This is a genomic window from Oerskovia jenensis, from assembly GCF_016907235.1.
GTDB classification, from domain to species: domain Bacteria; phylum Actinomycetota; class Actinomycetes; order Actinomycetales; family Cellulomonadaceae; genus Oerskovia; species Oerskovia jenensis.
This window is the reverse complement of record NZ_JAFBBO010000001.1, coordinates 2,122,940-2,180,610: the sequence shown is the minus strand read 5'-3', so window position 1 is coordinate 2,180,610 and position 57,671 is coordinate 2,122,940. Positions and strand designations below refer to the sequence as shown.

The 57,671-nt window shown below is 72.7% G+C and carries 44 protein-coding genes and 1 tRNA gene; 28 read left to right on the top strand and 17 right to left on the bottom strand.

The window, feature by feature from the left end; translation table 11 throughout:
• Positions 1-35: 35 nt before the first annotated feature.
• From JOD49_RS09755 to JOD49_RS09740, 4 genes are all read right to left on the bottom strand, one after another.
• A complete protein-coding gene (locus JOD49_RS09755) occupies positions 36-1,523 on the bottom strand; it encodes a flotillin family protein (RefSeq protein ID WP_205307008.1) in 1,488 nt (495 codons plus the stop codon).
• Positions 1,524-1,660: 137 nt separating this feature from the next.
• Positions 1,661-2,131 (bottom strand): NfeD family protein, encoded by a 471-nt coding sequence (locus JOD49_RS09750; protein ID WP_205307007.1) that lies wholly within the window; start codon positions 2,129-2,131, stop codon positions 1,661-1,663.
• 199 nt (positions 2,132-2,330) lie between these two features.
• On the bottom strand, positions 2,331-3,437 hold the full coding sequence (locus tag JOD49_RS09745) for a phosphotransferase family protein (protein ID WP_205307006.1): 1,107 nt from the start codon (positions 3,435-3,437) through the stop codon (positions 2,331-2,333).
• Positions 3,438-3,516: 79 nt separating this feature from the next.
• The gene (locus JOD49_RS09740; protein ID WP_205307005.1) at positions 3,517-4,584 is read right to left on the bottom strand and encodes an ABC transporter permease; all 1,068 of its coding nucleotides are present in this window, start codon (positions 4,582-4,584) and stop codon (positions 3,517-3,519) included.
• Positions 4,585-4,676: 92 nt separating this feature from the next.
• On the opposite strand from JOD49_RS09740, the gene JOD49_RS20730 reads away from it, so the two are divergent.
• Complete coding sequence (locus JOD49_RS20730) at positions 4,677-5,270, top strand: TetR/AcrR family transcriptional regulator (RefSeq protein WP_205307004.1); 594 nt, start codon at positions 4,677-4,679, stop codon at positions 5,268-5,270.
• 152 nt (positions 5,271-5,422) lie between these two features.
• Here JOD49_RS20730 and JOD49_RS09730 read toward each other — a convergent pair whose 3' ends face one another.
• Positions 5,423-7,210 carry a pyruvate dehydrogenase gene (locus JOD49_RS09730; RefSeq protein WP_205307003.1) on the bottom strand — a complete coding sequence of 596 codons (1,788 nt, stop codon included), beginning with the start codon at positions 7,208-7,210 and terminating at the stop codon, positions 5,423-5,425.
• A 286-nt stretch (positions 7,211-7,496) separates the two neighbouring features.
• A complete protein-coding gene (locus JOD49_RS09725) occupies positions 7,497-8,777 on the bottom strand; it encodes an MFS transporter (protein ID WP_307822477.1) in 1,281 nt (426 codons plus the stop codon).
• A 143-nt stretch (positions 8,778-8,920) separates the two neighbouring features.
• On the opposite strand from JOD49_RS09725, the gene JOD49_RS09720 reads away from it, so the two are divergent.
• Positions 8,921-9,220, top strand: coding sequence for a GNAT family N-acetyltransferase (locus tag JOD49_RS09720; protein ID WP_307822474.1), 300 nt, complete (start codon positions 8,921-8,923; stop codon positions 9,218-9,220).
• A gap of 80 nt (positions 9,221-9,300) precedes the next feature.
• On the opposite strand, the gene JOD49_RS09715 is transcribed toward JOD49_RS09720, so the two are convergent.
• Both JOD49_RS09715 and pgm read right to left on the bottom strand, forming a co-directional pair.
• On the bottom strand, positions 9,301-10,008 hold the full coding sequence (locus JOD49_RS09715; RefSeq protein WP_205307002.1) for a hypothetical protein: 708 nt from the start codon (positions 10,006-10,008) through the stop codon (positions 9,301-9,303).
• Between the two features lie 210 nt (positions 10,009-10,218).
• Complete coding sequence (gene pgm, locus JOD49_RS09710) at positions 10,219-11,901, bottom strand: phosphoglucomutase (alpha-D-glucose-1,6-bisphosphate-dependent) (RefSeq protein WP_205307001.1); 1,683 nt, start codon at positions 11,899-11,901, stop codon at positions 10,219-10,221.
• Positions 11,902-12,131: 230 nt separating this feature from the next.
• On the opposite strand from pgm, the gene JOD49_RS09705 reads away from it, so the two are divergent.
• The gene (locus JOD49_RS09705) at positions 12,132-12,455 is read left to right on the top strand and encodes a rhodanese-like domain-containing protein (RefSeq protein ID WP_205307000.1); all 324 of its coding nucleotides are present in this window, start codon (positions 12,132-12,134) and stop codon (positions 12,453-12,455) included.
• A gap of 16 nt (positions 12,456-12,471) precedes the next feature.
• On the opposite strand, the gene JOD49_RS09700 is transcribed toward JOD49_RS09705, so the two are convergent.
• Positions 12,472-14,301: a metallophosphoesterase family protein gene (locus tag JOD49_RS09700; RefSeq protein ID WP_239525186.1), complete on the bottom strand. Its 1,830-nt coding sequence runs from the start codon at positions 14,299-14,301 to the stop codon at positions 12,472-12,474.
• Positions 14,302-14,412: 111 nt separating this feature from the next.
• On the opposite strand from JOD49_RS09700, the gene JOD49_RS09695 reads away from it, so the two are divergent.
• Positions 14,413-15,237 (top strand): DUF5926 family protein, encoded by an 825-nt coding sequence (locus JOD49_RS09695; protein WP_205306999.1) that lies wholly within the window; start codon positions 14,413-14,415, stop codon positions 15,235-15,237.
• Between the two features lie 352 nt (positions 15,238-15,589).
• The gene (locus tag JOD49_RS09690; protein ID WP_205308909.1) at positions 15,590-16,369 is read left to right on the top strand and encodes a glycosyltransferase family 2 protein; all 780 of its coding nucleotides are present in this window, start codon (positions 15,590-15,592) and stop codon (positions 16,367-16,369) included.
• A gap of 51 nt (positions 16,370-16,420) precedes the next feature.
• Here the strand turns inward: JOD49_RS09690 and JOD49_RS09685 are convergent, their stop codons facing one another.
• The 5 genes from JOD49_RS09685 to JOD49_RS09665 all read right to left on the bottom strand — a co-directional run bounded on the left by JOD49_RS09685 (position 16,421) and on the right by JOD49_RS09665 (position 27,561).
• The gene (locus JOD49_RS09685) at positions 16,421-21,076 is read right to left on the bottom strand and encodes a hypothetical protein (RefSeq protein WP_205306998.1); all 4,656 of its coding nucleotides are present in this window, start codon (positions 21,074-21,076) and stop codon (positions 16,421-16,423) included.
• A 148-nt stretch (positions 21,077-21,224) separates the two neighbouring features.
• The gene (locus JOD49_RS09680; RefSeq protein WP_205306997.1) at positions 21,225-22,463 is read right to left on the bottom strand and encodes an AI-2E family transporter; all 1,239 of its coding nucleotides are present in this window, start codon (positions 22,461-22,463) and stop codon (positions 21,225-21,227) included.
• A gap of 56 nt (positions 22,464-22,519) precedes the next feature.
• Positions 22,520-23,767, bottom strand: a complete 1,248-nt coding sequence (locus JOD49_RS09675) for a diacylglycerol/lipid kinase family protein (RefSeq protein ID WP_205306996.1) — start codon at positions 23,765-23,767, stop codon at positions 22,520-22,522.
• Between the two features lie 171 nt (positions 23,768-23,938).
• Positions 23,939-25,801 (bottom strand): ABC transporter ATP-binding protein, encoded by a 1,863-nt coding sequence (locus tag JOD49_RS09670; RefSeq protein ID WP_307822473.1) that lies wholly within the window; start codon positions 25,799-25,801, stop codon positions 23,939-23,941.
• Positions 25,798-27,561, bottom strand: coding sequence for an ABC transporter transmembrane domain-containing protein (locus JOD49_RS09665; protein ID WP_205306995.1), 1,764 nt, complete (start codon positions 27,559-27,561; stop codon positions 25,798-25,800). Before JOD49_RS09665 ends, JOD49_RS09670 begins: the two co-directional genes overlap by 4 nt.
• A 55-nt stretch (positions 27,562-27,616) precedes the next feature.
• On the opposite strand from JOD49_RS09665, the gene JOD49_RS09660 reads away from it, so the two are divergent.
• The 10 genes from JOD49_RS09660 to JOD49_RS09615 all read left to right on the top strand — a co-directional run bounded on the left by JOD49_RS09660 (position 27,617) and on the right by JOD49_RS09615 (position 37,809).
• Positions 27,617-28,612: a helix-turn-helix domain-containing protein gene (locus JOD49_RS09660; RefSeq protein ID WP_205306994.1), complete on the top strand. Its 996-nt coding sequence runs from the start codon at positions 27,617-27,619 to the stop codon at positions 28,610-28,612.
• Between the two features lie 99 nt (positions 28,613-28,711).
• A complete protein-coding gene (locus tag JOD49_RS09655) occupies positions 28,712-29,704 on the top strand; it encodes an ABC transporter substrate-binding protein (protein WP_205306993.1) in 993 nt (330 codons plus the stop codon).
• A gap of 154 nt (positions 29,705-29,858) precedes the next feature.
• A complete protein-coding gene (locus JOD49_RS09650) occupies positions 29,859-30,851 on the top strand; it encodes an ABC transporter substrate-binding protein (protein WP_205306992.1) in 993 nt (330 codons plus the stop codon).
• Entirely contained in the window at positions 30,851-31,726 is an 876-nt protein-coding gene (locus tag JOD49_RS09645) for a siderophore-interacting protein (protein ID WP_205308907.1), read from the top strand. The genes JOD49_RS09650 and JOD49_RS09645 overlap by 1 nt, the downstream gene beginning before the upstream one ends.
• Before the next feature lies 1 nt (position 31,727).
• Positions 31,728-32,831, top strand: coding sequence for an iron chelate uptake ABC transporter family permease subunit (locus JOD49_RS09640; RefSeq protein WP_205306991.1), 1,104 nt, complete (start codon positions 31,728-31,730; stop codon positions 32,829-32,831).
• Between the two features lie 119 nt (positions 32,832-32,950).
• A complete protein-coding gene (fepG, locus tag JOD49_RS09635) occupies positions 32,951-33,967 on the top strand; it encodes an iron-enterobactin ABC transporter permease (RefSeq protein ID WP_307822685.1) in 1,017 nt (338 codons plus the stop codon).
• Between the two features lie 53 nt (positions 33,968-34,020).
• A complete protein-coding gene (locus JOD49_RS09630) occupies positions 34,021-34,926 on the top strand; it encodes an ABC transporter ATP-binding protein (protein ID WP_205306990.1) in 906 nt (301 codons plus the stop codon).
• A 73-nt stretch (positions 34,927-34,999) separates the two neighbouring features.
• Positions 35,000-36,319, top strand: coding sequence for a serine--tRNA ligase (serS, locus tag JOD49_RS09625; protein WP_205306989.1), 1,320 nt, complete (start codon positions 35,000-35,002; stop codon positions 36,317-36,319).
• On the top strand, positions 36,316-37,257 hold the full coding sequence (locus JOD49_RS09620) for an HAD family hydrolase (RefSeq protein ID WP_307822472.1): 942 nt from the start codon (positions 36,316-36,318) through the stop codon (positions 37,255-37,257). The genes serS and JOD49_RS09620 overlap by 4 nt, the downstream gene beginning before the upstream one ends.
• Before the next feature lie 105 nt (positions 37,258-37,362).
• The gene (locus JOD49_RS09615; protein ID WP_205306988.1) at positions 37,363-37,809 is read left to right on the top strand and encodes a GNAT family N-acetyltransferase; all 447 of its coding nucleotides are present in this window, start codon (positions 37,363-37,365) and stop codon (positions 37,807-37,809) included.
• A gap of 78 nt (positions 37,810-37,887) precedes the next feature.
• Here the strand turns inward: JOD49_RS09615 and map are convergent, their stop codons facing one another.
• Entirely contained in the window at positions 37,888-38,670 is a 783-nt protein-coding gene (map, locus tag JOD49_RS09610) for a type I methionyl aminopeptidase (protein WP_205306987.1), read from the bottom strand.
• Positions 38,671-38,898: 228 nt separating this feature from the next.
• Here map and JOD49_RS09605 point away from each other — a divergent pair, with 228 nt between their 5' ends.
• From JOD49_RS09605 to JOD49_RS09585, 5 genes are all read left to right on the top strand, one after another.
• Positions 38,899-39,906, top strand: a complete 1,008-nt coding sequence (locus JOD49_RS09605) for a LacI family DNA-binding transcriptional regulator (protein ID WP_205306986.1) — start codon at positions 38,899-38,901, stop codon at positions 39,904-39,906.
• Between the two features lie 287 nt (positions 39,907-40,193).
• The gene (locus tag JOD49_RS09600; protein ID WP_205306985.1) at positions 40,194-41,582 is read left to right on the top strand and encodes an ABC transporter substrate-binding protein; all 1,389 of its coding nucleotides are present in this window, start codon (positions 40,194-40,196) and stop codon (positions 41,580-41,582) included.
• A gap of 180 nt (positions 41,583-41,762) precedes the next feature.
• Entirely contained in the window at positions 41,763-42,752 is a 990-nt protein-coding gene (locus JOD49_RS09595) for a carbohydrate ABC transporter permease (protein WP_205306984.1), read from the top strand.
• Positions 42,749-43,687 (top strand): carbohydrate ABC transporter permease, encoded by a 939-nt coding sequence (locus JOD49_RS09590; RefSeq protein ID WP_205306983.1) that lies wholly within the window; start codon positions 42,749-42,751, stop codon positions 43,685-43,687. The genes JOD49_RS09595 and JOD49_RS09590 overlap by 4 nt, the downstream gene beginning before the upstream one ends.
• 347 nt (positions 43,688-44,034) lie before the next feature.
• On the top strand, positions 44,035-44,928 hold the full coding sequence (locus tag JOD49_RS09585; RefSeq protein WP_372441261.1) for an EamA family transporter: 894 nt from the start codon (positions 44,035-44,037) through the stop codon (positions 44,926-44,928).
• A gap of 79 nt (positions 44,929-45,007) precedes the next feature.
• Here the strand turns inward: JOD49_RS09585 and JOD49_RS09580 are convergent, their stop codons facing one another.
• Complete coding sequence (locus JOD49_RS09580; RefSeq protein WP_275588969.1) at positions 45,008-45,682, bottom strand: bacterial proteasome activator family protein; 675 nt, start codon at positions 45,680-45,682, stop codon at positions 45,008-45,010.
• Between the two features lie 56 nt (positions 45,683-45,738).
• Entirely contained in the window at positions 45,739-46,716 is a 978-nt protein-coding gene (locus tag JOD49_RS09575; protein ID WP_205306982.1) for an NAD(P)H-quinone oxidoreductase, read from the bottom strand.
• Between the two features lie 222 nt (positions 46,717-46,938).
• Between JOD49_RS09575 and JOD49_RS09570 the strand changes: the two genes are divergently transcribed.
• The 8 genes from JOD49_RS09570 (at position 46,939) to JOD49_RS09535 (ending at position 57,506) form a co-directional block, all read left to right on the top strand.
• On the top strand, positions 46,939-50,604 hold the full coding sequence (locus JOD49_RS09570) for a sensor histidine kinase (RefSeq protein WP_205306981.1): 3,666 nt from the start codon (positions 46,939-46,941) through the stop codon (positions 50,602-50,604).
• 40 nt (positions 50,605-50,644) lie between these two features.
• Positions 50,645-51,094, top strand: a complete 450-nt coding sequence (locus JOD49_RS09565; RefSeq protein ID WP_030151141.1) for a roadblock/LC7 domain-containing protein — start codon at positions 50,645-50,647, stop codon at positions 51,092-51,094.
• Between the two features lie 10 nt (positions 51,095-51,104).
• Entirely contained in the window at positions 51,105-51,521 is a 417-nt protein-coding gene (locus JOD49_RS09560; RefSeq protein WP_030151140.1) for a DUF742 domain-containing protein, read from the top strand.
• 331 nt (positions 51,522-51,852) lie between these two features.
• Complete coding sequence (locus JOD49_RS09555) at positions 51,853-52,452, top strand: GTP-binding protein (protein WP_205308903.1); 600 nt, start codon at positions 51,853-51,855, stop codon at positions 52,450-52,452.
• Positions 52,453-52,626: 174 nt separating this feature from the next.
• Positions 52,627-52,711: transfer RNA gene (locus JOD49_RS09550), tRNA-Ser, on the top strand.
• A gap of 147 nt (positions 52,712-52,858) precedes the next feature.
• Positions 52,859-54,130, top strand: coding sequence for a threonine/serine exporter family protein (locus JOD49_RS09545; protein ID WP_307822469.1), 1,272 nt, complete (start codon positions 52,859-52,861; stop codon positions 54,128-54,130).
• A gap of 67 nt (positions 54,131-54,197) precedes the next feature.
• Positions 54,198-54,854, top strand: a complete 657-nt coding sequence (locus JOD49_RS09540) for a TetR/AcrR family transcriptional regulator (RefSeq protein WP_205306979.1) — start codon at positions 54,198-54,200, stop codon at positions 54,852-54,854.
• A 39-nt stretch (positions 54,855-54,893) separates the two neighbouring features.
• A complete protein-coding gene (locus tag JOD49_RS09535; protein WP_205306978.1) occupies positions 54,894-57,506 on the top strand; it encodes an MMPL family transporter in 2,613 nt (870 codons plus the stop codon).
• The last annotated feature ends 165 nt before the right edge of the window (positions 57,507-57,671 follow it).

The window sequence follows — 57,671 nt, the reverse complement described above, 5'->3', positions numbered from 1 at the left end:
GGTCCACCCCGGCGCCGACCGCCGTCAGGGACGGGTCAGTTGGACGACGCGGCCGACGACGCGGCCGACGACCCGTTCGAGGCCGACTGGCCGCTCAGGTGCCCGCCGGCGAGCCCGGCGATGAGCTGGTTGATGTCGACGCCCGTGAGCTGCTTGATGACCTGCTGGCCCTCGCCCAGCACCGAGGCGACGTTCTTGGTGATCGCGCTCGCGCCGTCGGTCGAGATGACGGTCATGCCCTGGATCTTGCCGATGGGCTCGGCCGCGGCGCGGACGATCTCCGGGAGCCGCTCGATGAGCTCCTGGACCAGGGCTGCCTCGCCGTACTTCTTGAGCGCCTCGGCCTTGGCGTCCGTGGCGACGGCCTCGGCGCGACCCTCGGCCTCGACCGCGAACGCCCGTGCCTCACCCTCGGCCTTGATACCGACGGCCAGGGCGACCTGGCGGTCACGCTCGGCCTCACCGGCGCGGCGGACGGCCTCGGCGGACGCCTCGGCGTCCTGGATCGCTGCGGTCTTGTTGGCCTCGGCGATCGTGGTGCGCTTGTACGCGTCGGCCTCGGTCGCCGCGTTCGACGAGTCACGCTGGGCGTTGGCGCGCTGGACCTCGGCGTACGCCGCGGCCTCGGCGGGCTTGCGGATCTCGATGTCGAGGCGCTCCTGCGTCACGCGGGCCTGCTCGGCGAGGGCCTCGCGCTCCTCGACCGCGACCAGGCGCTCCTGCTCGGCACGGGCGAGCTGGCCTGCTGCCTCGGCCTCGGCGTTGGCCTTGTCGGTCTCGGCCTTGATGATCGCGCGCTTGAGGTCGAGGGCCTTCTGACGCTCGGCGATCTGCTCTGCGGCGTCGATCGCGGCGAACTCCGACGCGCGCTGCGCCTCGGCCTCGGAGACCTCGGCGACCTGGCGGGCGCGAGCGGCCTCGGCGCGACCGAGGTTCGCGAGGTAGTCGGAGCCGGGCGTCGAGATGTCCGAGATGTTGAGGAGGTCGACCTGCAGGCCCTGCTCCGAGAGGTCCGTCTTGGTGGACTCGACGACGCGGTCCGAGAGGCCCTTGCGGTCGGAGATGATCTGCTCGATCGTCATGTCGCCCACGATCGAGCGCAGCGAGCCCTCGAGGGACTCCTTGATGATCTCGGTCAGCGTGCCCTGCTGGGACAGGAAGCGCTGGGCCGCGCGGCGCACACCCTCCTCGTCGCCGCGGACCTTGAAGTTGATCGACGCCTTGATCGCGATCTTGATGCGGTTCTTGTCCACGCCCTCGACCGTGATGCCGATCTGGCGCTGCTCGAGGGAGATGGAGAAGCCCTGCTGGAGGATGGGCCACACGAAGGTGCGGCCGCCCGTGACGACGCGCTGGCCCGTGCCCGCGGCCTCCTTGCGGCCCGCGCCGCGCCCCACGATGATCAGGGCCTCGTTCGGGGGCACGCGGCGGATGCGCTTGGCGATGAAGGTGATGATCGCGAAGAACGCGATGACCAGGGCGATCGTGGCGATGATGCCGACGAGGTTGGGATCTTCGAGCATGTCGGTACGCGCCTGCGGCGCGACTCCTTTCGGTGGCGGGTCGTGCGAGCGGGTCGTGCGGTCGTGCCGGTCCTGCTGGTGGTGCGGGAGGTGCTCGTGGGGCGGCCGGGGTCACCGGCGGGTCACGCGGAGAGAGATCAGTCGTTGGGGAAGTGCCGCCGGACGCGGACGCGGGTGCCGGACTGCTCGAGCACGACCACGCGGGCGCCCGAGGGGATCGGCTCGTCGGCCCAGGCGAGGCGCCGCTCGAGCTCGCGGGCGGCGTCGAGGGAGACCTCTCCCGTCGCGGACGAGATGTCGCTCGTGGCGGTCCCCTGGACGCCGACGAGCGAGACGGGGGCGGCGTCGTCGGACTCGCGGAGCTTCGTGGTGAGCAGGTGCACGAGGAGGACGGCGAGGACCGCGAGGACGGCGGACCCCACGTACGCGAGGACGACGGGCAGGTCGTTCGACACGACGATCGCGCCGGTCGCGCCGAAGACGATCGCGCCGACGCCCAGCGAGGTCCCCGAGACGGCGCCGTCGCCGAGCTCGATGAACTCCCCGAGGATCATCGAGACCAGCACGAGCACGAGCCCGACGATGCCGACGACGACGAACGTGATCACCGCATACCCCCAGGGGTCGTCACGTCGCGCCGCCGAGCACGGGTCGCCCGAACACTTGACGTGATCGTGAACTTGCCCGAACTCTAGCGTGACTCAACCCTGCCCTGGGACGGTATGGGCACTCCTCCCCATGCGACCCGTTCGTGTCAGAACCAGCGTGGCCTCGGGGTCACGCTGGTTCTGACAAGGAGCCGGGGGGTCAGCGCGAGAGCTGGTCCAGCAGCACGTCGAGGTTCGCCGCGGCGGTGTCGCGGTAGCCCTGGACCCATTCGCCCTGGTAGTCGCGCGGCACGACCTCGGTCACGAGCACCGCGCTGATGTACGCGCGGTACAGGAGCAGGCGCACGTCACCGGCCCCGAGCGTGCTCGCCCCGGGACGCACCCGCCCGACGGCGTCGCTCCCGTCCGGTGCGACGCCGTCGGGCCGGAATTCACCCGGGGTGGGCGCCGCGAACCACGGTTCGTCGACCGGGAGGTGACCGCCTGCCGCCCGGTAGCCCGCGGCGAGGGCCGGCGGAACAGGGCCGAGGCCGAGCTGGTCGGCGCCCGCGAGCTCGTACAGGGGGTCGGCCCACAGGCAGCGCTCGGTGTCGATCACGCCGCTCAGGCGTGGAGGCGAGGGCGCGTCGAGCGACCCGGACGTCGCGTCGGACAGGAACAGGTTGCCGGGCCACAGGTCGGCGTGGACCAGGCGCGGCACCGTGACCTCGGCGAGCGCGTCGTGGTGGCGTGCGACCACGGCCCGCAGGGCCTCGACGGGGAGGTCGACGCCCCAGGTCCCGGCGTCGGCGAGCAGCGCCTCGACCATGAGGCCGAACGCCTGGGGCCACGTCGCGGCGCTCATCCCGGACGCCGGGGCGGGGTAGCCGAACGTGTCGCCCGTGACGGTGTGCAGGCGGGCCATGAACGCGCCGAGGTCGTGGTGGACCCGAGCCGTCGCGTCGTCGTCGAGCGGGGGCAGCGTGTTCCACACGGCGCCGTCGAGGAACGTGACGACCAGGGCGTCGCCGTCGAGCACGGACCGGCTGAAGTCGCTGTGGACGACGCGCGGCATCAGGAGGTCAGGACGGTCGGCCACGAGGCGGTACACCGTCTCCTCGGTACCGAGGATCCCGTGCTCGTAGCGCAGCAGGCGGGACGTGTCGGCGCTCGTGATCTTCACGACGACGCGCCGGCCGTCCGTGAGGTCGACCCGGAACGTCGAGGCGAACAGCCCGCCGTCCAGGGGAGCGGCGGCGGCGATCTCGCCGAGCGGGGACACGAGGCGGGCGAGCTGGTCGTCGGTGACCGTCATCTTGGTGAGCACGGACGAGATCGTATCGATTCGACGGTCACGGCGGAAGGGGGTCGGGGTGGGGGCGCGAGGGCCCCCACCCCGACGATCCTCAGCGCACGGTCGCCAGGGCGTCGACCGCGGGCGCCTCGGCGCCGGCACTCGCCTCCGGGGCGCGAGAGGTGCGGCCCCGTGCCGACCCGGCGAGCACCAGCCCGACGCCGAGCACCGCCCAGCCGGCGAGGACGAGCCAGGGGAACGACGTGTCGGCGCCCGGGAAGTACGACAGCGAGCGCAGCAGGGTCGCCGACGCGCCGGGTGGGAACCACTGCCCCACGGTCCCCCACGGGGACAGCAGCATCTCGACGGGCATCGCGGCCGCCGAGATCGGGTTCGCGAAGAGCAGGAAGACCACGGGCCCGACCGCGATCCCGGGGCGCCCGAGCAGTGCGGCGGCACCGACGATCGTGCCCGAGATCCCGAGGAGCGTGAGTGCGACCGCTGCGGAGTCGGCGAGGAACGGACCGTGCAGGCCCCCCAGACCGTGGAGGATCGCCGCGATCACCAGCCCGCCGCCGACCGTGTAGGCCCCGAGCCCCGCGAGGCGGCGTCGCGTGCCGCGCACCGTGAGGGCGATCGCGACGCCGCCGACGAGCCCGCCGAGCACGAGCGGGAACGTGGCCGCGGCGAGGGTCGTGCCGCGGGCGTCGTCAGGGGAGAGGGGCACGAGGTCGGTCACCACGACGGTCGGTGCCGCGCCGGCCGGTGCTCCGTGCGCGGCGGCTGCGGCGTCGACCTGGGCCTGGAGCGCGCTCGCCTGCTCCCCGAGGAGCTGGGCGACGACCGGGCTCGCGGCCGAGGCCGTGAGGACCTCCGGGGTGGGTCCCAGGACGATCGCGCCGTACGCGTCGCGCGCCTCGACGAGCGCGACGGCCTCGGTGCGGTCGGTGACGGCGGTGACGTCGAGGACGCCGGCGGCGTTCGCGTCGAGACCGGCCTCGACCTGGGCGACCTGCTCGGGCGGTCCTGCGACGGCCACGGGGAGGTTCCGGGGGTCGGCCGTGACCGAGGGCCAGAGGAAGGCCAGGACCAGTGCGCTCACGAGGGTCACGAGGCCGAGCGCGAGCGCGAGCGTGCGGTGCCAGGGGGTGGTGCCCGGGCGCGTGGGACTGGTGGTCATGACGGGCTCCTTAAAACGAATGTTCGTTCTTTATAGACTCGCGGTCGTTCCCCGCGCCTGTCAAGAGCGAACGTTCGGTTTATGGTGGGGCCGTGCCCAGAGTGACCGAGGAGTACCGAGCCGCGCGCCGCGACGAGATCGTCGAGGCCGCCCTGCGGGTGTTCCGTCGCAAGGGGTTCCAGGCCGCATCGATGGCGGACATCATCGCCGAGTCAGGGGTGTCGGCCGGCGCGATCTACGGCTACTTCGCGAGCAAGACCGAGCTTGTCCACCAGACGGCGAGCCGGATCGTCGGCGCGCGGGTCCTGGACGTCGAGAAGCTCGCCGCGAGCGAACCGCTCCCGGTCCCGGCCGAGGTCGTCCGGGTCCTCATGACCGGCGTGCAGCGCGAGCTCCGTGATCCCAGGATCCTCGTCCAGCTCTGGGGAGAAGCCATGACCGACCCCGCGCTGCGCGAGCTCGCCGCGGGTGTCATCGACCGCATCCTGCGGACCTTCGAGGACTACCTCACGGTGTGGCACCGGACCACGAACGGCCACGGCGAGGCCGAGGCGGCCGCGCTCGCGGCCGAACAGGCTCCGCTGTTCGTCAGCGCGTGCCAGGGGTGCATGCTCCAGGCGGCGCTCGTCGAGGACTTCGACCGCGACGGCTACCTCGACCTGCTCGTGCGCTACCTCCCCCGCTGAGGGCCTGTCCCCAGGCTCGGAGCAGGGCTCGGGCCCCGGCCGATCTCCACGCGCCGGGCGTGGGACGCCGGGCGTGGGACGCCGAGCGTGCAGCTCGGGCTGCTGGGAACGTGTCCGAACAGCCCGAGCTGCACACTCGACGAGCCGGGCGCCTACGGACGCGGCACGTTCCTCAGGTTCGACCGCGCCATCGACACGACCTCGCCCATGCCGCCGCCCAGGATCTCCTTGCTCATCGCGACCGCGAAGCCGCGCACCTGCCCGGCCGTGATGGTCGGGGGCAGGGACAGGGCCCGCGGGTCGGTCACGACGTCGACCAGTGCGGGGCCGGGGCGGGAGAGAGCCCCGCGCAGCGCGCCCCGCACGTCCTTGGCCCGCTCGACCCGCACCGAGGGGATCCCGATCGCGTTGGCCACGGCGGCGTAGTCGATGTGCGGCGACTCGGTGCCGAACATGGGCAGCCCGTCGACGAGCATCTCGAGGCGCACCATGCCCAGGCTCGCGTTGTCGAACAGCACGATCTTCACGGGCAGCTCGTAGGCCTTGATCGTGATGAGCTCGCCGAGCAGCATCGAGAGCCCGCCGTCGCCCGCCATGGCGACGACCTGGCGGTCCGGCTGGGCGGCCGCGACGCCGATCGCGTGCGGCACCGCGTTGGCCATGGACCCGTGCAGGAACGAGCCGATCACGCGGCGCTTGCCGTTGGGGCTGATGTACCGGGCGGCCCACACGTTGCACATGCCCGTGTCCACGGTGAAGACCGCGTCGTCGGCGGCCTCCTGGTCCAGGAGGTCGGCGACGTACTCGGGGTGGATGGGCGAGTGCTTCTCGACGTCCTTGGTGTACGCCCCGACCACGCCCGTCATGGACTTCTCGTGCTTGGCGACCATGCCGTCGAGGAACGAGCGGTTCTTGGCCGTGTTCACGAGCGGCAGCAGGAGCCGTACGGTCTCGCCCACGTCGCCGACCACGGCCACGTCGAGCCGCGTCCGACGGCCCAGGTGCGTGGGGTCGGTGTCGACCTGCGCGGTGCGCACGGAGTCCGGCAGGAACTGGTCGTACGGGAAGTCGGTGCCGAGCAGGACCAGGAGGTCGGCCTCCTGCATCGCGTCGTGCGCCGCGCCGTACCCCAGGAGCCCGCTCATCCCGACGTCGAACGGGTTGTCGTACTGGATCCACTCCTTGCCGCGCAGCGAGTGGCCGATCGGCGCGGCGATCTTGTCGGCGAGCGCGATCACGTCGTCGTGCGCGCCGCGGGTGCCCACCCCGGCGAAGATCGTGACCTTCTTCGCCGCGTTGATCGCGTCGGCCAGGGTCCGCAGCGCGTCGGGGTCGGGGATGATCCGCGGCCTGGCCGGGTGGACCGCGACGTCGATGACCTCGGCCGCGGCGTCGAGGTCCGCGACGTCTCCCGGGATGGTCAGGACCGAGACGCCCGGGGCACCGTAGGCGTGGTGGATCGCGGAGTTGATGACGCGGGGTGCCTGGGTGGCCGACGAGATCATCTCGGAGTACACCGAGCACTCGGTGAACAGGCGGTCGGGGTGGGTCTCCTGGAAGAAGCTCGTCCCGATCTGCGCGCTCGGGATGTGGCTCGCGATCGCGAGGACCGGCACCTTGGAGCGGTTGGCGTCGTAGAGGCCGTTGATGAGGTGCAGGTTGCCGGGCCCGCACGAGCCCGCGCACACCGCGAGCTTCCCGGTGATCTCGGCCTCGGCCGCGGCGGCGAACGCGGCCGTCTCCTCGTGGCGCACGTGCACCCACTCGATGCCCTTGCCCTTCCCCTTCTGGCTGCGCCGGACCGCGTCGACCACGGGGTTGAGGCTGTCGCCCACGATCCCGTAGATGCGTTCGACCCCCGCCTCGATGAGCTGCGCGACGAGCAGGTCGGCGACCGTCCTGCTGCGCTTGTCCTGGGGGCGACCGAGTCCGAGTGCCATGGGAGTACCTCCGCACGAGGGGATGGGGATCTTTCCATCGTGCGCCGGAAGCGCGCCGAGTGCAGCCGCTGGCAACGTTCCCCTCGTCACGTCCGGGTGTCAGGTCCGCGTCACGGTCGGCGCCCGCCCGGTGCCGGGAGCCCCCGGGTGCGGGACTCGCCCCGGGTGCGTGGCGTCGTCGGGCGTGGGAGTGCCCGCCCGGGCGAGGGGCGGCCGGAGGTGAGCGGCGCCGTCGGGACGGGCACCCGGGCGAGGGCGACCCCGTCCCAGGGCGGCGGGTGGGAGGCTACGCCTCGTCGGGGGCGACGGTGTCGTCGACGACGGGGTCCGTGCCGCTGGGCAGCGGTGCGTCCCGGCGCAGGACCCGCAGCGACGCGAGCACCGCGACGACCGCGAGCCCCGCCGCGATCATGACGACCTGGAACCCCGCGTGCGCGCCCGCGGCGTCGATGCGCGAGCCTGCGATCGACGCCCCGAACGACACACCGACCCCGAGCGACGTACCGACCCACGCGAGGCCCTCGGTGAGCTGGTGCGGGGTCACGAGCTTCTGGACCAGGGCGTTGCCGTTGATGAGGGTCGGGGCGATCGTGAAGCCCGTGACGAACATGACGACGGCCAGCATGGGCAGCGACGTCACCACGAAGAACAGCGAGACGCCCAGGGCGAGCGCGACCATGCCGATCGCGAACCGCTTCCACAGCGGCGAGACCCAGTGGCGTGCGCCGTAGGCCAGGCCCGAGATGAGCGAACCCATCGCGAAGACCGCAAGGATGAGGCCCGACGCCGACTTGGACCCCTGCTCCTCGGCGAACGCGATGGTCGAGACGTCGGTCGCGCCGAAGATGAAGCCCATCGCGACGAAGACCACGGCGAGCACGATCATGCCGGGCGATCGCATCGCCGACCCGTGCTTGACGCCCGGGACGACCGGGATCACGGGGGGTTCGGTGCGGCGCTGCGACAGGAACCAGACGCCGCCCACGACGGCCGCGACCGCAGGGACGATGATGCCCGCGGAGTCGGTGACCTCGGTCGCGAGCAGCGTCGCGAGGACGGGGCCCACGACGAACACGAGCTCGTCGAGCGCGGACTCCAGGGAGTAGGCGGTGTGGAGCTGTCGCGGATCCTTGACGGCGTGGCTCCAGCGCGCGCGGACCATCGAGCCGTACGAGCCGATGCTCGCGCCCGCGACGACGGCGCTCACGTAGAGCCAGATCTCGGGGGCCTGGTTGACGGCGGACAGGATGAGCCCGACGAGCCCGAGCGTGCTCACGACGAGCAGCGGGCGCATGACCTTGGCCTGGCCGACGCGGTCGACGTAGCGCGCGATCTGCGGCGAGGCGATGGCCTGCGCGATGACGTAGGCCGCGGACACGCGACCTGCCAGCGCGTACGAGCCGTAGATGCCCTGGATCATCAGGACGATGCCGATGCCGACCATGGACATCGGGAGCCTCGCGACGACGGCGGCGGCCGAGAAGTTCAGCGCCCCCGGCTTGCTGAGGACGACGCGGTAGGGGTTGCGGGAGTCGTCTGCCGCTGCGCGAGAGGGGTCTTGTACCACCGTGCCATTCTCCCATCCGTTGCCCCGGTCGACGGCGCCTGTCCAGCGCGCGCCCGGCCCGTGCCGGTCCCACACCGGCACGTACCGAGTGTCACCGCTCCACCGGGCGCGCGCGAACCGATCGCGGCCCGCATGATGAACGGGTGAGCGAGCAGACGCAGGAGATCGCGGTCGTCGACAACCCGGCCGAGGAGCGGTTCGAGGCACGCACCCCCGAGGGGGAGGTGGCGGGCTTCTCCGCGTACGTGCGACAACCCGGGCAGGTCGTGTTCACGCACACCGAGGTCGACGACGCGTACGCGGGCCACGGCGTCGGATCGACCCTCGCGCGCGGGGCGCTCGACCAGGTCCGGGCCTCGGGGCAGAAGGTCGTCCCGCTGTGCCCGTTCATCCGGGCGTTCGTGCAGCTCCACGAGGAGTACCAGGACCTGGTCGCGCGCTGACGCCTGCCGTCCCGTGAACGACCGAGCGGGGCGGGCCCTCGTCGGTGACGAGAGCCCGCCCCGCTCGGGGTGCGCCCGGGTCAGGCGATGGTCGCGGAGAGCGTGACCTCCTGGCGCAGGTCGTGGACCAGGTCGCCCGCGGCGTCGGCCGGGGTCAGCGTGACCTCGAACTCGATGGGCGAGCCGGGCTGGTGCTTGAAGTTCTCGCCGTAGGCCACGGACTGCCCCGGAGCGAGGACGAACGGCGCCTCGCCCGAGCCCGGCGCGATCGGGGAGTCGACGACACCGGCCGCCTCGAAGAGGGCCGAGTCGACGATGCTGTCCATGCCCTGCATGTAGGGCCAGTCGGCGTAGCGGGCGTCGACGCCCACGATCGTGTAGCTCAGGGGCAGGTCGGCGTCCCCCGTGTTGGTCAGGACGTAGTTGACGAACACGAGCGGGTCGCCCGGGTTGAGGATCGGCTTGCCCGACTCGTCCGCGAACTGGCCGGTCTTCGTCGCGGTCGCGGTGCTCACCTGGTAGACGTCCACCGTGAAGCCGTCGCCCTCGGCCGTGCCGAGCTTGGTGCCGACGACCTCGTTCGACGCGCCCCAGGCGGGCTTGTCGCCCGTGGCGGCGGACCCTGCCTCGGTCTCCTCCTCCGCGGGGGTCTCCTCCGTGGCCGGCTTCTCGACGCTCGTCGAGGCCGAGGTGGTCTCCTCGGGGGCGTCGTCACCCGCGCAGGCGGACAGGCCGAGGACGGCGGCGAGGGCGAGGGGCAGCGCGAGAGCTGCTCGTGACGTGCGCATGGGGACTCCAGAGGATCGACGAGGGAACGACTTCGATACTAGGAGTAGAGATCGGCGGCAGACCGTGTTTCTGATGGTGCGAAGTGCCCATGTGAGATAGCCGACGGCGGGCGTCGGGGCCGCCGCCACGTGATACGGAGCAAGGGGGCTGCGGGAAGGCAGGAGGCCCGACGGCGGTGCGCGCCGCCGTCGGGCACCTCGCCCCGCGCGTCAGCCGCCCAGGGCGTCCGAGACGACCTGCTTGGCCTCGTCCTGCACCTGCGTCAGGTGCTCGGCCGAGACGAACGACTCGGCGTAGATCTTGTACACGTTCTCCGTGCCCGAGGGGCGCGCCGCGAACCACGCGTTCTCCGTGGTGACCTTGAGGCCGCCGATCGCCGCACCGTTGCCTGGCGCCGTGGTCAGCTTCGCGGTGATCTCCTCGCCCGCGAGCGTCGTCGACGTGACCTGCTCGGGGCTGAGCTTCGCCAGCGCGGACTTCTCCTCGAGCGAGGCCGGGGCGTCGACGCGGGCGTACCAGGACTCGCCGTACTGCTCGACGAGCCGGGCGTGGTGCTGCGACGGGGTCCTCCCCGTGGTCGCGAGGATCTCCGAGGCGAGCAGCGCGAGCAGCAGGCCGTCCTTGTCCGTGGTCCACACCCCGCCGTTCGTGCGCAGGAACGAGGCCCCCGCAGACTCCTCGCCGCCGAACCCGACCGAACCGTCGAGCAGGCCCGGCACGAACCACTTGAAGCCCACCGGGACCTCCTCGACGCGCCGGCCCAGACCCGCGCCGACCCGGTCGATGAGCGAGGAGGACACGAGGGTCTTGCCGATCGCGGCGTCCGCGCGCCAGCCGGGGCGGGCCCCGCCGTACAGGTAGTCGATCGCGACCGCGAGGTAGTGGTTGGGGTTCATGAGGCCCGCGTCCGGGGTCACGATCCCGTGGCGGTCCGAGTCCGCGTCGTTGCCCGTCGCGATGTCGAACGTGGAGGTGGCGTCCGGGTCCGTCATCTTCTGCACGAGCGAGGCCATGGCGTAGGGCGACGAGCAGTCCATGCGGATCTTGCCGTCCCAGTCGAGCGTCATGAACGCCCAGCGCGGGTCCACCTGCGGGTTCACGACCGTCAGGTCCAGCCCGTAGCGCTCGCCGATCTCGCCCCAGTACTCGACCGACGCCCCGCCCAGGGGGTCGGCGCCGATCGAGACGCCCGCGCCACGGATCGCGTCGAGGTCGAGCACGTTCGCGAGGTCGTCGACGTACGCCGTCAGGAAGTCGTGCCGGTGCGTGGTTTCCGCGGTCAGCGCACGCTCGAGCGGGACGCGCCTGACCTGCCCGACGCCCGAGCGCAGGATCTCGTTCGCGCGGTCCGCGATCCAGCCCGTCGCCTCCGAGTCCGCCGGGCCGCCGTGCGGCGGGTTGTACTTGAAGCCGCCGTCGCGCGGCGGGTTGTGCGACGGCGTCACCACGATGCCGTCCGCGAGCGCGGGGCCGCTCGTGCGGACCCCCTCCTCGGTGGCCGCACCGTTGTGCAGCAGGATCGACTGCGACACGGCCGGCGTCGGCGTGTAGGAGTCGCGCGCGTCGATGTACGTCTGGACGCCCGCGGCCGTGAGGACCTCGATCGCGGTCTGCCACGCGGGCAGCGACAGGGCGTGCGTGTCGCGGCCGATGAACAGCGGACCGTCGGTGCCCTGCGCACGGCGGTACTCCACGATCGCCGCGGTGATCGCGAGGATGTGCGCCTCGTTGAACGCGTGGTCCAGGCTCGACCCGCGGTGGCCGGACGTCCCGAACACCACCTTCTGCGCCGGGTCGTCGACGTCGGGGGTCAGGTCGTAGTAGGCGCCGACCACGGCGTCCACGTCGATGAGGTCCTGGGGCTGGGCGGGCGTACCGGCGCGTGGGTCCATGGACCGATCCTGCCACTGGTGAGGGGCTCGGCGCCGGGTGGCCCGGCCTGCGGCCCGGTCCGTGGCCCGCCCCTCGGCCGAGCCTTCGGCCGGGTCCCGGTGCCGAGCATGCGGTTGTCGTCGTGATCTGGCCGGATTCGGACGCTGACCGCATGCTCGGCGGGTCTCGGGTGGGCCTGGCCCGTGCACGCAGCCCGACGACGTCTCGTCAGAAACGTAGGCTGGTCACCATGTTCCCGCCTCAGGTACCCACGACCGACGTGTCCGAGCTCGACGCCGAGCACCCCGTCCCCGAGGGCGTCGTGCTCCTCGACGTGCGCGAGCAGGACGAGTGGGACGCGGGCCACGCGCCCGACGCCGTCCACATCCCTCTCGGCGAGCTCCCCGTCCGGTGGGGCGAGCTCGACCCCGACGTGCCGATCCTCGTGATCTGCCACTCGGGCGGCCGGTCGGCGCGCGCCGCCGCCTGGCTCAACCAGGGCGACTTCGACGCGACCAACCTCGACGGCGGCATGGTCGCGTGGTCGCAGCGGGGTTTCCCGGTCGAGCGGTAGGTGCACCCCGGCGGACCTACCCTGCCGGGACCCCATCCACCGGAGCGTCGTCGGCCGGCGGTACCTCGTCGGCCGGCGGCACGTCGGCGCCTTCCTCGCCCGGGGGCACCGCGCCCTCGTCGGGGGTGGCTTCTTCGACGACGAGCGGCCACGGTTGCCGTGGCCCGACGGCGGCTGCCCCGTCGGGGGTCACGGACACGACCTGCCAGTCCACGATCCGCCGTTCGGTCGGGTCGAAGCGCAGCAGGGTCATCTCGGCGGTTCCCTTGAGGGGGCCGATGCGGGAGGCGTTCGCGATGGCGCCCGCGGTGCTGCCGTTGACGTACCGGATGCCGCCGCCGACCTGTTCCGGGTCGGCCCGTGTGTGCATGTGCCCGGAGAGCTGGGCGGGTACGCAGCCGGAGTCCATGGGGACGTTGCCCACCCGTGGGGTGTGGATGAGCAGGATGTCGATCCCGTCGGGGTCCTGGCACGCGACCTCGGTCAGTCGCTCGGCCTGGGCGGTCGCTCCTCCGGCGCGGGTGGTGGGGCCTTCGATGAGGCCGGGCGCCATGGCGTCGCTGTCGCCGAGGAAGCGGATCCCTTGGATGTCGAGGACCTCGCCGTCGAGGACCTTGGCGCCTCGGGACCGTTCGCGGGCGGACGTCTCGGTCGAGTCGTGGTTGCCGTCGGCGACGACCATGGTCGTGCCCTTCGGGAGGGCCGACATGTAGGCGTCGACGCAGAAGTTCTCGACGGCGGTCCCGTTCATGGTGGTGTCGCCCGCGTTGAGGACCAGGGTCGCGTCGGAGCGTTCGATGGTCGTCCGGATCAGTGGTGCCATCCCGATGTTGCAGTGCAGGTCGCTGATGAGCAGCATCGTCACGAGCTCGGCGTCGTCCGTGGGCGAGGAGGAGGGGGAGGGCGTGGGAGCGGACGGTTCGTCGCTCGCGCCGGGTCCGGTGGTGCCCTCCGTGCCGTCGGCCGCGTCCGGCGGCGTGGTGCCCGCACCGGCCTCCCCGCCGGCGGCGCCGGCCTGCGCCGCAGCCTCGGCCTCCGCGGCAGCCGCGGCCGCTTCAGCCGCCTCGGCCTCCGCCTCGTCGATCGCGTCGCGCTCGTCCCAGGCGGCGACCAGGTTCTTGTCGGCGTTGTCGTAGAACTCGTCGTTCTTCCGCAGGAAGTCGACGACCATGCCCCCGTAGGTGTCGACGATCCCGGCGAGCCGTCCGGTGATGCGGGCCCCTTCGAGGGGAGTCCCGGCGAAGACGGCCGAGGTGGTGGTCGTCGTGTCCTGCTCGACCTCGCGGGTCGACGACGACAGCGACCCGGCGACGAGGGACACGAGCACCACGCTCGCGGTGATCTCCCAGGTGCGGGGGGCGAGGATGCCGGTCAGCTCGCGCCGTCGGGCGGCCCCGAGCACCACGTACCCGAGAGCCCCGGCCGCGCCGGCGACGAGGATCGCGAGCCCGGTGCGTCGGAGCGCGTCGACGGCGAGCGCGCGGACGGCGTGCCCGATCGACTCCTCGGGTCCGCTGAAGAACTGCAGGTAGCTCTCGAGGTCGTTCGTGAGGCCGGCGAGCGTCGTGGCCTGGTCGACCGCGGTGAGGTCCGCCGGGATCTCCTTGACCGTGACGCTCGCGCCGAGCCCGGCAGGAAGGGGCGAGTCGATCTGCAGGGTGCCCAGGGGGCCCAGGTCGACCGTCACGAGGCCGTCGGTCGTCACCTCGTAGCGCGCTTCGTGGGGGCCGAGGCTGAGGTCGGCGGTCGCGGTGGTCACGCCCCAGACCGTGCAGGGGATGAGCACCGCGATGACGGCGAGGGTCCAGCGGACCCATCGGGGAGGCGTGCGGTGTGCGGTGGTCATCGGGTCCAGCCTTGCCGATCATGAAGGAGGTCGCCATCGGCGCGCCGTGCGCGTCAGGGCCTGATGCGTCACAGGGGTCGGCGTGCAGTTCAGTCCTACTACACTTCCCCCATGGCCAAGAACTCGACGCCCGACTTCGTGCTGCGCCCCTTCGAGGGACTTCCCGGCGAGACCGACTGGGTCGCCCTGCGGGAGGTCGTCCCCTCGGCCTCGGCACCTGCCCGCACCACCAAGGAGTTCGGCGCGCGCGACGTGCTCGTGGTCACGGTCCTGCCGGCCGGGTGGGCGGCGCTGCACCGTCAGGACGGCACGATCCTCCTGGCGCTCCAGACCATCGCGGGGTCGGGCGACACGAGCCGCGACCTGGCGGCCGCTCTCCTGGAGGCCGTCGAGGCCGAGCCGGGCACGTCGATCGAGCTGGGCGAGCTGCCCGGTCCGGGCCCGCGCCTGCAGGACGTCCTGGACCTGTCGGTGCCGTTCGAGGTCACGGTCCACGACGACTTCTCGTTCTGGCTCGACCCGACGACGGACGTCACGCCGGACCTCAAGGCGTCGCTCGACCAGGCGTCCGAGTCGATCGTCCCCACGGTCAAGCTCTCGTCGGTCGAGTCGGCCTACTGGTGCTCGATGAGCCGCGAGTTCCTGCGCTGGGCCTGGCCCGTGGGCGAGGAGGCGTTGATCGACGCGATCTCGCGTCTGCACGCCAAGCGCGAGTCGGGTCTGGGGGGCGGCAAGTTCGTCGGCGCGTTCCGCTCGAGCGGGCTGCTGGTCCCGGTGTGGGAGCTGCCGCGTGGCACGCAGGCGGCGGACCTGGAGGAGCCCGCGAAGGAGCTCAAGGCGAAGCTGGACGCGGCGCTCGCGGTCACCGAGCCGCTCGACGCGAACGAGCGTCGTGCGCGGGCAGGCATCGTCTCGCGCCAGGTCACGCTGCGCTGATCAGGGCACCACGGGCATAGAGGTTCGGCAGGGGGCGACAGCACCCGGGCGTCGCCGGTACGGCGCCCGGGTGCTGACGGTCCGTCGGCAGGTCGCGACGTCGCGACGTGCGGGGGGACGACGAGGCGCAATACCTCGTCAAGAACCCGGGCACACCGTTCCCGGGGGGATCCTGGGAAGACGGCCGTGACTTTGCCACCAAGAATGTGGCAAACTGCGGGAAACTCTTTGCACTACTAGGCTGGACGGCGTGAACGCGGACCATCGGTCGACCGAGTCAGGAAAGAACACCACTACCGGAACCACCGGCGAGGCCGTCGGCGTCCCCGCGAACGGGACGCACGCGCTCCCGGTGGCGAAGACCCCGCGCCCCGCACCGCTCACGGGTGGCGGCAGGCAGAAGCAGCGCGTGGCGGTGATCATCCCCGCCAAGGACGAGGCGCGCCGCATCGCGGCGACGGTCCGCGCGGCCAAGGCGATCCCGCACGTGGACCTGGTCCTGGTCGTCGACGACGGCAGCGAGGACAGCACGCAGCACGTCGCGCGCGAGGCGGGGGCCGTCGTCGTGCGTCACTCGCACAACCGTGGCAAGGCCGCGGCCATGGAGACGGGCGCCGCGGTCGTCGCGATGCGTGACGTCGCGGACCGGCCCGCGCGCCTCCTGCTCTTCATCGACGGCGACCTGGGGGAGACGGCGGTCAACACGGCACCGCTCGTCGACCCGGTGCTCAACGGGGCCGCGGACATGTCGATCGCGCTGCTCCCGCCGCAGCCCGGCGCGGGTGGCCGTGGCATCGTCGTGGGTGCCGCGCGCCGTGCGATCCAGTCGATGACGGGGTGGACGCCCACGCAGCCGTTGTCGGGCATGCGCTGCCTGACCCGCGAGGCCTTCGAGGCCGCGACGCCGCTCGCGCGGGGCTGGGGCGTCGAGACGGGCCTGACCATCGACCTGCTCCGCAAGGGGTACGTCGCGGTCGAGGTGCCGTGCGACCTGCGCCACCGCCCGTCCGGCTCGGACCTCAAGGGCCAGATCCACCGCGCGAACCAGTACCGCGACGTGCAGCTCGCGGTCGGGTCGCGCCGCGTGCGCAGCGCGATCGACGCGCTGAGCGGCAGCAAGCACTCGAAGTAGTCCTCTCACCACGAAGCGCCCGGGCGGTCTCCGCCCGGGCGCTTCGTCGTCCTACCTGCCCGACGCCGCAGGTTCCGTCGCGTCGGGCGGTGCGGCTCCGTCGTCGGGCGCCTCGTCCGGCACGCCCGACCCGACGGCGGCCGCGCCACCCGTGGCGTCCCCGTCCGGGCCGGGGGTCGGCCGCGCCGACGCGTGCAGGACCGCGACCGTCAGGAGCGGGACGGCGGGGATGAGGGCGATCATCGCGATCCGCACCCCGAAGTCGTTCACCACGGACCCCGCGACACAGACGATCCACAGCGCGAGCAGAGCCGGGCGCAGGAGCGGCCAGGCCGCTTCGGTGCGGGCGAACCAGCGCGGCGTGAACCGCCTGGAGCCGAAGAGGAGCAGGGCTGCCGCGACGAGCACCAGGAGCGTGAGCCACACGGGCACACCACCCAGGACCGAGCGCAGGGCGTACCCGGCCTTGCGGGCGAGGGTCTCCCAGGCGCTGCCGTCCAGCACCTGCGTGACGAAGCGGCCGAGGTGCGACCGCTGGTCCGGCGGGCGCATCCAGTCGAGGACGCCCACCACGGCGACCGCCGCGACGCCCGTCGCCGCGACCGCGAGGAATCTTCGCCACGTGACCCGCGCTCCCGACGCCGCGAGACCCAGCACCGCGAACGCGGGGACGAGGACCAGGCCACCGCCCAGGTCCGCGCCCCACGTGGGCCACACGTCGATCGCCATCGTGACGACGCCGATGACGCCGACGCTCACGGCCGCGGCGACCCGCCGGTGCCGCAGCACGAGCCACTGCGCGAGGGCGGCCGCGAGGAACAGGGCCGCCACGGCGTAGACGGAGAACGTCGGGTTCCCGAACCCGTAGAAGCGCGCGCCGAACGTCGGTGCCGACCCGAGCGGGCTGGCGCGGTTGAGCGGGGTGCCGATCACCCCGTCGAGGCTCAGCGCCACGAAGGTGATGCCCGCGACGATCCCCGGGGCCAACCAGACGGGCCGGCGGGGAGCGAGCGCCCCGAGCGCCGCGACGGTCGCCGTCACACCGACCGTCGCCACGACGAGCGCGAGCGTCGGGTTCGCGAACTGCCACCACCCCGTGAGCGAGGTGAGGAACGCCGCGGCGGGGACCGCGGCGATCACGAGAGCCGCGCCCCGCGCCCACGCCCAGCCGCGCGCCCACCACGCCCGGGCCCGGGTCGAGCGAGCGCGCGACGCCACCGGAGCGAGCGCGAGGCACACGACCCCGAGGGCGAGGGCCGCGTAGAGAGGGGCGTCGACGAAGAACGAGTACACGGTGCGTCGCACGTGGTCGCGCGACGTCAGGTCCGTCAGCGACGCCGCCGTCGTGGCTGCGTCCGGCGCCCGGACCGAGCCCCACGCGAGCGGCGTGTCCTGGATGCGCGGCGGAGGCGTCACGCCCGCCGCGCTCAGGATCGTCGCGGGGACGTCGAGGAGCCGCGCCACGCCGTCGGTCCGGGTGGCCGCGCTCGTGAGGAAGCGCGCCTGCTCCGGACCGTCGAGCGACGGGCGGGCGAGGGCGACGCCGAGGACGGGGCGCGCACCCGGGGTGCCGCTCACGTCCACGACCAGCACCGTCGCGCGGGACGGCGCGCGGTCGAGGACCGTGCGCACGCGCTCGTCGACGGCGCGCAGACGCTCGGCCCGGAGGGCCGCGCGGTCGGCGGCCTGCTCGGCAGCCGTCCGGCTCGGGTCCAGGGGCGGCAGGGTCGCGTCGCCTGCGTCGATCACCGTGACGGGGCACACGAAGGTGTCGGCCCCCGGCGCGAAGGCCACGGACGGGTCGCGGTAGCGGGAGACGGAGCCGTCCGGGGCCGCGAGGGCGGCTGCAGCCCCCGGCCCGACGGCGGTCGCGCACGTCGCGGAGGACAGGGCGCCCCCCAGCACACCCAGCCTGGCCTGGTAGGTCGAGCCGCGCTGCAAGGAGGCCACGTCCGCCCAGCCCGAGACCTGCGCGCCGTCGCCGGTCGCGACCGGGACGAGGTCGGGACAGGCCCAGGTGCCGTCGGGCCCGCGTCCGCTCGTGACCTCGGCGAGCTGGCCCGCGGACAGGGCGAGCCACCCACCGGCGACGCACCGGCTGGCAGCCCCCGTGGGCTGCGAGACGCCTGCCGCGCCCGCGCCGTCGGTGAGCATGTCGTTGAGCGTGGGCGTGTTCTCGGACGAGACGTCGTCCCAGGTGACGCCTGCGGTGCCCACCACGACCAGCGGCTGGTCCGTGGCGATCACGTCGGACCTGACCGGGGCGACCTCCGTCCCTGCGGGTACCGAGGCGGACGGCTGGCGCACCCCGGCTGCACCGAGCACGCTCGAGGCGAGGAGGATCACGAGGAACATACCGCCCCCCAGCGCCGCGACCATGGTGGGCAGACGACGGACGCCGGGCTCGGGGAAGGCGTTCTTCGCCGTGGCGCCGGCCGAGCGCGGTGAACCGTCGTCGCCGCCCCGCGTGGTGGGGGCGTCCGCCGTGAAGCCCGGGACGAGCATCGCCGACCCGACGACGATGACCATGATCCCGATGATTATGCCCGAGTCGTTGAGGACGGACCCGACCCCCGCGGCGACCACCAGCGCGATCGCCAGGGGCTTGAGCAGCGGCCACGCCCGATACGCCGCGGCCACCTCCGGCAGGCGCCACCGATCGGGGCGCAGGAGGACGACGCTCAGCCCGACGACGAGGACGGTGGCGAGCACACCCCCCGGGTTCGCGATCGTCTTCCACGCTCCGGCAGCCTTGCGGGCGACGACCTCGAAGGCCCCGCCGTCGAGCAACGACTGGACGAAGCCTCCCAGGTGCGAGCTGCTGGTCGGGGAGAGCCAGTCGACCACGGCGATCACCGCCACGACGAGGACTGTCGCCCCCGCCACGACCGCGACCCGCAGAGGTGTCAGCCGGACCTTGCCGACCAGGAGCGCGAGGACGGCGAAGGCCGGGACGAGGGCCAGGATCCCGCCGAAGTCCGCGCCGAAACCGGGCCACCCGTCGATGATGACCGTGACCACGCCGACGGCCACGACGAGGGAGGCCGCGAGTCGTCGTCCTCGGGGGAGAGCGGCGGACGCCAGTCCTCCCGCGAGGACGAGGCCCGCGACCGCGTAGACGGCGAAGGTGACGTTGTTGAACCCGTAGAAGCGCGTGAAGTTGCGCACCGCGGACGTCCCGAGCAGCGACGCCTGCTGCAACGTGGTGCCCGTCGCCCCGTCGATCGTGAGCACCAGCCACGTGACCCCCGCGAGCGACGTCGGCAAGGCCCACGGGCGCCGGGGCAGCAGGCGCGAGCAGGCCCAGGCCACGAGCGCGACCAGCACCGTCGCCACGGTCAGGGTGAGCGTCACAGCGGCCTTCGGTGCACTCCAGACCCACCAGCGCGACAGGCTCGCGAGCGACGCGCCGACCGGCGCCGAGGCGACCACGAGGAGGACCGCCGTCATGACGCGCCTGCCCACCGGGCCGGGCGGCGCGGGTCGCGGGGAGCCGCGGCGCTGGGCGGCCCGACGCACCCACAGGACCCCGCCCAGCGTGACGACGAGCGCCGTGATCAGCAGACCGACGAGCACGGGGTAGAGGTTCGGGATCGTGTCCGTCAGGACGTTCAGGTACTGACGGTTCTCGACGGTCCGGGCCACGTCCATGCGGCGGGTCTCGCCGAGGGTGATGGGCGCGCCGTCGAGACCCTCGGTGCTCCCCCCGGCGTCGTGGACGATCGTCGCGGCGAGGTCGACGAGCTGGACGATCCCGTCCTGCTGGGTCGAGGGCGAGTGGAGCCACGTGCCGGTCGCGACCTCGGGGCGCCAGTCGACGACGACCTGGAGCCCGGGCTCACCGACCGGTCCGGCCGAGACCCCGGCGACCAGGACCCGGGTGCCGGGGTCGGCCTCCTTCACGATGCGGCGCAAGGTCGCGTCGAGCGCCTCGAGGCTCTCGCCCCGCCGCGCGGAGCCGTCGAGGAGCTCCCCCTGGTCGATCACGGTGACCGGGCACGACTGCAGGTCTCCCGCGGGGATCTGGTCGAGACCCGAGACGTAGTGGGACACGGTCCCGGTCCGGTCGGCGAGCATGACCGCAGCGCCGGGGCCGACCGCCGTCGAGCAGACGCCGACGTCGGTGAGCCGAGCGGCGACGGCGCCCGCCGGGTGCTGCGTGGTGACGTCGTCGGGCTGCCGGGTCAGGGCGGCCCACCCGGGGACCTCGGCGGGGCCCTCGACGTCCTGGCTCGTCGTGATCGGCTGCGGAAGCTCCGGGCAGCCGGTGGCCGTGGGATCCGTCTCGTCCGCCTCGGTGGCAGCGTCGGTCGGGGTGGGGCTCGTGGTCGTCGAGACCATCTGGCCCGCCGAGAGGGTCAGCCAGGCGTCGGTGGTGCAGGCCGTCCGTCCGACGGCCACGGAGGCGACCGAGCCGGTGCGGATCATGCTCCAGAGCGTCGGGGTGGCTGCGCGGGAGATGTCACGCCAGTAGAGGCCCGCCACGGCGACGAGGATGGTCGGCGTCGGTTCCTCGGTCGCCACGACCGACGCCGGCGCTGGCGGCTGGGCCGGGGACGAGCCGCTCACCGAGGTGTCCGGACCGCCCGGCAGGGCGTGCCCGGGCAGCGCGGTACCGATCAGGCAGACCAGCGCGAGCAGGACGGCGACGGCCGTCCGGAGCGTGCGCGGTCGCGAGAAGGGCAGGTCAGCGGCCGGATTCGTCACCGGACCAGCGTACGGGGAGCGTATCCGGGGGCCCGCTCGACCAGCGGGTCGGGCACTGTTCCTCCACGAGGTCGGCTCATCGGGAGGCCGGCCGGTCGGGAGATCGGCCTGCTGGGACGTCGGCCCGCGACCCGAGACGGGCCACGGGTCAGGAGCCGGCGGAGGCCCGTGGTCCGTCGTCGGGGCCCCCGGGGGACGAGCCGTCCGCGGGACGGCCGGGTGCCGCGTCCTCGGGGTTCGGCGGGGTGTCGGTGCCCTCGGCAGGGGTGCCGCCCGGTCCGTCGGCGTCGGGCCGCTCCTCGCCGGGGGCCTCGGGAGGCTCCGCGCGGGGCGCCGCCGACGTGTCCCCCGACAGGTACCGCAACCAGCCGGAACCCGGGTCGCCCTCGATGACGAGCGCCCGGGTGAGCAGGGTCAGCGGGATCGCCAGGATCGCGCCCAGCGGGCCGATGACGAGCGTCCAGAACACGACCGAGAAGAAGCTCAGCGTGAGGCTCAGGTTCACGGCGTCGGCCACGAACTTGGGCTGCACCAGGACCTGCAGGACCACGTTCACGACGCAGTAGACGGCGACCACGCCCAGGGCGAGCGGCCAACCGCCCACCACGAGCGCCATGACCGCCGGCGGGACCAGGCCGAGCACGAACCCGATGTTGGGGACGAAGTTCGTGACGAACGCCAGGATCGCCCAGACGGCAGGCGCGGGGACGCCCATCCACCACAGGGCGACCCCGTCGATCACCGCGACGACTGCGCCGAACGACGCGTTGACCACGAAGTAGCGTCGGACGCCCGAGTTGTACGCGGTGATGCGGTCGAGGGTCGCGGGACGCTGCAGCCCGAAGCGCGAACGGGCGTCCTGGTAGCGGGTCGCGTCGGCCGCCATGAAGATCACGTAGGCGAGCACGAAGAAGAAGGCCGTCAGGACCGACATGGCGGTCCCCCCGATCGTCGCGGCGAAGCCCGCGAGGGTGCTCGGGTCGAGCCACGACGCCACGGCGTCCGTGACCTGCCCCTCGACGCCGAACGACTCGAGCCACGTCGTCGCCTGCTCGACCATGGTCGACAGGTCGTCGAGGTACTGCCCCACGAGGCTCGCGAACTGCACCCCCGCGAACGCCAGCAGCGCCGCGAGCGCGCCCAGGATCAGGTAGGCGACGACGATCGTCGCGGTGGTGGCCGCCCAGCGGGACCAGCCGCGACGCTGCAGCGGGGCCCGGACCGGTTGCACGATGATGACGACGACCGCCGCGAGCGCCAGCGGCCCGAAGAGCCCCCGCGCGACGTAGACACCGGCGAGGACGATGACCGCGGCGGCGAGGCTGAGCAGGGTGCGGGTCGACGGCGCGAGGCCCGGGGGTCGAGGGGCGTCCTGCAGTGCGGTCATCTGGTGGTGCTCCTCGGTGGTGAAGTGCGGGCGTCAGGTCGAATGATGCCTGCCGGTCAGGCGGTCCGCACGACCAACCCACCCGGCTCTACCCAGGTCTCGAGCTCGACGGCCCGGCCCAGGAGGTCGCCGTCCACCTGCGCCTGCTCGCCGCCCTCGACGCGGACCCGGACGCGCTTGGCGCGCGCGTGGTCGATCCGGCCGATCTTCGCGGGCAGGTCGTTGCGCACGCCGAACCCCTGCATGACGACGTCGCCGAAGAGCTGGGCCCAGCCGACGACACCGCCGCGCGTGTCGATCGCGGCGACGTCGAGGATGCCGTCGTCCAGCACCGCGTCCGGGAGCAGCGTGATACCGCCGGGCAGCTTGCCGCAGTTGCCCACCAGGAGCGTGCGGAGCTTGGCGGTGACCGGGGGGGAGTCGTCGAGCTGGATGGTCGCGCGCAGGCGGCGGCCGTGCAGGTGCCGGATGCCCGCGACGAAGTACGCGACCCAGCCGACCCTGGCCTTGAGCGTCGCGTCGGCGTCGGCGACCATCGCGGCGTCGAACCCGAGGCCCGCGATCACGAGGAAGATGTGCGCGGTCCGGGTGTCCTGCTCGGGGAGGACGTCCTGCGACGTGTCGTTCGCGGTGGACGTCCCGGTCCCCGCGCCGGCCTCGTCCGCCCCGCCGGTCCCGGGGAGGTTGCCGGGGGACTCGTCGCCTGCCGTGCCCGCTCCCGGGGTGCCGGACCGTGCGGGGTCGTGCGCGGCGCCGTCGGGCTGCGCGAACTCCAGGACGCGCGCCCACCCGACGTCGATCACGCGGTCCGCGCCCGCGACGACGATGCGCAGGGCCTCGTCCGGGTCGGTGATGGGCAGGTCGAGGTTGCGGGCGAGGAGGTTTCCCGTGCCGAGCGGCACGAGGCCCATGGGCTTGCCCGTGCCGACCATGCCCTCGGCGACGGCCCGGACCGTGCCGTCGCCGCCGACCGCGACGACGATGTCGGCGCCGCGGGCGAGAGCCTCACGGGTCTGCCCCACGCCCGGGTCCTCGATCGTGGTCTCGAGCCACAGGGGTTCGGGCAGGTCGGCGTCGGCGCACACGCGCCGGACCGTCCGTTCGAGGTTCGCGACCGCGGGCTTGGAGGGGTTCGCGACGAACGCGATGAGCTGACCGACGTCCTCCGCGAGGGCCTCGGTCACCGCGAGCGGCGGGTCGAGGCGTCGTCGGCGGCGCTGCTGCGACCAGACCGTCATCGCGACGGTGAGCGCGACGGCGGAGATGGCGACCGCCGCGACCCCCAACCACATCTCCCAACCCATGTCCGACACGGTAGCGCCCGGGGTGCGGGCGGTGACGTCCGAGCCCGTCGAAGGTGACGTACCCGACTGCCGGCGGTGACGGGCCCGCCCACCGAGGGGCGCGCGGTGGGCCCCCGCCCCTCGCCCCGTCGGCGCCTGTCGGTCCCTCGGGCGCTCCGGCCCCGAGGCGGGTCATCCTCGGCGGTCGGCCGTCCCCCGCTCCCAGGCCGCCCAGAGCCGCGCGTACTGGCCGCCGGCGTCGCGCAGCTCGTCGTGCGTCCCCGACTCGACGATCCGCCCGGCCTCCATGACGACCACGCGGTCGGCCGCCTGGGCCTGGCTCAGCCGGTGGGCGATGACGAGCGCGGTCCGCCCGGACAGTGCCGCACGGGCGGCACGGTCGAGGGTCGCGGCACCGTCGGTCCCGACCTCGGCGGTCGCCTCGTCCAGCACGACGACGGCCGGGTCGAGGAGCAGGACCCGTGCGAGGGCGAGCTGCTGCGCACGGTCGGGCGACAGGTCGAGACCGCCCGCACCGACGACCGTGGCGAGGCCGTCGGGCAGGTCCCACACCCAGTGCGCCTCGACCGCGTCGAGGGCCGCGGCGAGCTCGGCGTCGCTCGCGTCGGGGGCCGCGAGCCGCAGGTCCTCGGCGAGCGTCCCGCTGAACACGTGGACCTCCTGGCTCACCATCGCGGCGCCGGACCGGGGGGCGTCGGTGTCGGCGCCGTCCCTGGCCCGACGGCGTCGCCCCGGGACCTCGCCCAGCACGTGCAGGGCGCCGCGCGTGGGGCGGTGGATGCCCATCGCGAGCTTCGCGACCGAGGTCTTGCCGGCCCCCGACGCGCCGACGAGTGCGACGTGCTCGCCCTCGGCGATGTTGAGGTCCACGTCCGTGACGACGTCGCGCCCCGGGGAGTAGGCGAAGGTCACGCCCCGGAGCGCGACGGCGGAGCGTGTCTGCCGGGAGGTGGCCGCAGGGCCGGGGTCACCCTGGGCGGAGCGCCGGTCATCCTCGGCGGTCCCTGGCGTCGCCGTCGCCGTCGTCACGCCCACGAGGCGCGCGAGGCCCGCGCCCGCCTTCTGGATCTCGTCGAACTCGCCGAGCACCGTCCCGATGGGCCCGAAGAGCCGGTGGAAGTACAGCGCGGCCGCGGTCGCGGCCCCCACGGTCACGGCGTCGCCCGAGACGAGCCAGAAGCCCACGGCCAGCACGGCGGCGAGGCCGACGAGCTCGGCGATGTTGAGCCGGTTGTAGAACCGGGTGAGCAGCCCGATCCCGGTCAGGGACAGGTCGATCGCCCGCAGCGACGACTGCGCGACGAGCGCCTCGTGCCGGTCGCCGTGCCCGAGCGTCGTGACGGTCGTCGCACCCGCGACGGTCTCGATGACCTGCTCGGTGCGCTGCGCCTCGGCGACGCGCACCTGCCGGTACACGGGGCCCGAGCGGCGCAGGAACCAGCGCAGCGACACGACCTGCAGGGGCGCGGCGGCGACCGCGGCGAGCGCGAAGCGCCAGTCCAGGGCGCCGAGACCCACCAGCGTCAGGACGATCGTGAACGCGGCCGACGTGACCGCGGGCAGCACGCCCGAGATCGCCTCGCTCACGGCGTCGACGTCCCCCGAGACGCGCGCGACGACGTCGCCGACGCCTGCCTTCTCGACCTGCTCGAGCGGCAGGTCGAGGGCGCTCGCGAGGACGTCCTCGCGGAGGTCGGCGAGCGCCCCCTCGCAGATCCGGGCGAGCAGGGTCTGGCCCAGGTAGCCGAGCGCCGCGCTCAGCACGCCGGCCCCGAGGAGCAGCAGCCCGTAGCGCACGAGGTCGGAGACCTCGCCGCCCTCGACCACGACGTTGACCAGGACCCCGAGCAGTGCCGGGGTCGCGAGGCCCGCGACCGACCCGGCCAGGAGCACCGCGACGGTCCCGGCGAACAGCCACCGTCGCCGCGTGAGCATGCGCCACAGGGTCGCGTTGGTCGCTGTGGTCGAGGCGACGGGCAGGATCTCGTGCGCCGGGTGGGTGCGGTCCGCCCCGGTCGCGGTGGCGGCGCTCACGAGGCGACCAGCTCGGCGTCGGAGCCGCGCGCGCCGGGCACGGCGGCACGGGCGGCGTCGCCGGTTCGGCTCGCGCTCGCCGCCACCACCACGTGGTCGCACACCGCGAGCAGCGTCGGGCTGGTCGTGACGAGCAGCAGCGCCCGGTCGGGGAGCTCGCGGAGCCCCGCGGCGATCCGGGCCTCGGTCACGGTGTCGACGGCGGTCGTCGGGTCGTGCAGCACGAGGACGGGTTCGGGGCGGTGCAGCGCCCGGCCGAGGACGAGGCGTTGGCGCTGTCCGCCGGACAGGTGCTGGCCACGGCCCGTCAGGTGCGTGTCGAGGCCGTCGGGCAGGTGCCCGAGCACCTCGGTCGTCCCGGACGCGTCGAGGGCGCGCGGGTCGAGCGGCGTGTCGGGCGCGAGGTTGTCGCGCACGGTCGTGCTGAACAGCGTCGCGTCGTGCCGGGCCGCGAAGACGAGGGTGCGTCCGGTCGCGGGGTCGAGCGTCGAGAGGTCGGTCCCGTCGACGACGACAGCCCCGGGCGGGGCGGGTGCGCGGCACCCGAGGACGTCGACGAGCGCGGCCGCGTCTCCGGCGTCGGGCACGACGACGCCCACGACCTGGCCGCGGCGGACCGTGACGGGCCCGAGCGCGGAGCCGCCGAAGGTTCCGGCGAGGGTCAGCGAGGCGCCCGAGGGCGTCGCGGCGGCCACGCCCGTGTCCACAGGCCGGGCCGCGGCGCTGTGGACGGTCGGCTCGCCGAGCAGGCGGAGCAGGCGGCGGGCGGACGCCCGCTTCTGCGCGAGCTCGACGCCCAGGAACCCGGTCCGGGACATGGGCTCCTGGACGAACTGCGCGAGCCCCACGACGGCGACGAGCTCACCCACGGTGATCTGCCCGGCGAGCGCCATGCGGCCTGCGAACAGCGCGACCGCCGCGAGGAAGACCACCGAGAGCACCTCGCTGACGGCCTGGTACGCGGCGCGGGAGCGGACGGCGCGCAACGCGGCCGCGAGGGAGCCGCGGCTCGCGCGGCGGTAGCGGTCGGCGGCGGCCTGCTCCGCGCCCAGGCCCTTGAGGACGCGCAGGCCCGTGACGAGGTCGGTCGCGAGGCCGCCCGCGCGCGCCGCGGTCTCCTGCTCGGCCTCGCTGCGGGCTTCGAGCGGCACCGACAGCCGGTGCATGACGAGCAGCATCACGGGGGTCGCCACGAGGACCGCGACGCCGAGCGGGACGGAGACGAGCAGGAGGCTCACGGCCGTCGTGCCGATCGCGGCGAGCGCGCCGAGCTGTCCGGTGACGAGCCAGGCGATCCCCGCGACCCGGTTCGTGTCGGAGGACGCGATGGTCAGGGTCTCGCCCGCGGCGCGGCGCCGGGCCATGCCGCGCGGGTCGAGGACGCGCTCGACGGTGAGCTGGCGCAGGTCGTGCGCGGCGAACGAGAACGCGCGGACGGTCGAGCGCATGCCGATGCGCCACGCCATGGTCAGGACGAGGAAGACCGCGGCGAGGACGCCGAGCCACAGCCCGAGCGCCGCGCCGTCGCGCGGCATGATCGCGCGGTCCACGACGACACCGATCAGCACGGGGACGAGCGCCTCGGCGACCTGGTGGACCATGAAGCTGCTCGCGCCCGCGGTCAGCAGGAGCCAGCGGCGGTTGCCCGCCAGGACGAGGCGGAAGATGCCGCCGACGGTCGTCGGTGCTGCGTCGCCTGCCGTCGGCGGGGGAGGAGAGCCCGGCTCCGGGCGTGCGGGACGGCGAGATCGGAGGGGCATGCTTGCTAAGGTAATGCTTACCTTCGTGAGCCGATGTGGGATAGCCTGCCGGATCATGTCGCTCATCGGCCAGGAACTCTCCGCCCCCCTCGTGCCCGTCCGGTTCCCGGGTGCTGGTCACGAGACCACGGGCGACCCGCGCGACTCCGACGTCGCCGAGGCCGCCGCGCTCCTGGCGGCCGCGCGCGAGGTCCGGTCCGTGTCGACGTCGCACTTCCCGCCCAGCACCCCGGGCCTGTGGCCCGTGCACGTCCACGCGTTCCACGAGCTGCTCTGGGGCACGCAGGGCGTGCTGACCGTCGAGACCGAGCACGGCTTCTTCGCGGTCCCGCCGACGATCGGCCTGTGGATCCCGGCGGGGGTCGCGCACGCGGTCCAGACCGCCGGGGGCACGGGCTTCTACTGCACGTACGTGGACGCGGACGTGTCGGCGTCGCCCGCGCCACCGGCGTCCGGCGAGGCGCTCGCGGACGACCCCTTCGTCGCGGTCCTCGACCGTGCGCACCGCACCACGGCGGTCTCGGTGCCGCCCGCGGCGCGCGAGCTCATGGTCCACCTGTCGCAGCGCGACATGGCCCCGGCGGCCCGACGGCGCAGCGAGCGTGTGGTCGTCGACCTCCTGTCTCCCGTGGACGTCACGCCCATGGTGCTGCCCATGCCCTCGGACGCGCGCCTGGCGTCGGTCGCCAGGCGCCTGCTGGACGACCCCGCCGACACGCGTTCGCTCGAGGCGTGGGCGCGCGAGGTGTCGGTGAGCGTGCGCAACTTCTCCCGGCTGTTCCACCGGGAGACGGGCATGACCTTCGCGCAGTGGCGGATCCACGCGCGGGTCCGGGTCGCGATCGGGTTGCTCGCGGGCGGGATGCCGGTGGGGACCGTGGGGCGCCGGGTCGGCTACCGGACGCCGAGCGCGTTCGTGCAGTCGTTCCGGCGGGTGCTCGGCCACACGCCGGGCTGGTACGTGGCCTCGGTGAGGGCCGATGCGGAACATCCCCTGGCCGCTGGTGGCGACGATCGGCCCGTCCCGGAGTCGCGAGCCTGGTTAGGGTAGGGATACCTAACCACCTCTGACGGGGACTGTCGCGTCACCGTCCCCTGCCCGGGAGCTTCTGTGACCCTCGTCCTGCCTGCCCGTCCCGACGCATCCGACGTGACGTCCCACGTCGCCGAGCGTCCTCCCGTCGCCGAGGAGCACTGGCAGCGGATCGTCGCGGCGATCACCCGCCGCGACTTCCTGATCGGCGCCGGGGCGCTGACGGTCGCCGGGATCCTCGCCGCGTGCGGCGACGGACAGGCCGGGTCCGGCTCGGCCTCGGGCGGGGAGACCCAGCCGTTCGAGCACGACGGCTACCGCACCGACCTTCCCCTGCACCCCGAGCGCGTCGTCGTCCTCGAGGCCCGCGCGGGACTCGAGTTCGCGCTGCTCGCCGGGCTGCCGATCGTGGCGACCGAGTGGTCCGACGAGAGCCACCTCATGGCGCACCTGCCGCAGGGGGTCGAGCATCTCGGCGGTTCCAACATGGAGCCCAACGCGGAGGCGATCCTGTCCCACTCGCCCGACATGCTCGTCGTCGGCGCGGGATGGTGGAACTTCTACCAGGAGAACGAGCTGCTGGCCGAGGGCATCGCTCCCGTCCTCGTCGTCGGCGACGACGACCCCGACTGGAAGGCGTCGCTGCGTCGCCAGCTCGCCGCGTTCGGCCGCGAGCAGCAGGCGACCGAGGCGATCGACGCCTACGACGCCACGGTCGCGGACGTCGCCGCCGAGATCGCCCCGCTCGTGGCGGGCCGCAAGGTCGTCGTCGCCGGGTGCGACGCGGAGGGGTTCTGGATCCAGGAGCCCGACAGCTTCTGCTCGGGCGTCGCGCGCGACGTCGGCATGGACCTCGTGCTTCCCGAGGCCGGGCAGAGCAACGGCTCGGTGTCGAGGTACTCGTTCGAGAACCTCGACGTCTTCCACGACGCCGACCTGATCGTCCTCCAGAACCCCGACGACCCCGCGGCCACCAACCCCGCGTGGCTGGCAGTGCCCGCCGTCCAGGCGGGCCGCGTCGCCGAGCTCGGCTACGACCGCAACAACGGGCTCGCCCTGACGGCGCAGGTCTTCGCCGAAGACCTGCGCGAGGCCGCGCGCCTGCTCTGACCCTGGGTCGCGGCCCGGCCGACGGCCCGGCCCGGGCCGGCGCCCGGCCCACGCCCGCCCGGCCCACGCACCCGGCCGCGGACCCACCGGTCCCACCCGCCACCCCGACCCATCCGCCGCGGCTCCCGCGGCCCCTCCCGAATCAGGACGTCCCATGACCGCACGCGCCACCCGCACCGCCCGCACCACCCGCTCAGCCCTGCTCGCCGCCTCCGCGGCGACGTTCGCCCTGCTGCTCGGCGCGTGCGCCTCGGGCACCGACGCGGGCTCCGGCGCCGGCTCCGGTGCCGGCGAGGCCGGGACCCGCACGGTCGAGAGCGCGTTCGGCGAGACCACGATCCCGGCCGACCCGCAGGCCGCGCTCGGCGTCTACACGACCGACCTCGACATGCTCATCACGCTCGGCATCCCGCTCGCGGACTCCCAGCCGATCCGCTCGCAGGGGTACACGACCTTCCCGTCGTTCTTCGACCAGAAGGCCCTCGAGGGCATCAAGACGTTCGAGAACTTCCCCGAGTACAACTACGAGGAGATCCTCGCCGCCGAGCCCGACGTGATCCTCAACGGCCTGGGCTACGACGACGAGCTCGTGACCAAGCTCCCCGACATCGCCCCGACGTACAGCTTCAACGGGTTCGACGGCCGCGACTGGCGCGAGAGCTTCGCCGAGGTCGCGAAGGCGTTCGACAAGGTCGCCGAGCACGACGCCTGGACCGCGAGGTACCAGGCCAAGGTCGACGACGTGAAGGCGCGGCTCGCCGCAGCGGGCATCGACCCGGTCGTCGGGCCGGTCGGCTACGGCGAGGGGGACGTCATCGTGTCCTGCTACGGCACGCCGTGCCTCGTCTTCGACGACCTCGGCCTGAAGATCACGCCGCTCGCCGAGGGTGCGGAGGGCACCACGCTCGGCACCGAGCAGCTCGAGCAGCTCGCGGGCATCGACTGGGTCTTCACCTCGACGGCCCCCGACGAGAAGACGGGCGAGCTCACCGACCCGTTCGCCGAGCTCGCGGGCAACGGCCTGTGGACGTCGCTGCCGTTCGTCGCGAACGGGAACATCGCCGTGCACGACCTCGAGATGATCTACGGCTCGCCCAGCGGCCAGTACGCGTTCCTCGAGGTCGTCGAGAAGGCGCTGCTGCCGTGATGCGCATCCACCGCGCCGAGGTCGTGGCCGTCGAGCGCCTGACCGCCGGCATGATCCGGGTCACGCTGGGCGGCGAGGGCCTCGCGGACTTCGAGTCCACGGGCGTCGGCGACGAGTACGTGCGCGTGTTCCTCCCTGCTCCGGGCGAGGCCGAGCCGGTCCTGCCGTTCGCGACCGAGGACTCGTGGGACTACCCCGAGGGCGTGGTGCCCTCGCCCATGCGGACCTACACGATCCGCGCCGTGCCCGCGTCGGGCCTGGTCGTGATCGACTTCGTCGTGCACGACGGGGGAGTCGCCGCGACCTGGGCGCAGCACGCGAAGCCGGGCGACGTCGTCGGGCTGAACTCCCCGCGCGGGCTCTACGACCCGCCCGCGGACCTCGCCTGGCAGATCCTCCTCGCGGACGCGACGGGCCTGCCAGCGGTCGGCCGGCTGATCGAGCAGGCCCCGGCGGGCGTGCGCACGCGCGTCGTCGTCGAGGTGCCCGACGCGGGCCACCGCCAGTCCTTCCCCGTGAACCCCGACGTCGACATCGCGTGGGTCTACGGCGGCAACGGCCACGGCCCGTGCCGGCTCGAGGAGATCCTGCGGAGCATCGACCTGCCCGACGGCGTCGGGTACGTCTGGTTCGCGGGCGAGACCACGGTGCTGCGCGCCGTCCGCAAGTACCTGCGCCACGAGCGCGGCCTGCCGGTCACGGCCTACAAGAGCATCGGGTACTGGACCGCGGGTGCCGAGGAGTGGGAGGAGCGCTGGGAGAACCTCGACCCGAGCGTCAAGGCGTGGATCGACGCCCTGTGGGCGGACGAGGACCGTGACGAGGAAGAGATCACCGACGCGTACTTCGACAAGCTCGAGTCGCTGGGGCTGTGAGATGACGACGACCGAACGCGTCCCCGCACCCACCCAGGACGGCCCGCCACCCGGCGCGGCCCAGGCCGCGAGCACCCCCGACAAGGCGCCCGGGCTCGCCGCGACCAACGCGACGCGGACCGCGTGGCTGCTCGTCGCCGTCGGGGTCCTGGTCGTGATGGTCTTCGTGAGCCTCGCCGTGGGCTCCAAGACGATCCCGCTCGCCGCGGTGTGGTCGGCGCTCGTCGGCGCGCCCGGCGCCGACCCGAACGACGTGGTCATCCTGCGCGACCTGCGCCTGCCCCGCACGGCCCTGGGCCTGCTGGTCGGGGTCGCGCTCGGGCTCTCGGGCGCACTCATCCAGGCGCTGACCCGCAACCCGCTCGCCGACCCCGGCATCCTGGGCGTCAACGCGGGCGCGGGGTTCGCCGTGGTGCTCGGGGTCGCGACGTTCGGCGTCGTCAACATCCAGCAGTACATCTGGTTCGCGTTCCTCGGGGCCATCGTGACGACCGTCGTGGTCTACCTCATCGGTTCGCTCGGGCGCGGGGGAGCGACACCGATCCGCCTCACGCTCGCCGGCATCTCGATCGGCGCCGTGCTGGGCGGGATCTCGTCGGGGATCACGCTGCTCAACCCGCAGGTCTTCGACAAGATGCGCTACTGGGGGGCGGGCACGCTCAGCAACCGTTCGTGGGAGATGGTCGGGACGGTCACGCCGTTCATCCTCGTGGGCGTCGTGCTCGCGGTCGTCGCCGCACGCCCGCTCAACGCGGTCGCGCTCGGCGACGACCTCGCCCGGTCCCTCGGGGCCAGCATCCACCGCACCCGCACGATCGTCGTGATCGCCGTGACCCTCCTGTGCGGGGCCGCGACGGCCGCCGCGGGCCCCATCGGGTTCGTGGGGCTCATGGTCCCGCACGTCGCCCGCTGGATCGTGGGCCCGGACCAGCGGTGGATCCTGTCCTACACGCTCGTCCTGTCGCCCGTCCTGCTCCTGGTGTCCGACGTCGCAGCGCGCCTGGTCCTGCGGCCCGCCGAGCTGCAGGTCGGCATCGTGACCGCGTTCGTCGGCGCCCCGGTCCTCATCTGGCTCGTGCGACGCAGGCAGGTGAGCGGGCTGTGACCGCGCCCGTGCAGACGCCGCGTGCCGAGGACGCCGCGGCTCCCGGGACGCCCCCGGGAGCGACGGGAGGCCCGGGGGCACCGCGCGCCCGCCTCGACTTCGGCCGACCGACCCGCGTCGTGCGCTCGCGCCGCGGACGGTTCTCCGCCCGCCTCGACGTGCGCGCCGCCGTCGTGACCCTCGTGCTCGTGGTGCTCGCCGCGGCCGTGGGCGTCGTCGCGCTCGGGGTCGGCGACTACGCCGTCGCCGTGCCCGACGTGCTGCGCGCCCTCACGGGCGACGCCCCCGAGGTGATCCGCATGGTCGTCGTCGAGTGGCGCCTGCCGCGCGTCCTGCTCGCGATCCTGCTCGGCGGTGCTCTCGGCATGAGCGGCGCGATCTTCCAGTCCCTGACCCGCAACCCCCTCGGCAGCCCGGACATCATCGGGTTCAACACGGGCGCGTACACCGGGGCGCTCGTCGTGATCCTGCTGCTCGGCGGCTCGTACAGCGCGGTCGCCGCCGGGGCCATGATCGGCGGGCTCGCGACCGCGGGCATCGTCTACCTGCTCGCGTACAAGAACGGCGTCCAGGGCTTCCGGCTCATCATCGTCGGCATCGCGATCAGCGCCATGCTCGCGTCGGTCAACACGTGGCTCATCCTCAAGGCCGACCTCGCGCGCGCCATGGCCGCCGCGACCTGGGGAGCGGGCAGCCTCAACGGGCTGTCCTGGACCCAGGTGCTGCCCGTCGTGCTCATCCTCGCGGTCCTCGTGCCGCCCCTGCTCCTCCTGGGGCGACGCATGAACGTCCTCGAGATGGGCGACGACGCCGCGCAGGCCCTCGGCGTCCGCTCCGAACGCACGCGGCTCTCGCTCGTCGTCGTGGGGGTCGCGCTCACCGCGCTCGTCACGGCCGCGGCCGGACCCATCGCGTTCATCTCGCTCGCCGCCCCCCAGCTCGCCCGACGCCTCACGCGCGGCGCGACCGTCGGCCTCGCGTCCTCGGCTGCCATGGGGGCAGCGCTGCTCGCCGCGAGCGACCTCGTCGCGCAGCGCGCGTTCGCGCCCACGCAGCTCCCCGTGGGCGTCGTGACCGTCAGCATCGGCGGCTGCTACCTCGTGTGGCTGCTCGCCCGGGAGGCGAGGCGCCAGTGAGCACCCGGACCCGCACGGCCCCGACCAGCCCCACCCCTCCCGAGGAGACGGCGATGACCGCCACGACCACGACGCCGGCGACCCCGGCGCACCCGGCGACCACGACCCCGGCCGACGCGCCCGCGGGGAGCCTCGCCGTCGGGCCGGCTGTGCCTGGTGCGCCGGGCGAGCCCGGTGAACCCCGGCTGCGCGCCGAGGGCCTCAGCATCGGGTACCACGAGCGCATCGTGTCCCAGGGGCTCGACGTCGCGATCCCCGACCGGTCCTTCACCGTGATCGTCGGGCCCAACGCGTGCGGCAAGTCGACGCTGCTGCGGGCCCTGTCGCGGCTGCTCACCCCGAGCGCGGGGCAGGTCGTGCTCGACGGGAAGACCATCACGTCCTACAAGGCCAAGGAGGTCGCGCGGCGGCTCGGGCTCCTGCCCCAGACGTCGATCGCGCCCGACGGGATCACGGTCGCGGACCTGGTGGCCCGCGGCCGCTACCCGCACCAGAAGCTCCTGCGGCAGTGGTCGCGCGAGGACGAGGACGCCGTCGTGCGGGCGCTCGCGGCCACGCAGGTCACGCCGCTGTCGGCCCGGCCCGTCGACGAGCTGTCCGGTGGGCAGCGCCAGCGCGTGTGGGTGTCGATGGTGCTCGCGCAGGAGACCGAGCTGCTGCTGCTCGACGAGCCCACGACGTTCCTCGACATCGCGCACCAGATCGAGCTGCTCGAGCTGTTCGGCGACCTCAACCGCGAGGGCCGCACGCTCGTCGCGGTGCTGCACGACCTCAACCACGCCTGCCGCTACGCGACGCACCTCGTCGCGATGAAGGACGGGGCCGTGGTCGCGCAGGGGGCGCCGGGCGAGATCGTGACGGCCGAGCTGGTCGAGGAGGTGTTCGGGCTGCGCTGCACGATCATCGACGACCCGGTCACGGGGACGCCGCTCGTGATCCCGCTGGGGCGCCGAGGGTGAGCAGTCCGCCCGCAGCACCTGCCGTCGGCGGGCCCCGTGCCGCGCTCCTCTGCGCGTTGGATACCCTCTAGTGGTGATCGATCTTCGACTTCTGCGCGACAACCCCGACGTCGTCCGCGCCAGCCAGGTGGCTCGCGGCGACGACCCCGCCCTCGTGGACCAGGCGCTGGACGCCGACTCCCGCCGTCGCAGCGCGCTGACGGACTTCGAGCAGATGCGTGCCGAGCAGAAGTCCCTGGGCAAGAAGGTCGCGCAGGCCAAGGGCGAGGAGAAGACCGCCCTGCTCGCGCACACCAAGCAGCTCGCGGAAGGCGTCAAGGCGCGTCAGAAGGACGCCGACGACGCCGAGGCCCAGCTCAAGACGATCCTGTACAAGATCTCGAACGTGATCGAGGGTGCGCCCCCCGGCGGCGAGGACGACTACGTCGTGCTCCGCGAGGAGGGCACCATCCGCGACTTCGCGGCCGAGGGCTTCACGCCCCGCGACCACCTCGAGCTGGGCGAGGGCCTGCGCGCGATCGACACCGAGCGCGGCGCCAAGGTGTCGGGCGCCCGCTTCTACTACCTGACCGGGGTCGGGGCGCGCCTCGAGCTCGCGCTGCTCAACGCGGCCATGGACCAGGCGATCCAGGCGGGCTTCACACCTGTCATCACGCCCACGCTCGTGCGCCCCGAGATCATGCAGGGCACGGGCTTCCTGGGCGAGCACGCGGACGAGATCTACCGTCTCGAGGCCGACGACCTGTACCTCGTCGGCACGAGCGAGGTCGCGCTCGCGGGCTACCACTCGGGCGAGATCCTCGACCTGTCGGACGGCCCCAAGCGCTACGCGGGCTGGAGCGCGTGCTACCGCCGCGAGGCCGGCTCGTACGGCAAGGACACGCGCGGCATCATCCGCGTGCACCAGTTCCACAAGGTCGAGATGTTCAGCTACATCGACCCGGCCGAGGCCGAGGCCGAGCACCAGCGTCTCCTGGGCTGGGAGGAGGCCATGCTGCGCGCGTGCGAGCTGCCGTACCGCGTGATCGACACCGCGGCGGGCGACCTCGGGTCGAGCGCCGCGCGCAAGTTCGACTGCGAGGCCTGGCTGCCCACGCAGGAGCGCTACCTCGAGCTGACCTCGACCTCGAACTGCACCACGTTCCAGGCCCGCCGCCTGGGCGTGCGCGAGCGTGTCGAGGTCGACGGCAAGTCCGAGACCCGCACGGTCGCGACGCTCAACGGCACGCTGGGCACGACGCGCTGGATCGTCGCGATCCTCGAGAACCACCAGCAGCCCGACGGCTCGGTCCGCGTCCCGGAGGGCCTGCGGCCCTACCTGGGCGGGCTCGAGGTCCTGGAGCCCGTGGTCGCGTCGGGCTCGTCGAAGGGCACGTCGAGGGGCGCAGAGTGACGGGCCCTTCGCAGGCTGCCACGAGCACCCCCCGGCCCGACGACGTCGCTCCCGCAGGCGCGTCGTCCCGCCCGGGCGAGGTGGCGCCGTCGGGCACGGACGCCCGGTCCGACGCGGCCGGTGCCGCCCACCCGGCCCGTCCGGGGCAGGGGCCGCTGCTCGTCGCGCTCGACATCGACGGCACGATCCTGAGCCACGACGACGTCCTGAGCGACGGCGTCGCGGACGCGATCGCGGCCGTGCGCGCAGCGGGGCACCACGTGCTGCTCTCGTCGGGCCGGTCGCTCATCGCGGTGCTGCCCATCGCCGAGCGCCTGGGGCTCGCCGAGGGGTACATGGTGTGCTCGAACGGCGCCGTGACGGCCCGCTTCGACGACGCGTCGCCCACGGGCTACGTGGTCGACGAGATGATCACGTTCAACCCGGAGAACGCGCTGCGCCTGCTGCGCGACCAGCTCCCCGACGCGCTGTTCGCGGTCGAGGACGTCGGGATCGGCTTCCGCATGAACGACCTCTTCCCGCACGGCGAGCTCGACGGCGTGCACGACGTGGTCGACTTCGAGGAGCTGTGGTCGGGCGAGGTCACGCGTGTCGTGGTGCGCAACCCGGGGTCGACGAGCGAGGAGTTCAGCGCGCTGGCCGGGTCCCTGGGGCTGAGTGACGTCACGTACGCGGTGGGTTGGACCGCGTGGATGGACATCGCGCCGCTCGGCGTGACCAAGGCGAGCGCCCTCGAGCGCGTGCGCGGCCTGCTGGGCGTGGCGCCGGGCGCGACCGTGGCCGTGGGCGACGGCAGCAACGACATCGACATGCTGCGCTGGGCGGGTCGCGGGGTGGCCATGGGCCACGCCGAGCCCGAGGTCAAGGCGGCGGCGGACGAGGTCACGGGCAGCATCGACGAGGCCGGTGCGGTCGCGGTGCTGCGCAGCCTGGTCTGAGGCGCGGGAGCCGGCGTCGAGAGAGAGGGCTTGCGTCGAGATGGCGGGCTACGGACCTCTACCTCGACGGCAGCCCTCTACCTCGTGTGCCGCTAGGCTGCGCGCGTGGACGCAGCAGACCCGGCCCCCGTCGTCCGACGGGCGACGGCCGACGACCTCGATGCCGTCTGGCCGCTCGCGCGGGACTTCGCGACGTCGTTCACGCCGCGCAGGGAGCCCTTCGAGACGACGTTCGGTGCGCTGCTGACGGTCCCCGACGCCCTGCTGCTGGTCGTGGCGAGGGCGAGCGACGTCGTCGGGTACCTGCTGGCGCACCGGCACCGGACGTTCCTCGCCGACGCGCCCGTCGTCTGGGTCGAGGAGGTCGCGGTCGACGCGGAGCTGCGCGGTCAGGGGCTGGGCCGCGAGCTCATGACGGCGGCAGCGCAGTGGGCTGCGGACTCGGGTGCGGCGTACGTCGCGCTCGCGAGCAGACGGTCGGGCGACTTCTACCGCGCGCTCGGCTACGAGGACTCGGCGACGTTCTACAAGAAGCCGGTCGCGCCGAGGTAGAGGGCTTGCGTCGAGGTAGAGGGCTGCAGGCCTCTACCTCGACGGTTGCCCTCTACCTCGCGGCCCCGGGGCCACGCGTCAGTCGCGCGCCGTCAGGACGAGCGGGCCGTCCTCCGTGATCGCGACGGTGTGCTCCGAGTGGGCGCCGCGCGAGCCGTCGGCGCTGCGCAGGGTCCACCCGTCGGGGTCGGTGAAGATCTCGTCGGTCGTCTCGAGGAACCACGGCTCGATCGCGATGACCAGGCCGGGCTTGAGCGGGAAGCCGCGGCCCTTGCGTCCGTCGTTGGGCACGTGCGGGTCGCCGTGCATGGTGCGGCCCACGCCGTGACCGCCGAAGTCGGTGTTGATCCGGTAGCCGGCCCCGTGCCCGACGGCTGCGATGGCCGCCGAGATGTCACCGACCTTGTTGCCCGGCTGCGCGGCCGCGATGCCTGCGGCGAGGGCGTCCTGGGTCGCGACGATGAGCTTCTGGTCCGCGGCGCCACGGTCGCCCGCGCGCGGGGTCCCGACGACGAACGACACGGCGCTGTCCGAGACCCAGCCGTCGACCGACGCCGCGAAGTCGAGGCTCAGCAGGTCGCCGTCCTGGAGGCGGTAGTCGAACGGCAGACCGTGCAGGACGGCGTCGTTGACCGACGTGCAGATGACCTTGCCGAACGGGCTCGCGCCGAACGACGGGTGGTAGTCGATGTAGCAGGACTCGGCACCGCGGTCCTTGATCATCCGGTGCGCGAGAGCGTCGAGCTCGAGCAGGTTGACGCCGACCTTCGCGGCCGCGCCGACCTGCGTGAGGACGTCCGCGACGAAGCGGCCCGCCGGGCGCATCTGCTCGATCTCGGCGGGGGTCCTCAGCTCGATCATGGTGTTCCTCTCGGTGCGTGCTCGGGTGTGCCGGTTCCACCGCGGGGTTCCGCGGGGCTCACCGACCTGTTCCCAGGGTGTCACGTGCGGGTGCCCCGGGCGCAACCGTGAGTCTCCCCGGGATCGCCGCCGGGCGCCCTCGGGGTGGCCTCCGGGCGTGCCGATCACCCTCGCCTCGCCCGCACCGTGAATCGCTTCTGCTCCGTGGACGGGGGACAATCGCTCCTCGTGGCAGGAATTGACGACGTAGCGCAAGCAGCCGGGGTATCGACGGCGACGGTCTCGCGCGCGCTGCGGGGGCTGCCGAACGTGTCGGCCTCGACGCGGGCGCGCGTGCGGGCCGAGGCCGAGCGGCTGGGGTACGTCCCGTCGCCGTCGGCGGCCTCGCTCGCGACCGGGCGGACCCGGACGATCGGCGTGATCACGCCGTGGGTGAACCGGTGGTTCTTCGCGAACGTCATCGAGGGCGCGGAGCGCGCGCTGCGCTCGGTGGGCTACGACGTGCTGCTCTACACGTTCGAGGTCGACGACGGGCGTCCGCGCCGCAAGGTCGACCCGACGGTCCTGCGGCGCCGTGTCGACGGCACGCTCGTCGTCGGGCTCCCGCTCGAGGACGACGAGGTGGCCTCGCTCGTGGCGCTGGGGACGCCCCTGGCCTTCGTGGGTTCGGGGCCGGCGGACCAGGTGACGGTCCGCCTCGACGACGTGCGGACCGGTTCGCTCGCGACCCGCCACCTGCTGGACCTGGGGCACCGGGTGGTCGGGCACATCACGGGTCAGCCGGACCTGGTCTCGTCCTGGTCGCCGCCGGTCGAGCGGTCGACGGGGTACGAGCGCGCGCTCCGGAAGGCGGGGATCGACCCGTCACCGGACCTCGTGGTGAACGGCGGGTTCGACGTCGCGGGGGGACGGTCCTCGACCAAGTCGCTGCTGCGGAGGCGCCCCGACATCACGGCGATCTTCGCGGCGTCGGACGAGATGGCCATGGGCGCGATCCTCGCGGCGCGCGACCTGGGGCTGGACGTGCCGGGCGACCTGTCGGTGATCGGGGTCGACGGGCACGACCTGGGGGAGCTCGTCGGGCTGACGACGATCGGGCAGGACGCCTACCAGCAGGGCGCGGACGCGTCGATGCTCCTCATGGAGATGATCAACGGCGCCCCCGTGCCCGACAGCCTGACGTACCCGACGCACCTGGTCCGTCGCTCGTCGACGTCGCAGCCGCGACGTCGGTGATCCGGTCGGTGATCCGGTCGCACTGAGCACGGTTCGCTCGGGTCGGCCACGGTTCTCGGCGCGCTGACGGGCTTCCGCAGGTCACCAGCGGTGGGAGCGCGACCACCGTGAGCGGTTGCAAGGCGTCATGAGTAACGGAATCGTTACTCGCGAACGGGCCTCCTGCGCTTGCGCAACAGCGATGTAAACGCTTGCATGGCAAGTGGGGCGGTCGAGTCGAGGACGACGGACCGCGACACCCGCGGGCCGACCGCGATGTCAGCACCACAACGCTGTGGAGGAATGTCATGACCAGAAGCACCCTGTCACCCAAGCGCCGTGCCCTCGCGGCCGTCGCCGGCGGAGCAAGTCTCGCGCTCGTGCTCACCGCCTGCGGCGGTAGCGGAGGAGGCGACGAGACGTCCGGCTCGTCCGGCGAGGCGTCCAGCATCGACTGCGCCCCCTACGAGGAGTTCGGCGACCTCGACGGCACGTCCGTCAACGTCTACACCTCGATCGTCGACCCGGAGGCACAGACCCAGAAGGACTCCTACAAGCCGTTCGAGGACTGCACGGGCGTGACGATCGACTACGAGGGCTCCCGCGAGTTCGAGGCCCAGCTCCTCGTCCGCGTCAAGGCGGGCAACGCACCTGACATCGCCTACCTGCCGCAGCCCGGCCTCCTCCAGACGATCGTGCAGGACACCGGCACCATCGTCCCGGCGCCGGACGCGACCGTGAAGAACGTCGACGAGAACTGGGAGGCCTCCTGGAAGGACTACGGCACGGTCGACGGCGTCTTCTACGCCGCCCCGCTCGGCGCCAACGTCAAGTCGTACGTCTGGTACTCGCCCGCCGTGTTCGAGGACAGCGGCTACGAGGTCCCCGAGACGTGGGACGACCTCATGGCGCTGTCTGCCCAGTACTCCGAGGACAACGACGGGGCCCTCCCGTGGTGCGCAGGAGTCGAGTCCGGTGACGCGACCGGCTGGCCGGGCACCGACTTCGTCGAGGACATGATGCTGCGCACCGCAGGTCCGGACGTCTACGACCAGTGGTACAAGCACGAGATCCCCTTCAACGACCCCCAGGTCGTCACGGCGTTCGACGCCGCCGGCGAGGTCCTCAAGGACCCGGCCATGGTCAACGCAGGCCTCGGCGGGGTCGACTCGATCGCCACGACCCCGTGGACCGACGCGGGCTTCGGTCTGCTCGACGGGACGTGCTTCCTGCACCGCGCCGCGAACTTCTACCAGACGCAGTTCCCCGAGGGCACGGACGTGTCGAAGGACGGCGACGTCTTCGCGTTCTACCTGCCCACCAACCAGACCGACATCAAGCCCGTCGAGGTGGGCGGCGAGTTCGTCGCCGCGTTCAACGACCGCCCCGAGGTCCAGGCCTTCCAGACGTACCTGTCGAGCGCCGAGTGGGCCAACGCCAAGGCAAAGGCCACGCCCGACGGCGGGTGGGTCAGCGCCAACAAGGGGCTCGACCCGGAGAACCTCTCGACCGAGTTCGACAAGCTCTCGGCCGACATCCTCGCCGACCCGTTGACCGTCAGCCGCTTCGACGCCTCCGACCTGATGCCGGGCGCCGTGGGCGCCGGGACGTTCTGGACCGGGATCGTCAACTGGCTCACCGGGGCCAGCACCCAGGAGGTCGTCGACCAGATCGAGGCGTCCTGGCCCGCCTCCTGACCGAGGACGCCAGCAACGAGGCGTGAGGAGCCGGGGCCCGTCGTCCACGCGACGGGCCCCGGCTCAGCACGTCCCCGCAGGCGACCGAGCATCAGCGCAGCACCCCGCCCGCCGGACCACGACCGCGGGTGACCGAACCGCCCCAGCCCGCCGACGCCGTCGGGCAGACCGGAGGCCCTCATGGACTTCTTCACCACACCGGAGACCACCGCCGAGAAGCTCGGCCTGATGGTCTTCGCGATGCTCCTCTTCGTCGTCGTGATGGGGGGCCTGCTCTTCGCCGTCGACAAGCCCAAACGTGTCCCGCGGTGGGTCGTGGTCCTCTGCTTCCTCGGGCCGGCCGTCCTCCTGGTGATCTTCGGCCTCGTCTATCCCGGGATCCTGACCATCCTCTCGTCGTTCAAGAACAAGACCGGGGCCGAGTGGGTCGGTCTCGACAACTACGTCACGGCGTTCACGACCGACCAGTTCCAGATCGTGCTGCGCAACACCGCGATCTGGGTCATCCTCGTGCCGATCGTCTCGACGTTCATCGGCCTCGTGTACGCGGTGCTCGTCGACCGCACCCGGTTCGAGAAGGTCGCCAAGGGCCTGATCTTCCTGCCCATGGCGATCTCCATGGTGGGCGCCTCGATCATCTGGAAGTTCGTCTACGAGTACCGCCCCGACCAGGCGAACATCCAGCAGACCGGCCTGCTCAACCAGCTCCTCGTGTGGATCGGCATCCCCCCGCAGCAGTTCCTCATCAACCAGCCGACCAACACGCTGTTCCTCATCGTCGTCATGATCTGGATCCAGACCGGGTTCGCGATGACGATCCTGTCGGCCGCGATCAAGGCCATCCCCGACGACATCGTCGAGGCCGCGCGTCTCGACGGGCTCCACGGCATCGGGATGTTCCGCTACATCACCGTGCCCAGCATCCGACCCGCGCTCGTCGTCGTCGTCACGACCATCGCCATGGGCACCCTCAAGGTCTTCGACATCGTCCGGACCATGACGGGCGGCCAGTTCGGGACGTCGGTCGTGGCGAACGAGTTCTACACGCAGAGCTTCCGCCAGTCCAACGAAGGGCTGGGAGCCGCGCTCGCGGTCATCCTGTTCGTCCTCGTCATCCCGATCGTGGTCTACAACGTCCGCCAGCTCCGCCTCTCCGAGGAGGTCCGATGACCGCCGTCCCGCCCACGCTGCCTGCTTCCGTCGACGCGGAGGCGTCGAAGGACATCCAGCGCGTCGGCAAGCTCTCGCGCGCCGAACGACGAGCGATCGCCGTCAAGGGCAGGCTCAGCTCCCCGTGGGCGTCGGGCCTCGCGATCATCATCGCGATCCTGTGGACGATCCCGTCGGTCGGCCTGCTCGTCACGTCGTTCCGGCCCGCCCTCGACATCCGCCGCTCCGGCTGGTGGACCACGCTCAGCGACCCCCAGTTCACGCTCGACAACTACAACGACGTCCTCTTCGGGTCCGCCGACCTCGCGTCGTTCTTCGTCAACTCGATCGTCATCACGCTCCCGGCGGTCGTCATCCCCATCTCGATCGCGCTGCTGGCCGCCTACGCGTTCGCGTGGATCGACTTCAAGGGACGCAACCTGCTGTTCGTCGCGGTGTTCGCGCTGCAGATCGTGCCGATCCAGATCACGCTCATCCCGCTCCTGTCGGCCTACGTCGACGCCGACATCAACGGCACGTTCTGGACCGTGTGGCTGTCCCACTCGATCTTCGCGCTGCCCCTCGCGATCTTCCTCCTGCACAACTTCATGAAGGAGATCCCGGCGTCCCTCATCGAGGCCGCGCGCATGGACGGCGCAGGGCACGTCAAGATCTTCTTCCAGGTCCTCATGCCGCTGCTCGTGCCCGCGATCGCGTCGTTCGCGATCTTCCAGTTCCTGTGGGTGTGGAACGACCTCCTCGTCGGCCTCACGTTCGCCAACCAGGACTCGCGCCCGCTCACGGTCGCGGTCGCCGACCTCGCCGGGACGCGCGGCAACGCCTGGCACCTGCTGACGGCGGGCGCGTTCGTGTCGATGATCGTGCCGCTCATCGTGTTCCTGGCGCTGCAGCGGTACTTCGTCCGGGGCCTCCTGGCGGGTTCCGTCAAGGGGTGAGTTACCTGCTCCGCCGTCGGGCGGGGTCGCTCGCACGGCCTTCCATCCGGCCCCTCGTCCCTCGGGGCCTCCCGCCAGGCCCGGCCACGGCCGTGCGAGCGACCCCGCCCGACGGCTGTGGGTTCCCCGCCCTGGTGCCGTGGTGGGCTCATGGGGGTGATGGTGCGGGTGGGGGCTCCTGGCGTGGGCGGGGTGGTGTCCGTCGCCCGACGGCGGTGCTCGGCTCCGGTCGGTGCGTCGCTCGCGGCGTGGGTGGCGTCGTGCGGCCCGACGGCGGGGCCCGGCTCCTTCGGGACGGCCCGGCCCCGGCGGTCCCGGGGGTCGCTCGCGCGACGTAGGGTCGTCGGGTGTCTTCGCGTCCCGGTCATGCCCTCGGCAACGTGGCGGGCCGCATCCCGCCGCCCGCCCTCTTCGTCGTCTCGGGGCTGACCCAGTACCTCGGCGCCGCGATCGCGGTCGGTCTGTTCGCCGTCGTCGGGGCGCCCGAGGTCGCCTGGCTGCGCATCGTCGTGGCCGCCGTGCTGCTGCTCGCCTGGCGACGGCCGTGGCGGCAGCGCTGGACCTGGCGGACGCTCGCCTGGGCCGCGGTGTTCGGCGTCGCGCTCGCCGCGATGAACGTGACCTTCTACGTCGCGATCGACCACCTGCCGCTGGGGTCCGCGGTCGCGATCGAGTTCATCGGCCCCGTGGCGGTCGCGGCGATCACGGGCCGGGGCTGGCGCGAACGCGGCGGGATCGCGGTCGCCGCGGTCGGGGTCGTGCTCCTCGCGGGGGTCACGCTCACGTCCGACCTGCCGCGCGAGGACGTCGTGATCGGGCTCGTCGCGATCGGCATCGCGGCCGCGTGCTGGGCCGCGTACATCCTGCTCGGGCGTCGCGTCGCGCTGGCCGGGTCGGGGGTCACGTCGCTCTCCGTGGCGATGACCGCGGGGGCGCTCGTGTTCGCGCCGTTCCTCGCGCCGTCGTCGGGAGCCGTGCTCGAGGACTGGCAGCTCCTGCTCGCGGTCGTCGGGATCGCCGTGTGCTCGTCCGTCGTGCCCTACGTGCTCGAACAGCTCATCCTGCGGCGCGTCAGCGCGGCGACGTTCTCGGTGCTCCTCGCGATGCTGCCGGCGACCGCGGTGGTGATCGGCGCCGTCGTGCTGCAGCAGTTCCCCTCGTGGCTCGAGCTCGTCGGGCTGCTGCTCGTGTCCGGGGCCATCGCCATGACCGCCCAGCGGACGGATCCCCCGCCCGCGTAGCGGGCGCAGCCCGCGCCGGGCACGCAGGCCGCGCACACGGGGTTCGGGTCCGAGCCGGCGCCGGGCGCCCCAGGTCGCCTCAGAGGTACTGCCCGGGCGACGGGCGGCCGTCGTCACCCTCGCGCCGGGCACCGGGGGGGACGGCCTGCGCGGGGTGCCCCGGCATGCCCGGGACGGGGATCGCGCCCGGGGGCAGCGCGCGACGGATCTGCGAGAGCTGCGCCTGCGCGGCCATCTGCTGCGCCACGAGGGCGGTCTGGATGCCGTGGAACAGCCCCTCGAGCCACCCCACGAGCTGCGCCTGCGCGACGCGCAGCTCGGCGTCGGACGGCACGGAGTCGTCGGTGAAGGGCAACGAGATGCGGTGCAGCTCCGCGACGAGCTCGGGGGACAGGCCCTCCTCGAGCTCCTTGAGCGACCGTTCGTGGATCTCCGCGAGACGGCTGCGGGCCGCCTCGTCGAGAGGGGCGTCGCGGACCTCCTCGAGCAGTCGCTTGATCATGCCGCCGATGCGCATGACCTTCGCAGGCTCCTCGACGGCTGCCCCCGGATCGCGGTCCTCGTCCGGCCGGCCGTCGCCCGCGGCGTCCTCGTCCGTCGCGGGCTCGTCCGGCGTGACCTGCGTCCCGTCGGGGGAGATGATCGTGTAGCCCCGCCTGGCCCGGTCGTCGGCGTCCCCGCCCTGCGCACGGTCCGCGGCCGCGCGCTGCTCGGACGGGTCGGGGGACTGGTCGCCTCGTGCGTCGTCGCTCATGGACCCAGTCTGTCCCGAACGGGCGCCGTGCGCGACGCCCGCGGCGCTCATGACGCTCACGGCACGAGCAGGACCTTGCCGAACACCTCGCCCGACTCCATGAGGCGGTGAGCGTCGCCCGCCCGGTCGAGGGGAAGCTGCGCGTGGACCACGGGCCGTACGCGCCCGTCCTCGATCAGGGGCCACACGTGCGTCAGGACGTCGCGGACCAGCCGGGCCTTCTCGTCCGCCGGGCGGGCGCGCAGCGTGGTCCCGGCGACCAGGGCTCGCTTGGCGAGCAGCAGGCCCAGGTCGAGCTCGCCGCGGCGCCCCTTCTGCATCCCGATCACGACCAGCCGACCGCCCGTCGCGAGCGCCCGGAGGTTGTCGGCCAGGTACGCGGCCCCGACGACGTCGAGCACCACGTCGGCGCCCGCTCCCTGGGACGCCTCACGCACCGCGGCGACGAAGTCCTGGGTCCGGTGGTCGACGGCCACGTCGGCCCCCAGCGTGAGGCACCGCGCAGCGCGCTCGGGACCGCCCGCCGTCGTGACCACGCGCGCACCGAGCGCGGCACCGATCTGCGTCGCGACCGAGCCGACCCCGCCCGACCCGCCGTGCACGAGCAGGACGTCGCCCCGACCAAGACGGCCCACGTCGACCAGGTTGCTCCACGCGGTGCACACCGCCTCGGGGAGCGCGGCGCCGTCGACGAGCGAGACGCCGGCGGGCAGGGGGAGCACCTGCGACGCGCGGACGCGGACCTTCTCCGCGTAGCCACCGCCGTCGAGCAGTGCGACGACCTCGTCACCGACGTCCCACCCTGTGAGACGGGAGCCGACGGACGAAATCACCCCAGAAACCTCGAGACCCGGCCATACCGGTGCACCTGCCGGCGGAGGGTACTTTCCGGCACGTTGTAGCAGGTCAGCAGGGTTCACGCCACTCGAAACGACGTCGATCAGCACCTCGTCCGGACCCGGGACGGGGTCGGGGAGGTCGGACAGGGTGAGTTCCCCTGGGCCACCCGGGGCGGCTATCGTGACGGCTCGCACGCGAAAGACACTACGGCCTCGTGGACGAGGGCGGGTGTCCGGCCTCGTCGGAATCCTCCGCGAAGCCTCCGGCTTGCCCTGGATGACCGGATTAGGTCCCTGGGGCAAGTGCACCGATAGTTAGTACGCACGTCTGGCGAGTGGGGGATGGTCGGTGCCGACCGGACCTCACGACGATCCGCTGGTCACAGGGTATGGAGAGAGGTTCGTATGCTCCGCAGGTTGAGCGTTCGCGGGAAGATCCTTGCGGCACTCGCGCTGCCTGTCTTCGTCCTGTTCCTGGCCGCAACGGTCTTCTCGGTTCAGGCGATCAACGAGGCGCGCGTGGCCAACCAGACCGTCGCCCTGGTGGAGGCCTTCGCCTCCCAGGACGTCGCAGGAAAGGCCGTGGCCGCCGAGCGCGCCGCAGAGATCCAGCGGGCGCGCGGCGTGGAGAACGCCGACGCGCTGGTCGAGGAGGCGCGCGCCGAGACCGACAAGGCGCTCGACCGTCGCGACCGGATGTACGGCGACGTCGCGCTGTCCATGCTGGACCCCCGCGTGAACCGAGCCGTCGAGGCGACGGTCAAGGACCGCACCGAGCTCGACGCCCTGCGCAAGAAGATCGACAACGGCACGATCCAGGAGCTCGGCCTCACGTCGTCGTACAACACCCTGATCGACGACGCGCTCGACGTGCCGCGCGTGCTGGCCGACACCGCGCAGGACCGTGGCCTCGCCCAGGTGCTCGACGCGTACGTCGCGTCCAACGTGCTCATGAGCCAGGTCGCGCTCGAGCTCCCCGTCGTCTCGTTCCTCTTCCAGGACATCGCCCAGGACCAGACGACCAACGGCGGCACGGTCTCGCCGGGCGTCAGCGACGACTCCCAGCGCGCCGCCCGACTCGTCAGCGAGGGCGAGACCAAGGCAGCGGCCGCCCGCAAGGCGGTCCGCGAGCTGCGCACCGGTCTCGCGATCCCGTCGCCGATCGGTTCCTACGTCAACCTGCGAAACTCGCTCGCGGCCAACGCCGCGGTCGGCGTGACGAACAAGGACGAGTGGGCCGCGGCCTCCGCCAACGACCTCGCGGACATCACCCCGGTCCGTGACGAGGTCCGCAAGAACGCCGGCGAGACGGCGTCGGACATCGCGGCCGCGGCCGTGACCCGAGCCGTCCTGACCATCCTCGTGACCCTCGTCGCGTTCGGTGCCAGCATCCTCGTGGCCGGTGCCATCGCCCGCCAGATCGTGAACCCGCTGCGCCGCCTCACGACCGCGGCCCAGGACGTCCGGGACCAGCTCCCGCGCATGGTCGAGCAGGTCTCGGTGCCCGGCCAGGGCCCGGGCATCAGCATCCAGCCCATCACGGTCGAGTCGAGCGACGAGGTCGGTCAGCTCGCGAACGCGTTCAACGACGTGAACTCCACGACGATCCAGGTGGCCCGCGAGCAGGCCGCGCTGCGTGGATCGATCGCCGAGATGTTCGTCAACGTGGCTCGCCGCGACCAGGTGCTGCTCAACCGTCAGCTCGCGTTCCTCGACGACCTCGAGCGTTCCGAGGAAGACGCGAACACGCTGTCGAACCTCTTCCGCCTGGACCACCTCGCGACCCGTATGCGCCGCAACGCCGAGTCCCTCCTCGTGCTCGCGGGCATCGACTCGGGTCGTCGCGTGCGCCAGCCCATGCCGGCCTCCGACGTCATCCGTACGGCGTCGTCCGAGATCGAGCTGTACGACCGCGTCCGGCTGAACCTCGTCGTCGACCCGCTCATGCTGGGGCACAACGCGCTCAACGCGGCGCACCTCATCGCCGAGCTCCTCGAGAACGCGACCATGTTCTCGGAGCCGCACACGCCGGTCGAGGTCAGCACGGCGCGCGACGAGCGGTTCGTCAAGATCATCATCCGCGACCACGGCCTGGGTATGACCCCCGAGGAGATCGTCGAGGCGAACCGCAAGGTCAACGCGCACGCCGCCTCGGACGTCGTGGGATCGCAGCGACTGGGCCTGTACGTGGTCGGGCGCATCTCGGACCGTCTCGGCGCGAGCGTCACGTTCGAGCGTGCTCCCGAGGGCGCGGGGACGCTCGTCACCGTCAGCTTCCCGAACGTCCTCTTCGTGCCGGACTCCAACGTCCCGCTGCCGATGCCGACGGACCCGCTCGACAACCGCACACAGGTCGCCGCGAACCAGCTCTCCGCACCGCCCGCGCAGCCCACGGCCCCCGTCTACTCGGGACCGGCCACGACCTCGACCCCGCAGATCGACCACGACGCGCCCGTCGCGATCCCGGTCGACCTCGCAGCCCTGACCGACGGTGCGACCTCGACGGGCATGCCTCGCCGTCGCCCGCGCGGCATGGACCCCGCGGGGTCGGCGCCGAGCGCCTCGTTCGTCCCGGGTCCGCAGACCGGCTCGATCGTCCTGCCGCCGCTCGCGACGCCGTCGCTCCCGCTCGACATGCCCGGCACGCCCGAGGCCTGGTCCCCTCCGGAGGGCGTGGCCTCGTCGGGCAGCTCCCTGCCCAGCCGTGCCCGTGCCGCGAGCCCCGCCGAGACCACGGGCGTCATGCCGCCCGTCCAGCCGCAGTCGGCCGAGATCCCGGTGCTCGACGTGAGCACGCGTTCGGCCATGTTCTCGAGCTTCCGTGCCCTCGGTGCGGCGGACCCCACGACGTCGGAGCAGCAGGCCATCGAGCTCGATGCCGCCCCGGACGTGTCGGCTACCGACATCTCGGTCCCCGACTTCGTGCCCGACGACGGCACGTGGGCCCCGCAGTTCGCGATCGAGCCGCTCACGCAGAACGAGGCGTCGGCCCCGGTCGCGGGTCCCCCCGCGGCCGCTGCGCCGGTCGAGAGCGAGCAGGTCGTCGAGACCCCTGCGGCCGAGCTCCCGCAGCGCCAGGCCCCGGCCCCGGCGCCGCAGCCGACGCAGTACGAGGTTCCCGTCGCCCACGTCGACACGTACCGTGCTCCCGCCCCCCAGCAGTACGCGGACCAGCGGCCGTCCCCGGCGGAGCCCGCCCTCCTGCAGCCGGTCCAGCAGTACCAGGACCAGCAGCCCCAGGCCCCCGCGGCGCAGGTCGCACCCGAGGTCGAGGCGCGCGAGGAGATCCCGGAGGAGCTGTCCTTCGAGGCGCTCCCCAAGTTCGAGGACCTCATGGCCGACCTGCCGACGCGCAGGTCGTTGCGGGAGAGCCAGGCGCGCAAGCGCGGCATCTTCAACCGGCGCCCCCGCACGGGGGCCATGCCCGTCGTGACCCCCTCCGCCGCGGCGCTCGCCTCGCAGCCGGCCGGTGCGGTGCCGCTCACGCAGCAGGCCGCCCCGGTGCAGCAACCGACGGCCTACCAGCAACCCGCGCAGGCGCAGCAGCCGGTCGCCTACCAGCAGCCTGCGGCGCCGACCGCCTTCGCTCCGGCCCCGGCGGCGATGCCATCGGTGGGCCAGCAGGCCCCGGTCGCGACGGCCGGCCCGACCCCGCTGGTGCGCCGTCCGGCGCAGGAGCAGATCGAGCCCCTCGACGAGGGCTACGTGTCGGACTCGGTCGAGGCTCGCTCGGACTGGACCGCCTCGGCGGTCCTCTACGAGGAGATGTCGACGCTGCTCCGCAACGGCCCGGAGGTCCAGGGCAAGGCGTACGCCGACTCCGCGGGGACCTACAGCCCCCAGGAGCGTCCGGACGTGACGACCTCGGGCCTGACGCGTCGGGCCCGGACCGTGAACCGCGAGGAGTACGTCGACCGGTTCACGGCCAAGATCGATCGTGACCCGGAGCAGCTGCGGGCACGTCTCGCGGCGTTCCAGTCGGCGACCGCACGGGGACGGGTCGAGGCCGACGACGAGACAGGTTCGACTGAACGTGCCTCGCACGGCAATGATGTCCCCGACTCAGCGCCGCAGTCGCGGTGACGTACAGCTCGCCGTCTGTGGCAACTGACAAGGAGGAAGTGTGAACGCGCTCAGCACCGAAGCAACCAATTTCGGGTGGTTGCTCGACAACTTCGTGCGGACCGTCCCGGGAAGCCGGCACACGCTGGTGGTGTCGGCCGACGGTCTGCTCATGGCGATGTCCGACCAGCTCGACCGGACGAGCGGCGACCAGCTCGCGGCGATCGTGTCCGGCATGTCGAGCCTGACCCGCGGTGCGGCCCGCCAGCTCAACGGGGGCAACGTCCGCCAGTCGATCGTCGAGATGGACAACGGGTTCCTCTTCCTCATGAACGTCTCGAACGGGTCCGTCCTCGGGGTCGTCGCCGAGTCAACGTGCGACATCGGGCTCATCGGCTACGAGATGGCCCTCCTCGTCTCCCGCACGGAGGCGACGTTGACGCCTCAGCTCATCTCGGAGATGCGCGGTAGCCTGCCCGTTGACGGAGCAACACGAGCCCCGGTGGGATGAGGACAGGTCGATGACGAACGCACCTTTTGGCAGCTTGGGAGCGCACAGCTCGGACTCGTACGAGGCCGCGACGGTGCGTCCGTACGCGGTGACCGGCGGACGTGTCCGTTCGGCGACCTCGGACCTCCCGCTCGAGGCGCTGGTCGAGGTGATGCCGGGTGCTGTGAACAGCTACGGCCTGCCTCCCGAGAAGCGTGCGATCCTCCAGCACGCAGCGCACAACTACGTGTCGATCGCCGAGCTCTCGGCGCTCCTGCGGATGCCCTTGGGCGTCACCCGCATCCTGGTCGCCGACCTCGCCGAGGAGAACTACCTCACGGTGCACACGTCGACCCCGCTCAACGTCCACACCGGTCACGGCAGCAGCAACTCGGGACTGTCCCTGAGCATCTTGGAGAGTGTTCTCAATGGCATTTCCACCCTCTGACGGTGCTGCCGGCCAGCCGCAGGCTGCTGGTGGTACCGGTCTGATCACGGGCGCCCCCGGGTCGTCGGCACCCGCCGGCGCGTCGGGGCCTTCGTGGTCTCCCGTCTCGGCTCCGGCGGCCGCAGCGCAGGCTCCGGCCGTCTCGGCCCCGTCCGCAGGATCGCCGACCTCGGCTCCGGTCCGCCAGAGCGTCCTCGGCGGTCAGCCCGGCAGCACGCCGGCGCCGGCTCCGCAGGCTCCGGCTCCCGTCGCCACGCAGCAGGCGCCGACGGTCCACCAGACCCCGCCCGTCCAGCAGCAGGCGAGCCCGGCCCCGACGGCACCGCAGCCCGTGGCTCCCGCCGCGACGACTGCCCCCCAGGCGACGCGCACGGCGCCGACGGTCGTGAAGATCGTCGTCGCGGGCGGGTTCGCGGTCGGCAAGACGACCTTCATCGGCTCCATCTCGGACATCGAGCCGCTCAACACCGAGGCCGCGATGACGGAGCACTCGGTGGGGGTCGACGACGCGGGTGGCGTGAGCGACCGCAAGATGACGACCACGGTCGCCATGGACTTCGGCCGTATCGAGCTGCCTGGATCGCTCTGGCTCTACCTGTTCGGCACGCCGGGCCAGGACCGCTTCCTGTTCATGTGGGACGACCTGGTGCGCGGTGCGATCGGTGCCGTCGTGCTCGTCGACACCGACCGCCTCGAGCAGTGCTTCCCGGCGATCGACTACTTCGAGTCGCGGGGCATCCCGTTCGTCGTGGGCGTCAACTGCTTCGACGGCGTGGCCAAGCACAAGCTCGAGGACGTGCGCGAGGCGCTCCAGATCCCTGCTCACGTCCCGATGCTGTACACGGACGCGCGGTCGCGTGCGGCGACCAAGCAGACGCTGATCTCGCTCGTGCAGCTCGCGATGCGTCAGCTCCGCTCGGGCGCTGCCTGACCCGGTCCGCAGCGACGGCCCCTGGGGCTCGTCGTGCGACGCTCGACCGCTGACGGCGGGCCACCTCGTGAGGGTGACCCGCCGTCGTCGTGCACCGGGCGGACGTGCCCCTGACCGAAGGTGGCGTGGACGACCGGAGGCTCGGACGTGCCAGAATGTGCGTCGGAGCACCATGGAGGGCTGACAGAGCGGCCTAATGTGACGGTCTTGAAAACCGTTGTTGCGCAAGCAACCGGGGGTTCGAATCCCTCGCCCTCCGCCGCCAGAGCAAGGCCCCGGACCCACGTGGTCCGGGGCCTCTCGGCATCCCGGCCGTGCTCCGCGGTGTCCGGGGAGCATGGACCGGTCCGTCTCACCGCACCGGGCAATGGGTGCACCGGGGCGCTCGACGGGCGATCATGTCGGGGTGACAGCACACGCGACCGACGAACCAGGCCTGGGCCCGAGCGAGCTGGTCCGGCAGTCGGGGACGGTCCTGAGGGTCGGCCACCTCGCACTCTCGGCCGGGACCGGCAGCTACCGCGTGAAGTCCCACATGACGCGCGTGGGCCGGGCGCTGGGCCTCGACCGCACCGCAGCGCACGTGACGCTCACCGAGATCACCGCGACGTCCTACCGGGACCGCAACTTCCGGACCGAGGTCGCCGAGGTCCGGGCGGTCGGCATCAACTCCGACCGGCTGTCCGAGCTCGAGGCCTACGTCGGCGACCTGCCGGAGCAGGTCACGGCGGCGGAGGTCGACGCGGAGCTCGAACGGATCGCTGCCAAGCCGTTGCTCTACGGCGCGTTCCTCAACGCCTTGTGGGCCGCGATCGCCTGTGCGGCGTTCGCGTTCCTCAACAACGGCGGGGTCATCGAGTGCGGTGCCGTGTTCGTCGGGGCGTTCTTCGGTCAGATGGTGCGTCGGGCCATGCTGCACAAGGGCATCAACCAGTTCGGCACCACGATGCTCGCAGCGACCGTGGCCGCGACGGCCTACCTGCTGATCGTGCTCGTCTTCGAGAACCTGATGGGGGTCGCGGGGGGCCACGAGGCGGGCTACGTGTCGGCGGTCCTGTTCCTCGTCCCGGGGTTCGCCCTGGTGACCGCCGCGCTCGACCTCGCCAAGCTCGACTTCTCCGCGGGCATCGCCCGCATGACGTACGCCCTGATGATCCTGGCGTCGGCTGCCCTCGCGGTGTGGGCGATCTCCGCGATCGCCGGGCTCCAGCCCGACAGGCTCCCTCCGCCGGCCCTGGACGAGACGCTGTTCGTGGCTCTGCGCGCGCTCGCGAGCTTCGCGGGCGTGCTCGGCTTCGCGCTGATGTTCAACAGCCCGTGGAAGATGGCCGTGGGAGCGGCGTCGATCGGCATGGTCGCGAACGTGGCGCGCCTCGAGCTCATCGACGCGGGCTTCGCGTCGCAGGCCGCCGCGGCGGCGACCGCGCTCATCGTCGGGGTCCTCGCCGCCTACATCGCGCCGGCCATGAAGGTGCCGCGCATCACGATGTCGGTGCCCGCGGTCGTCATCATGGTGCCGGGCGTCACGGCCTACCGTGCTGTCTACGAGTTCAACAGCGGGGCGACGGTCGACGCCCTGGCGTCGACGGTCGAGGCGGGGCTCGTGATCGTCGCGCTCTCGATCGGGCTCGCGGTCGCCCGCATGCTCACGGACAAGAACTGGACGTTCGAGCGGTAGCCGGAGGCCTGCGAGCCCTGACCAGGCTTGTTGCACCGAGTGCATCGATGCACTTAGCGTAGAGGGCATGTCCCTCCCCGTCGTCGACCGCCGGTCCGCGCTCAAGGCACGTCATCGGCGCGCCATCGTGGACGCGGCCGCGGCCCTGATCGGCGAGTCGGGCGGGACCACGTTCTCGGTCGACGAGCTCGCGGAGCGCGCCGACGTCTCCCGGCGCACGGTGTTCAACCACTTCGCGTCGCTCGACGACGTCGTGACCGAGGTCTGCAGCGAGGTCGTCGGGGCGGCGCTCGACCGGCTCGACGCGCTCGCGTCGGACGACCAGGGCGAGGGGCCCGACCTGGCCCTCTTCGACGAGGTCGCCCAGGCGCTGCGCACGACCGACTTCGTGACTCCCTTGGCCTACCTGACCAGGGTGCTCGGCGACGAGGGCGGCCCGTCGCCCCGCAGGGCACTCACCCTCATCAAGGTCTTCGCAGAGGTGAGCATGCGTCTCACGACGGCCCTGGCCGCGAGCCACCCCGACGAGGACCCGTTCGACATCGAGCTCCTGGTCGGGGCACTCATGAGCGGGCTCATCGTGATCTATCTCCGTTGGGTCGACGTGACGGGCGCCGTCGACGACGGCGCCTCGCGCGAGACCTGGACGACACTCCTCGAACGGCTCCTCGACGCGACCCGGACCGGCCACGGCTCGGTCGCCTCGTCACGTCGCACCCGCTGACCCTCCCACCGCGTACTCGCGCGCAACCGAAGGACTCTCATGGCTGAATTTCTCTACCGCGTCGGCCGCTGGTCGGCGCGACGCGCAAAGACGGTGATCGTCGCGTGGCTCGCGATCCTCGTCGCGGCAGGTGTGGCGTTCGCGCTCGGCGCGGGCACCCTCGCGACGACCTTCTCCATCCCCGGCACCCCCACGGCCGAGGTGACCGACCGCCTGCAGAGCGACTTCCCGGATGCTTCGGGCGGGACGGGGACCGTCGTCGTCCAGACCGCGGACGGCGAGAAGTTCACGGCCGACCAGCAGGAGGAGGTCGCCGCACTGGTCGCCGACGCCGCCCAGGTCGACGGTGTGACCTCGGTCATGGACCCGTTCACGACCGAGGCGGACCGGGCCACGCAGCGCCAGCAGGTCGAGGACGGTCGCGCCCAGGTCGAGGCGGGCCGTGCTCAGCTCGTCGCGGGTCAGGCCCAGCTCGACGCGGCCCGCGCCCAGGTCGAGGCCGGTCAGGCCCAGCTCGACGCCGCTCGCGCCCAGGCCGAGGCCGCGGGCATGCTCGCGCAGGCCCAGCCGCAGCTCGACGCCCAGCAGGCGACGATCGACCAGGGGCGCGCTGCCCTCGACGCGCAGCAGACGACCCTCGACGACGGTGCGACCCAGCTCGAGGAGCAGGCCGCCCAGCTCGAGCAGGGAGCGACCCTGCTCGACATGGCCTCCGAGATCCGCATGGTCTCCGAGGACGGCACGACCGCGATCGTCATGATCTCGTTCACGGACCCGCAGATGGAGATCCCGCAGGAGACCAAGGACGAGCTCGTCTCGGTCTTCGACGCCGCCCCCTCGGACCTCGACGTGGACCTCTCGGCCGACATGACCATGGGCGCCCCGAGCATCATCGGCGCGGGGGAGATCGTCGGCCTGCTGGTCGCCGCGGTCGTGCTCGTCGTGATGCTCGGCACGCTCATCGGTGCCGGTCTGCCGATCCTCACGGCCCTCATCGGCGTCGGTATCGGCGCGCTGGGTGCGCTGTCGCTCTCCGGGGTCGTCGAGATGGCGTCGGTGACGCCCGTGCTCGGGCTCATGCTCGGGCTGGCGGTCGGGATCGACTACTCGCTCTTCATCGTCAACCGGCACCGTCGTCAGCTCAAGGCGGGCGACGACCTGCACGAGTCGATCGCGCTCGCCAACGGGACGTCGGGCAACGCGGTCGTGTTCGCGGGCACCACGGTGCTCGTCGCACTGCTCGCCCTCAACGTCACGGGCATCCCGTTCCTGGGCCTCATGGGCACGGTCGGCGCGGCGTGCATCGCGATCGCGGTGCTCATCGCCGTGACGCTCACGCCCGCACTGCTCGGGCTCGTGGGTCAGCGGATCCTCAGCACGAAGGAGCGTGCGCGCCTCGCGGGCACGGCGAACGGTGCGACGGGTGAGCAGGGCGCGCAGGACGCGCAGGTGGTCGCCCCTGCGCCCGCCGAGGTCCGTCCCATGTCGACCGGCTGGGCCGTGGTGCGCGTCGTCGTCGGTATCGCGGCGCTCCTGCTCGTGGCGCTGCCCGCGCTCGACCTGCGGCTCAACCTGCCCGACGGCTCGACCGAGCCGCACGACTCGACGCAGTACCAGGCGTACTCGACGCTCGCCGAGAAGTTCGGCGAGGGCCAGAACGGGACGCTGCTCGTCGTCGCCGACCTGCCCGCCGTCGAGGCGGGGTCTGAGGCCGAGGCCGAGTCCATGGCGGCCCAGGTGGAGATCGCCCAGGCGCTCTTCGACCAGGAGGACGTCGTGGCGGTCGCGCCCATCGGCACGTCCGAGGACGGGACGGTCGCGGCGTTCCAGGTCGTGCCCGCCGAGGGCCCCACGAGCGAGTCGACCGAGGAGCTCGTGCACACGCTGCGCGACATGTCGCCCATTGACGGGACGTACGAGATCGGCGTCGCGGGCTCGGCGAGCGGCAACGTCGACATCTCGGAGAAGCTCGCGTCCGCGCTGCCGGTCTACCTCGCGGTCGTGGTCGGCCTGTCGCTGATCATCCTGGTCCTGGTGTTCCGGTCGATCTTCGTCCCGGTCATCGCGACGCTCGGCTTCATCCTGTCGTACTTCGCCGCCCTCGGCGGGGTCGTCGCGATCTACCAGTGGGGCTGGCTGGGCGGCGTGTTCGGCGTCGAGAGCCCGGGCCCGATCCTGAACTTCCTGCCGACGATCCTGGTCGGCATCCTGTTCGGGCTCGCGATGGACTACATGCTCTTCCTCGGGTCGGGCATGCGGGAGGCGTACGCGCACGGTGCGCCGGCGCGTGTCGCGGTCGTGCAGGGGGTCCGGGCCGGGCGCTCGGTCGTGACGGCCGCGGCGATCATCATGATCGCGGTGTTCGGCGGCTTCATCTTCTCGCACAGCGCGATGATCCGGCCGATCGGTTTCGCGCTCGCGTTCGGCGTGCTCGTCGACGCGTTCGTGATCCGCATGATGGTCGTGCCCGCGCTCATGCACCTCGCGGGCGACAAGGCGTGGTGGCTGCCGCGCTGGCTCGACAGGATCCTGCCCGACGTCGACGTGGAGGGCGCCTCGCTCGAACGTCGCCACCCGCACGCGGCCGCCGGCGTCTCGGAGGCCGCTCCCGAGGACGACCTCGACAAGGACGCCGCGGGCGTCCGGGGCTGACGCCCACGGCACAGGCCCGCAGCGACACCGCCGGAGCCGCCCTCCTCACCGAGAGGAGGGCGGCTCCGGCCGTCTCCCGGCGGGCTGCTGCGCGGCGCCACGGGGCGGGAGGGCGCGGAGAACGCGCGACTCACGCCGCTGTTTTGCTCCGCAGTGCCCCGAGAA

Coding starts and splice junctions, on each gene's coding strand:
- JOD49_RS09660 (WP_205306994.1), top strand. CDS start 27,617: ATGTCGCTCATCGGCCAGGAACTCTCCGCCCCCCTCGTGCCCGTCCGG.
- JOD49_RS09730 (WP_205307003.1), bottom strand. CDS start 7,210: ATGGCACTCGGACTCGGTCGCCCCCAGGACAAGCGCAGCAGGACGGTC.
- JOD49_RS09590 (WP_205306983.1), top strand. CDS start 42,749: ATGACCGCCGTCCCGCCCACGCTGCCTGCTTCCGTCGACGCGGAGGCG.
- JOD49_RS09600 (WP_205306985.1), top strand. CDS start 40,194: ATGACCAGAAGCACCCTGTCACCCAAGCGCCGTGCCCTCGCGGCCGTC.
- JOD49_RS09680 (WP_205306997.1), bottom strand. CDS start 22,463: ATGACCGCACTGCAGGACGCCCCTCGACCCCCGGGCCTCGCGCCGTCG.
- JOD49_RS09580 (WP_275588969.1), bottom strand. CDS start 45,682: ATGAGCGACGACGCACGAGGCGACCAGTCCCCCGACCCGTCCGAGCAG.
- JOD49_RS09595 (WP_205306984.1), top strand. CDS start 41,763: ATGGACTTCTTCACCACACCGGAGACCACCGCCGAGAAGCTCGGCCTG.
- JOD49_RS09700 (WP_239525186.1), bottom strand. CDS start 14,301: ATGACCACCGCACACCGCACGCCTCCCCGATGGGTCCGCTGGACCCTC.
- JOD49_RS09540 (WP_205306979.1), top strand. CDS start 54,198: ATGTCCCTCCCCGTCGTCGACCGCCGGTCCGCGCTCAAGGCACGTCAT.
- JOD49_RS09665 (WP_205306995.1), bottom strand. CDS start 27,561: ATGCCCCTCCGATCTCGCCGTCCCGCACGCCCGGAGCCGGGCTCTCCT.
- JOD49_RS09640 (WP_205306991.1), top strand. CDS start 31,728: ATGACGACGACCGAACGCGTCCCCGCACCCACCCAGGACGGCCCGCCA.
- JOD49_RS09535 (WP_205306978.1), top strand. CDS start 54,894: ATGGCTGAATTTCTCTACCGCGTCGGCCGCTGGTCGGCGCGACGCGCA.
- JOD49_RS09675 (WP_205306996.1), bottom strand. CDS start 23,767: ATGGGTTGGGAGATGTGGTTGGGGGTCGCGGCGGTCGCCATCTCCGCC.
- JOD49_RS09695 (WP_205306999.1), top strand. CDS start 14,413: ATGGCCAAGAACTCGACGCCCGACTTCGTGCTGCGCCCCTTCGAGGGA.
- JOD49_RS09630 (WP_205306990.1), top strand. CDS start 34,021: ATGACCGCCACGACCACGACGCCGGCGACCCCGGCGCACCCGGCGACC.
- JOD49_RS09560 (WP_030151140.1), top strand. CDS start 51,105: ATGACGAACGCACCTTTTGGCAGCTTGGGAGCGCACAGCTCGGACTCG.
- JOD49_RS09650 (WP_205306992.1), top strand. CDS start 29,859: ATGACCGCACGCGCCACCCGCACCGCCCGCACCACCCGCTCAGCCCTG.
- JOD49_RS09705 (WP_205307000.1), top strand. CDS start 12,132: ATGTTCCCGCCTCAGGTACCCACGACCGACGTGTCCGAGCTCGACGCC.
- JOD49_RS09715 (WP_205307002.1), bottom strand. CDS start 10,008: ATGCGCACGTCACGAGCAGCTCTCGCGCTGCCCCTCGCCCTCGCCGCC.
- map (WP_205306987.1), bottom strand. CDS start 38,670: ATGATCGAGCTGAGGACCCCCGCCGAGATCGAGCAGATGCGCCCGGCG.
- pgm (WP_205307001.1), bottom strand. CDS start 11,901: ATGGACCCACGCGCCGGTACGCCCGCCCAGCCCCAGGACCTCATCGAC.
- JOD49_RS09755 (WP_205307008.1), bottom strand. CDS start 1,523: ATGCTCGAAGATCCCAACCTCGTCGGCATCATCGCCACGATCGCCCTG.
- JOD49_RS09740 (WP_205307005.1), bottom strand. CDS start 4,584: ATGACCACCAGTCCCACGCGCCCGGGCACCACCCCCTGGCACCGCACG.
- JOD49_RS09645 (WP_205308907.1), top strand. CDS start 30,851: ATGCGCATCCACCGCGCCGAGGTCGTGGCCGTCGAGCGCCTGACCGCC.